Source organism: Dickeya chrysanthemi NCPPB 402, from assembly GCF_000406105.1.
Taxonomy (GTDB): Bacteria; Pseudomonadota; Gammaproteobacteria; order Enterobacterales; family Enterobacteriaceae; genus Dickeya; species Dickeya chrysanthemi.
The window spans coordinates 1,595,475-1,653,145 of record NZ_CM001974.1 but is presented as its reverse complement, the minus strand read 5'-3'; the positions used below and the strand labels follow the sequence as shown (position 1 = coordinate 1,653,145).

Genomic DNA, 57,671 nt, shown 5'->3' with positions numbered 1-57,671 from the left:
CAGTTGCGCCGCGATAACGGCGTCGCCCGGATCACGCCGCAGGCCGGTCAGGCCGCGCACCGCTTCCTGAAACAAGCCGCCCTGCGCCGAGGTGAATCGCACATGGCGATCATGCAGTTCGCCCTGCTGCGGCGCATCAAACGCCACCCCCAAACCTTTGATGAAGGTTTGCTGCGCATCGCCGTCGTAGATAATGGTGTGCAGCAAGCGCAGAGATGCCGAACCGGCATAAAAATAGAGCCGTACCACAAATGGCAGGCGCGTAATGCCATCCGACACGACATGGCGATGAGCGCCGCGCAGTGCGATGACCGCACGTTGCAGCCCGTTCTGCTCCAGCGTGACGTGCGTAGCCTGCCCCTGAAACCGCTCCACCGTCAGCGGCCCGTCCGCCTCTTCACCGGACTGAATCTGCAACACCAATCGACCGTTGCCGAGCGCCAGTCTGCCGTCCTGCCACAGTTCGCTGATCAACCGTTCGCCGTTTTTCGGCACCTGACAGCGCAATCGGCCGGTATCCACCACCCAGTGTTGCGCTGTTTCGGTGACGATGGCGCCGCCGGTTTCAGCAGCCGACGGCACCGGGCTCAGCGACAACCCATGACCGGGCGTGTGCTCAGCGCCAAGCGCATGAGCCGACCATTTCAGTGAACCATCCGGCCAGTAGGCCAGCGGCCAGCTCTGCAATGCGCGATCCGTCTGGCCGTCTTCGGCCAGCACGAATCCGCTGCCGGCAGGCACCCGCCCCGGCGGCCAGGGCACGCCCCAGGTCACGCCGCCGAAGCTGGCGGGCGCTTGCCGTTCAAGCCAGTTCAGCCGGACCGCCGGCGTAGTGTCGGCAACCGCACCGCCCCCCGGAGTACTCGCCAGCGCCCGGTTCCACAACGGCGCCGACAGCGCCAACAAGGCGCCGTCACGGATGAAGCGGCGGCGCGAGGTCTTATACAGTGGCATCGGCATCTCCTCAGAAGTCATAACCCAGTGTGATCCCCAGCGTGCGCGGTTCACCCAGTACGCCGTACGCCGACCCGTAATCGCCCGATTTAACGGTACGGTAGTAGGTCTTATCCAGCGCGTTGTTCAGCCATAAAGTAGCCCGCCAGGCGTGTCCGTCCTGTTTACCGCTCAAGCCAGTGGAAAGGTTGAGCACGCCGTAGGCCGGAATGCGGGTAAAGTCGGAATCGTCCACCGTGCCGTAGGCCCAACTGCGCCAGGACCAGCGCCCGGCCACAAACGCTTGCAGGTTATTGAAGGTTTGCCACTCATAGCGGATGCGGGCGTTGTAGGTCAGCTTCGGCGAACTGAACACCCGCTCGCCGCTCAGGTCACAGGAGGCGGGCGGGTTGGCCGCCAGCGTCACTTCCGGCGGGCATTTGGCGTTTTTGAAATCCAGATAACGGGCGTCCAGCAAGGTGCCGTTAACGCTCACCGTCAACCCCTCCACCGGGCGTAGCGCCAGTTGTGACTCCACACCGCGCGAGCGGAATTTTCCGGCGTTGACCAGATAGCTGCTCAGCGTTTCTTCGTCGTAGGCGGTAGTCTGGAAATCGCTGACTTCATTCCAGAACAATGCGGAGTTCCACTCCACCCGGCGTTGCAGCCAGTGGGTTTTCACCCCCAGTTCCGCGGCGCGGGTTTTTTCCGGTTTGATATACAGGCTATCGACGCCCGCCTGTTTCGCCGCCCCGGAGGAAATGTTGAGACCACCGGCTTTTTCACCGTAAGCCAACGTCAGGTATGGCGTCACATTCGGGGTGGCGTACCAGTTAAGGCTAACGGTAGCGGACGGCAGGTGATAACTCTGCGATAGATCGCCGGAGTTAAAATCGTTTTTGTTGATGCGGCGGAAGCTGCCGGTTTTCTTTTCGTAGGTTTCCCGCACACCGGTGGTCAGGTCGAAGCGGTCGCCCAAATGCCAGGTGCTGCGGGCGAAAGCCGAATACACCGAATCTTCCAGCGAGCCAAAGCGTTGTACGAATTTACCGGTGTTGCTGGTGTTGCCGTACCAGCGGGTGACACGCGCATTGTTGTAGTAATAGTCATGCCCGAAGGTATCCAGATTCTCGCCCCAATAATCCACCCCGAACGAATAATCCGCCAGACCGCCTTTGGGTGAATCGACCCAGAAGCGCTGCCCCCAGGTGCGGTCGCGGGCGTCCGCGCCGCTGTCCTGATACAGCGGAATGCTCAGGCCATCGGCAGTACCCGGCAGAAAACGGAAATAACGTAGCGATGACAGCGAATTCAGGGTATAGCCGTTGCGCAGCCGCCAGTTGGCTTCGACCGAGCCGCCGCCCTGCGCGACGCGGTTTTTGGTTTCGTCATCCAGCGCCACCTGACGGCCGTCCACCAGCCGCGCCCCAACCGCCGTCGCGCGGGTCCGGAACTGATCCACGCCGCCGACCGGGTGGCTCTCCACCAGCGACATCACCGGGTAGCTGGTGGCTTCGCTGTAATCGCCGATGATACGCAGGCTGAAGCCATCATCCGGCTGGTACAGCAACTGACCGCGTACGCCGTTGCTGTTGCTGCCGCCCAGTTGATGACCATTTTGTACGTTGTAGACGTAGCCGCCTTTTTCGGTATGCGACAGGTTGATGCGCCCGGCCCAGTTGTCACTGAGCGCACCGGATGCCATCAGTTTGGACTGAACGTAACCACGCTGGCCGAACGACTGTTCCAGCGACACTTCCGGCTTGAACGTCGGCCTGCGGCTACGGATATCCACCGCACCGCCGGTGGTGTTAAAGCCATACAGCGTGCCCTGCGGCCCTTTCAACACGCTAACCGCATCAATATCCAGCAGGTCGTTGGACAACATACCGGGGCGGGACAGGTACACCCCATCCAGAAACAGCCCGACGCTGCTTGGCATCCCGATGTTGATTTCGCTGCCGCCGCCGTCGCCGATGCCGCGAATAGTCACCCGGGTATCCAGCGCATCCGCCGCGGCGATATCCACCCCGGTCACCGCCTGCGACAGATCTTCAAAGCGGTAGAGCCGATCCTGCTCCAGCTCCTTGCCGTCCACCACCGACGCCAGGCTGGTTTGCTGCTGCGCCTGCCGGCGTTGCGCGTTCACCTGTACCCGTTTAAGACGTACCGCCTGCGCGGGCGCCGTCGCGGCTTCGGAATTCGTTGCAGCGTTCGGCGCCGTAACGGCGTTAGTCGGCGTCGCCGGCGTATCAGCCGCCTGCACCGGTCCTTGCATCGCCAGCACACCGCCAAGCACGACCGGGTATCGCCAGGAAATCGTTTTTTATTACCCATATCCACCCCAGTTTTAAAATACAGCTACCCTTGCCGCGCCAGCGCGACAATAAATAAAGCAGAGAAGAAAAATAATGAATGGAACGCCCATCAGCGCTGATGGTTTAAATATTTCCCATCAAACCACTCCTCTACTGAAAAAGATTTACGGATTAATTTCGCCTCATAAGCCAGCGCAACAGATTGCTTGAGAATAGCGATAAACGCGGGGTCCAGATCCGGTGATAATAATTGGGATAACGGCGGCATACCGTCCAAATCTTCGCGCAGCAATCTTTCCGGATAACCCGATTGCGTCGCTAGCAGTTGAATATAATTATCCCGATTAGCCGGCTGACTGGCCCATGCGGACGCCTCTTTTTGCACCTTGATAATACGCATCAGCACATCCGGATTCCGGCGAGCGAATTGACCATCGACCAGAATCAAGCCGGTCAGTTGCCCCGCGCCTTGCAAATCACGGGTGGATACCGCGATATCCGCCAGTCCTTTATCGCGCAACGCCAACGCGTTGCTGCCTCCCCAGGTGGCATCAATCTGACCGGCGGCCAGCGCGGCGCTGGCGGCGGCGAAATCCAGATTGATGATTTTCATGTCCGTCTCGCTCAACCCACGGGAATGCAGCGCAGTGACGAACGACAATTCCGCCGCAGTACCACGAAACAGCCCTACCCGCTTACCTTTCAGATCCTCCAGCCGGTGAATGGACGAACCTCGGGATACCGCCAGATAGTGATTGACCCCGCGCGCCGCCGCGCCAATCACCACCGAATCCAGCCCGCGTGAACGACCGATGATACTGGCCAGATCGCCCAGATACGCCATGTCTATCTGATGGTTGGCGAAACCTTCGTTAATCACCGGCCCGGCGCCTTTGATAAACAGCCAACGAACGCTAATGCCGTCGCGGGCGAACTCCCGCTCCAGCCGTTTCTGGCTGAAAATCAGATCCACCAATCCACCGCCGCTCGGTTGAGAACCGGCGCCGATATCCGACACCGCGATGCGGATCTCGGTGGCGCCCACCGCCTGCGCACTCATGTGCCAGAGTGTGGTTAAAGCCAGCAGGCCGGACAATAACCAGTACTTTCCTGTTTGCGTCATATTTCTCCCCGCGTAAAACATCATCTGTGCATCCTGTTGTTGTGTTTGCTGTTGTTGTGTTTGCTTCGGCAACATTTAAAGGGTGGAAAATAAACTGGCTAATATAAAAATGTCATTTGTATTTTTATGAATTAACTAAAACAGGAAACACCGGCGTTGCCCGTCTCATGCAGCCAACGCAAAAAAACTATGCTGATGATGCATTAGCCTTTTTTTCCCACCGGCGATTAGGGTAAATACCACCAGAGCGGGGAAATAAATAACGGCTGACGCCGCAGGAATTCCATCAGGCTCAACAGATAAAAGACGGCATATTGATATCGAGATATGGCATTTGACATCAAAAGCAAATGATTAAGAATCGACAACACCGTTATTTATATTTCCTGGTTAATCGTTATTTGTGGTCCGGTCTTTTCACCAACAACCGATCCAACAGGCGCGCAGCCATACAAATACTCACTGCGCCGGCCTTATCGAGGAGTAACGCCATTATGACTTATCCCCTGTACGCCGGGGCTGCCGGTGTCGACTGGCCGGACACATCGGACGGCAACACGCCCCTCCGACCGGCTACCGCCCGCGCAATTGCGCCGGCCTGGCCGGTCGCCTTATCCGGGCGACGGTCGGAAAGGTGGCTCACCCTGACGCTGGCGCTGGTACTGCACGCCGCGGTGCTGGTGCCGCTGGCGTTGCGACCGTCGGCGCCGACGCGGGTGCCGCCGCGCCCGCTGCCGGTCACCATCGAATTCGCCGCCGCGCCGGCTGAGGCTACGCCAGTTGAAGCTACGCCGTCCCAAACAATATTGTCCCAAACCATGCCGCCGGAACCGACGCCGGTGGCCGAGAGCACGCCGGACGAACCGCCACCCACCGTCGAACCGCTGGTGGATGAGCAGGCGCTAACGCCGCCGCCGGTTCCGCAACCCACGCGCGTTAATGAAACCACGGCGGTGAAGACGCCAAAACCGGTCAAACCGATAGCGAAAAAACCGGCGACGCCGCGCCAGCCGGCAGCGCCTGCGCCGCAGAGCGCGCCCGTCAATACCGCCGCGACCGCCCCCACTGCAACGCCGGCGGCGACTGCACCTGTAACGCCGCCTTCCGCCAACGCCGCTTATCTGCACAACCCGCCACCCGCTTACCCGGATGTGGCGATCAACCGCGGCTGGGAAGGCACGGTGTTGCTCAATGTCCAGGTGCGGCCGGACGGCAAGGTGCAAACCATTCGTCTGCAACGTTCCAGCGGATACCCGACGCTGGACGACGCCGCCCGCGAGGCGGTACTGCACTGGTCGTTCGTACCGGCCCGCCGGGGCGACCAGCCGGAAAGCGGCTGGGTCGTAGTTCCCGTCGATTTCACCCTTAACTCATAGAGGCATCCCTATTATGACGCTCGACCACATCACTCTGCTGTCCCCGGAAGGGGGCGTGATCCTGTTGCTACTGTTTTTCTCGCTCGTCACCTGGTCCATCGGGTTGCTCAAGCTGGTGCAGTACGCCCGCCAGCGGCGGCGTAATCAGCAGTTCCGCCAGTTGTTCTGGCAACAGGAGAACATCGACGCCGCGCTACGCGATGTCGCCCATCCCGGCGCACTGGCGAATCTGGCGCGCGCCACACAACTGACGCTGGAACGGGTGAAAGACCGCATCACACCGATTGCCCACCTGCAGGATCGGGTCGAACGCGCCTTGCAGCAGCAAATCCAGCGCGAGCGCCGCGCTCTGGAAACCGGCCTGGCGTTGCTGGCCAGCATCGGCACTACGTCGCCGTTCATCGGTTTGTTCGGTACGGTGTGGGGCATCATGGCGGCGCTGCAGACGATAGGCCAGTCGGGCTCCGCCGGTCTGGATACCGTTGCCGGTCCCATCGGCAATGCGCTGATCGCCACCGGCATCGGTATCGCGGTGGCCGTGCCTGCCGTGCTGATTTACAACTATTTTCTACGCCGGCTGAAGCTGGAAGTCGCCGATATGGACGACTTTGCCCATGACATTTACAGCGTGGCGCAAGCGCAGGAATTCCGTCTTGCCCCGGAGCAACCGACCGCGCCTTATGCGGTGCAAACGATCCGCGAGGTGGTGTAATCATGGCGTTTGCTTCCCGCGACAATGACGAGGTGATGAGTGAGATGAACATCACTCCGCTGGTGGACGTGATGCTGGTGCTGCTGGTGGTATTTATCGTCACCGCACCGATGCTGACCAACAGCATCCCGATTCGCCTGCCCAAAACGGCGGCGGTGGCGCCGGCCGACTCGCCGCGCCCGCTGGTGATAAGCCTGGATGCATCGCAGCAGTTGTTTATCGACAAGGAAGCCCTGCCCCGCACAGCGCTGACGGCGCGCCTGCAACAGGCCAAAGCCGCCAACCCGGATCTGGTGGTACAGGTACAGGCGGAAGACACCGCCAACTATGGCGCGGTGGCCGCGCTGCTGGCCGATCTGGAAAAAGCGGGCATCACCCGTTTGTCGTTGCTAACCCGCAAGTGAGCACCGCGCACCATGATAATGTCGACGATGCCCAAACTGACGCAGAACCTGCTGCGACCGTGGCCTTCCGCCCACCTGTCGGCGGTATGCAGCGCACTGCTGATGCCGCTGCTGCTGCTGTGCGTCTGGTGGCTCGCCAGCCACTACGATTGGATGTCGGAACAGATTCTGCCTTCCCCGGCGACGGTAGCGGACAGCGCCTACGACTTCATCCCGCAGGAATTAGCTCCCCAGTTGCAGGTTAGCCTTGTTCGGCTGGCAGTCGGACTGACGGGCGGCATCGCGCTGGGACTGACGCTCGGTGTGCTATTCGGCCTGAGCCACACGCTGGACCGCCTGTGTATGCCGTTATTCAACGTGCTGGCGCAAATCCCGACGCTGGCCTGGATCCCCCTGCTGATGCTGGCGCTGGGCATTGGCGAAGCGCTGAAGCTGGTGGTGCTGATCAAAGCGGTGACCGTGCCGGTCACGCTGTGCACCTGTGCCGGCATACGCCAGATGCCGCAGATACTCTACGAGATGGCGCGCACGCTACGCCTGCCCTGGCCGACCCGGCTGCGTCGGCTGGTGATCCCCGCGATGCTGCCGTATGTGATGACCGGCACCCGACTGGCGTTCTCACAAGGTTGGGTATCGCTGATCGCGGTGGAACTGCTGGCATCCAGCGAAGGGCTGGGTTATCTGATGGTGCAGAGCCGCCAGCTGTTTATGCTGGACCTGGTGTTGGTATGCATTCTGGCGATCGGCGCTTTCGGTCTGGCAGGCGAACAGATGCTGCAACGGTTGGAGCGGCGTTGGATTTTCTGGCCTGCGCCGGTGCCGAGTCACGATAACCCGATGCCGCACGCCGCCTGGCACGCGCTGGCGGGTTGGATTCTGCCTGTGCTGCTGTGCCTGTTCTGGCAGTTTGTCGCGCACCGGCACTGGGTGCATACCGCGTTTCTGCCGGCCCCCCATGAGGTGATGACCACCCTGCTGGCCGGGTTGAGCAACGGAGAACTGACCTCAGCACTCGGTGCCAGTCTGTCCCGTACGCTGGCAGGCTTCGCGCCAGGAGCAAGCCTGGGTTGCCTGCTAGGCTATCTGCTGGGCCGCTGTCGCCTTGCCGATCGTCTGTTAACGCCGCTACTGGCCGCGCTACGCAGCGTGGCGCTCTTTGCCTGGCTACCGCTACTCACCGCCTGGTTCGGGTTGGAGGAGAGTGTCAAGGTTGTCTTCATCGCACTGGCGGCGTTTTTCCCCACGCTGCTGGCAAGCTATCAGGGCGCTCGCCATCTGCCCCCGTCGCTGCTGGAAACCGCACGCGTATTGCGTCTCAACGCACGGCAGCGGTTTCGGCGGCTGACGTTGCCCGCGATGCTGCCGACGCTATTCTCCGGCATTCGGTTATCGCTGATGCACGCCTGGGTCGGCGCCATCGGTGCGGAATACTTCATCGCCACCGGCAGCGGTGTTGGCAGCATGATGATCCGCGCTCAGCAACTGTTTCAGTCGGAACGCGTAATCGCCGGCGTAGTACTGATAGCATTCATCAGCACGCTGTTTTATCGGCTTATCACGCTGGCAGAGCGTCGCCTGACCGCCTGGCGTTTCCACTGACACCCCACCGTCCGCGGCGACACAACCTGCCGGACAATGGACGGTGGGCACTTTATCGCCAAATTCCCGCCTTCTCTCCAGCGTTTTTATGCCTGTTTTTATCCTGTCGGCTTCTTGCCCGTAACGAATTGACAGAAATAGAATAAAAGAGAAACAGAGCTAAACAGACTTTTTTAATATCATTTATATCTATACCCTGAATCATTGGCGTAACGAGGCAACGGGCGAATCGGGTCAATGCCGCACCTGTCGGCGTTTGAGCAAAACACGTGTTGAATCGTGTTACTGCCGGCAGCCGTTGAAACAAGGGTCCACATTGGCGACCCCGTCGGCAAGACGAGGGATCGATAACTTGAAGTATGATGGGTATAACACGGTATTATACCGGCTCTGCGCGTAATCTGTGGCTGCCAGGCAGCCACAAAACCTACAACGACTAGCGCCAGGGGAAGGCTCTAAACCTAAAGTGGATTGACGGCATGCATTTGAACTTGGCGTTATTTAAAAATGGCAGCACCGGGCTGAACAGCGTGAATGTCTTCATGGTGACACTGGTAGGGTGCAATATTGGCGCGCATGCTCGCCTGTCCGAACTGGATCTGTCGGTATTCTGGCCGGTGAACATTATTGTCGCCGCCTTGTTTTACCGCTGCCGATACCTGAATACCCCCTGGTATTACCTTGTCGCCTACGCGGCCATGATCTTGCAGGACACGCTGTTCTACGGCTGGGGCACCAGCGCGCTGACCATCAACTCCGCCAACATCGCGTTTATCGTCGTCCTGACCCAGTTACTCAACTGGCCGGGTTTTCTGGCTCGCCGGGAAACGGATATGGTCAGTTCGTTGTATGTCTTCGCCGCCTGTATGATAGCGGCGCTGGCGTGCGGTTTCGTAGGCGCGCTGGCGCAACAACCCTGGCCGGCATTCCCCGCCGCGGTATTTCGCAGCAACTTCCTCAACTGGTTCAGCGATCAATTCTACACCGCCGTATTGTTCCTGCCGTTACTGCTCACCTTGCGCAGCCAGATACCGTTGCACCTGCCGATGCTGCGGCTGTCGGATGCTCTGCCATTATTATTGCTGCTGGTCTCTATCGTGGTGGCGCCGTTGCTCGGCCCGGTCGCCATTCTGGCGTTTCCGTTGCCCGCACTGACCTGGTGCGCAATTGTCTATCCGTTATGGCTGATTCGGCTGATTACCTTATGCGTCGGCGCCACGGAGCTGATCCTCACCGCCGAACACGTTTACGCGTTCTATAGCCCGCAAGACCCGTACTTCATGCACCAAATCATCATCGCCCGCATCGGTATCGCCGCCACGATCTTCAGCCCGTTGATGATGGCGACCAACGCCCGCACCATTCGCCAGTTGAATGCGCGTTTGTTGCAACAAGCCAGCCATGACTTTCTGACCAATACCTTATCGCGCTACGGGTTTACCGAAGCGCTGACCACGCACGGTCAAAGCGTTAAATCCCAGCACGATGCCGTCAATATCATGCTGATCGACATTGATCACTTCAAAAACATCAATGACAGCTTCGGGCACGACTGCGGCGATGAAATTCTGCGTCAGGTCGCCAAAGTGATACAGCAGGTGGTTTCTGCGCAGGGATTGGTCAGCCGTATCGGCGGAGAAGAGTTCGCCGTGGTGTGCTTTAACTACAATCCGTCGGCGTTTTACCGGCTGGCCGATAGCCTGCGTCAGACCATCCAGCAAACGATGTTTTTATTCAACCAACAGCCTGTCCCGGTGACGGTCAGCATCGGTATCGCTCATGCGCCCACATCGGGAAAATATCTGGTGGATACGGTGCATGAGCTATTTCCTCTCGCGGACAAAAACCTCTATACCGCCAAACGCGAAGGGCGTAACCGGACGATTCAGTAAGCCGGTCAGTAAACCCGCGATATCCTTATCCCCCGTTGCAACGGGGGGCTTCACCAACCTTGTTACGCCATCGCCTGCGTCATCAATGCCCAGGCACGCATGCCGCTCGTTTCAGACCGCCACGGCGCGCCGCGGATCATGGTCACCGGCGCATCCACCTGTTGCAGCCCGCAATCCGCCAGCCAACCGCCCAACCCAAGCGCGGCGTCGCTGTCGATGCGGACGAATTCGCCGCTGACCTCCGCCATCAAGGTCGCGATCAACAAACGGGCATTCTCCACACTGTCGGCAATCACCGGGCCAATGACGTAACCGCGGCCAAAACGGCGCAACGCGGCAAACCCGGTGGTGCGGCCGTGCTGTTCCAGCACCCGCACCGGCATCGACTGACGCAACAGCCAGGCAATCAGCGCTGGGCGCGCCAACCCATGCGCCTGTTGATCCAGCGCCGTAAGATAGGGTGCATCCGCCGGAATGGCGGCTCGCAACCGCCGCCCATCAGACAAGGCAGGTACGGCGAACGCCGGCAGTTGCGGGCACTGGTACTGATAGATCTCACCCACCGGCGCAAATCCCAGTTGAGCATACAGCCCCTGCCCGGCCGCCGTGGCGTGCAGCCGCACCTGATAGCCGTCAAGACCGGCCAGCAGCCCGTCCATCAATCGTCGACCGATACCGCGCCCCTGTTGCTGACCGTCCACCACCACCAGTCCGATGGTGGCCCAGCGCTCGCCCCAGCGCCAGCACAGCGCGGTACCCACCGGTTGCCCCTGCTCTTCCGCCACCAGACCTTCCCCCAGCAGCAAGGCCTCCTGCCAGTCTTCCAGCCGGTGCGGCCAGTGCATCTGCTGCGTCAGCGACCAGCCGAAATCAGCATCCGCCGCCGTCATAGCACGTAACGTTATCGTCATGTTCTGTCCTCACATCATGCCCGGCGCTTTCAGCCCGGAGCCGTCTACCAGGCGGGCATAGCGGAACGGCGTCGGGTCCACCACCGGGGTATCGCCGGTAACCAGATCCGCCGCCAGCCGCCCGGCACCCGGCCCGATGCCGAAACCGTGCGCACTGTACCCGGCAGACACTATCAGCCCCGGCAGGCTTGCTACCGGCGAAATCACCGGGATGGCGTCCGGCGTGCTGTCGATCATACCGCCCCACGCCTGCACCACGCGCAGGGCGGCCAAGGCCGGGTATTCACGCCGCATCGCCGCCAGCCCGTCGTTCACCACCGCCATGTCCGGCGCCGGGTCGAGAATACGGGTTTTCTCAAATGGCGACATACCGTCAAACGACCAGTTAGCCCGGGCTTCCGGTCCGCACAGGAACGGTTTGATACCCGGCCGGAACGACAGATTTTTGCGCCGGGCGCGCAAGGTGGGATAAAACTGACGGGCGTAACGCAGGCTCTGGAATCCCGGCTCCAGACGACCGCGACCGGATACCGACACCGTATAGCTGCCGTCCAGTTGCGGGCGGCAGGCAAACGCCGCGGTGTAAAACGGCAGGCTGATCGCCTGTTCGATCGGCGCGGTACGAAACGCGGTGCCGATGACATTGCCCAGCGGCAGTTCGATGCCGTGGCGACGGCAAAACAGCGAACTCCAGACGCCGCCGGCGCAAATCACCGTTGATGTTTTCACCCGCCCGCGCTCGGTCCACACCCCGCTGACCCGACCGCCGCTGATGTCCAGCCCGCGCACCGCGCATTGCTGGATCACGCTGGCGCCAAGGCGTTGAGCGGCAATAGCCAGCCCGGCACAGGCCAGCGCCGGTTCGGCATGGCCGTCGGTCGGCGACGATACCCCGCCCAGCCACGCGGTGGTGCTGCCCGGCGTCATCGCTTTAGCCTGTTCGGCATTGAGGATGTCGCTGCGCACACCGTAGGCTTTCGCCATCTTGCCCCAATGGTCCCAGGCATCGATTTCCACCTGGTCCAGGGTAGTGTACAGCAAGCCGCTGCGGCGAAATCCCAGTTCTTCACCGGTTTCCAGTTGCAGTTCTTCCCAACGACGCAGCGCGTAGATAATCAGCGGCAACTCGCGCTCATCGCGGTTTTGCTGTCGGCACCAGCCCCAGTTGCGGCTGGATTGCTCGCCGCCGACCAGCCCCTTTTCCAACAGCAACACGCTGACGCCTTTTTTCGCCAGCTCATAGGCTGCCGCCACACCGGCAATCCCGGCGCCAATCACCACCACGTCCGCCTGATCCGGCAACGGGCTGCTATCCTGAACATATCTGATGGGTGCAGGCATGTCGTTCCTTTATATCCCTTAAATAATAAAAAAATGCTTATTCCGAGAAATTCGCAAGAGCCACATAAAACGTAGAATATGATGCAGGACCGTAGATTAGCCTTGTTTCGTATCACCTCATAGTTCTGCGACAGTCTGGGCTAAGAGCCACCTAAACGCTTCTGTGAGGGAACTTGCGAAACTAGTTTATTTACGTCACCGTTATTCGGTGTCCCCCCTACTCGTCATACCGTTAGTTACACAATAAAAAAACCGCCCGCAGGCGGTTGACTCTCGAAAGTTTTCTTAACGATGAATGACAAACAGAGCCTTACAGCGTGGGCAAATAAGTGTCATTTCACGCTTGACCTTAGTCTTTACCTGCCGTGATTTATGTCCGCAAATTGGACAACTGACAGTAACACAGTTTGCGTTACTGATGCGTCTCATTGCGTGATAGAGGGGGGATGGCATGGTTTTTTACTCTTTCGGAGAATGTGCTTTAATTTACCATAATATTGGTCAAAAAAAGACCGAAAGAAGGTATGCATAACGACACAGTGGTACGATACCCTTCCCAGAGAATTTTCATCATGAAATCTGAAGACACACTTGACTGGTATCCGGCGCAGCTTCCACCTGTAAAAATCATCCTGGGTAACGCGGTGCTTGAGATCGGAAAACTTGGGCGTCCAATTAACACCCGGACATTGCTTGAGTATTTGCAAGTCATGCAGCGAAGTCAGAAGCGGCGCGACGATAAAATTGCAATGCAAACAGCAATTGATGTGCTTCGGGATAATCAGCGCATCAACGGAAGAATTTAAATTCCACCTCTTCCATAATAAAAAGCCTGGCGTCATGCTGAGGCTTTTGATGTTTTGAGTAAATATCAACCAGCGAGAGAGATCCATGAAAAACCAGCACGAAATCATCGGCGCCGCCGTCGAGCGGGTCATCAACAGTCGTGGCATCGTTAACCAGGATACGATTGCTCAGGAAATCATGCGGGATTTTATTCGCATTTCAAGGGCAAACGCATCTGTCGATGAACGAAAATCATACGAAAAGGCAATGATGTTTGTCTCACCAGGTCGGCTTGAATAGAAAAAATCGGCTTTACGTCAGGAAAAATAGGAACTGACCTTAAGCCCCCCGGTTTACCCCATCTCACCGGTTTAATGATGCCGATGCATTCCTCGGGCGATGCCCCGTTCAATCACATCCCAAGCATTGTTGTATATTTTTTAATCTATCAGTGGTAGGGTGAGTCTCATTCATTGAAAGGTTAATCACCATGTCCCTCTTCGATTATGCAATGAAACGCATCGGTAGCTTAACGCACGCCACCATCACCTGCCCGATATGCGGGCATCACGCTCCCCAGCTAACGACCAAAATCCACCGTAAACAGACAATGCTTTGCCCGGAATGTAAATCGCTGTTTGTCTGCGATACAGCGAAATAGATCAGAAATTACTCTTGCAGCTGTTAAATCCCTGATGCCTTTGCACACCATCCGGAGAGAACGTTTCTGACTCGATTAAACAACTGCTCCTGCGCGTTCACTACGCCTGATGAGCATCTTCATGAAAATAAATATCAAACAGTGGCTTACTGTAAATAAGCCAAGAAAATCCCAGCCGGAAAAACCAGCGTGGGCAGACAATGCGTCCGCCAATGACCTTGCTATCAAGGCAGAATTATTTTCAACCGCGCAAATGGAGCGTTACGGCCAGAAACTGGCGCATTCGCACAAACTATCGCCCGCAAAGCAACCCTACTATTTATTGCGCCGTCTGGAAGATAACGAAGCGGTGATTACCCGTAACTGCTACCTGCTGAGTGCCGCAGACCAGGCCAGCATTACGCCTGAGGGAGGGTGGCTGCTGGATAATTATTATCTTATCGAAGAGCAGATCCGCATGGTCCGCCACCATCTGCCGAAGAATTTCGGCAAAGGTCTGCCGGTACTGGCCCCACCGCAGGATTGCCCGCGAATTTATGATATCGCTTCCGAAGCCATTGCCCATGGTGACGGGCGCTGGGACGTCACCAGCCTCACCGGCTATATCGCTGCCTATCAGCGGGTGATTCCGCTGAGCCTGGGCGAGCTTTGGGCGTTGCCAGGGATGTTGCGCCTGGCCATCGTCGAGAATTTGCGGCGCGTCAGCATTGAAGTCGCCAACGCGCAGCAAGAGCGCAATCTGGCCAATAGCTGGGTGACGCGCATCCTGGAGTGCGCGGAAAACACGCCGGTGGATTTGATTATGGTGATTGCCGACATGGCCCGCTCCCGCCCGCCGTTAAGCAGCGCGTTTGTGGCGGAGATGGTGCGGCGGCTGCAAGGACGCGGCAACATGCTGGCCTTGCCCCTCACCTGGATGGAACAGCGTCTGGCCGAAAACGGCATCACCACCGACGTTCTGATTCACCGCTTCAATCAGCAGCTTGCCGCCAGCCAGCTTTCCGTCAGCAACAGCATCGCGGGCCTGCGGCTACTGGGCGAAACCAACTGGACCGACTTTGCCGAAGCGGTGAGCCTGGTCGAACAGACACTGCGCCAGGATCCCGCCGGGGTGTATCCCAATATGCACTTCGATACGCGGGACAGCTACCGGCATAACATTGAAGTGCTGGCTCGACACAGCCGCCACAGTGAACTCGAGGTCGCCCGCCATATTTTGACGCTGGCGCAGGCGACGAGCGCGGCCACGCCTGGACGTCACGTCGGCTATTACCTGATTGGCGAAGGCAGACCTGAACTTGAACGACAGTTGGCAGTGAACACCTCGTGGATCGTTCAACTGCGGCAAAGGTTCAATCAGGTTCCCCTGCTGTCATGGCTGGGTAGTCTGAGCCTGCTAACCCTCGCGTTAACCACAGACATTATGCTGGAAACCCATGATCAAGGAATGCACTGGCCGCTGTGGTTACTGGCGTTGCCGCTGGCGGCGGTCATCAGCCAATTAGCCAGTCATCTGCTGGGCGAGGCAGTCACCCGCTGGCGTACCCCACAGCCGCTGCCGCGCATGAATTTCTCCGCCGGCATTCCCCCGGAATTCAGTACGATGGTCGTCATCCCCTGCCTGCTGACCCGCCGCGAAAGCATAGACCGGTTGATCAACAGTCTGGAGGTCTGCCATCTCGGCAATAACAGTGCAAACCTCTACTTCGCACTACTGACGGATTTCACCGATTCACCGACGGAAAGCACGCCGGAAAACCGCGCGTTGCTGGACTGGGCCGGGTCACAAATACAAAACCTGAATCATCGCTACGCGAAGGGTTCCCATCCCTTGTTGTTCTACCTGTTGCACCGTTCGCCCCGGTGGAACCCGCAGCAAGGCGTATGGATGGGATATGAGCGCAAACGTGGCAAGCTGTCGATGCTGAACAGTTGGTTGCGTCAACCAGGCGCCCAGTTTTCCACCGTGATGGGTGATGAGCAGGGCCTGCCTGAGCGGGTGAAATACGTCATCACGCTGGACAGCGATACGGTGTTGCCCCGCGACACGGCGCATAAACTGGTCGCCACGCTGGCCCACCCATTGAATCATCCGGTCTATGACCCGGCCAAACGACGGGTGGTGAAAGGGTACGGCATTTTGCAGCCGGGGCTGGCGGAAGAGATCCCGCGCAACGGTCAGGGGCGCTACGCCGCGATATGCAGCAACGTGGCGGGCAATAACCCCTACTCGATGATGTCATCCGATGTCTATCAGGATCTGTTTGGCGAAGGGTCGTTTGTCGGTAAAGGCATTTACGACGTCGATACCTTCGTCGCGGCCACGCACAATACCTGCCCTGAAAATCTGGTGCTGAGCCACGATCTGCTCGAAGGATGTTATGCCCGTTCAGGCCTGCTGAGCGAGGTTCTGCTTTACGAACAATACCCGAATAATTACCTGACCGACGTCGCCCGGCATACCCGCTGGATCCGCGGAGACTGGCAATTGCTCAACTGGCTCAAACCGCGTGTCAGAACCGCAGAGGGTTCTTTCGCTAAAAACCCGTTAAGCGCACTCTCCCGCTGGAAGCTGCTGGATAACCTGCGCCGTAGTCTGGTGGCCCCGTCGCTGTGGGGGCTGCTGTTCTGCGCCCTGCTGCTGGTTCCCAACCCGTTTTACTGGCTGGGAATTCTCGCCATGACGCTGCTGCTCCCCACGCTGCTGGCCGTAACGCTGGATCTGGTCAATAAACCCGCGCGGCGGCGGTCCTGGCGGCACCTCATTCTGGCCGCCTCCGGTGCCGTCAAACGCCTGATGCGCATCGGGCTGGACTTCGCCGCCCTACCGCATAAAACCGGTTATTCTCTGTTCGCCATCCTGACGACGCTCTGGCGGTTGTGCGCCAGCCATCGCAACCTCCATCAGTGGGCCAGCATCGATCCGGATGCCGGCGGCGGGGAGACATCGCCGCTGCGCTTTTACCAGGCGATGTGGCTCAACGTGGTTTCCGGTCTGGCGCTGATCGCGCTGACGGCGCAACTCGCGCCGATGCGACTGTTTTTCGCTTTACCCATCGGCGCGCTGTGGTGCCTGGCACCGCTGCTGTTAAGCTGGCTGAGCCGCCCGCCCCCACGCCGCTCGCCCACGATCAGCATCGGGCAAACCCATTTCCTGCGGCAAACCAGCCGCGAGATCTGGGCGTTTTTTGACACCTTCGCTACAGCGAAAGAGAACTGGCTGCCGCCGGATAACTATCAGGAAACACCGCGCCCGACGCTCGCCCATCGCACGTCGCCGACCAATATCGGCCTCGCGCTGATGGCCAACCTGACGGCATGGGACTTCGGCTACATCCCGCTCGGCGACGTGCTGCGGCGCGTCACGCATACGCTGGACACGCTGGATAAAATGGCGCATTACCGCGGCCATTTGTACAACTGGTACGATACACGCACGCTGGCGCCGCTCAATCCGCGCTACATATCCAGCGTGGACAGCGGCAACATGGCCGCTCATCTCCTCACGCTCAGCGCAGGATTAACGCTTTCACGCCACCAGCCTATCCTGAACAGCGCACAGATGCTGGACGGCCTGGAAGATACCCTGCGCCTGCTGGAAACCGCCTGGGGCCGGAACGCGCCCACCTCGCTGCGCCAGTTGCATAAACACTGCGCCGCCGCCGCCGCGCTTCCCCCGGCATTGTTGTACGCCGAACTCGACAACATGCGCGCCCAGTGCCACCGTCTGCACGCGCTATGTAGCCCGGAAGACAGCCGCACCCGCCGCTGGGTCGACCATCTCAGGCATCAACTGGCGCTATTCTGCCAGGAGTGGTCGTCACTTCTGGGCTGGATCACGCCGGACTGGCAGGCAGCCGCGCTGCCGTCGCTGACCTGGCTGGCGCAGGCAAAACCGAACGCCGAAGGCGCGCCTTCGGCGGCGGCGATCAGGCTGGCCCGCCGTCGATTAAATATCATCACCGAGCTGGAGCTACGCCTGAACGCCCACGCGCACATGGATTTCACCTTCCTCTATAACCCGGTCACCAGCCTGCTCAGCGTCGGCTATCACAGCGACAACCATAAGCTGGATAGCAGCCATTACGATTTGCTGCCTTCGGAAATCCGCCTGACCAGTTTCCTGGCGATCGCCACCAACCAGTTGCCGCTCAAAAGCTGGTTTGCGCTCGGCCGCCTGTTCACCACCATCGATAACGAAACGGTGCTGATGTCCTGGAGCGGCTCGATGTTCGAGTACCTGATGCCCAATCTGGTGATGCCCACCTATCCGGGGAGCCTGCTGGCGGCGATGAACCACTCGGCGGTCAACCGCCAGATCGACTGGGGCAAAGCGCGCGGCGTGCCGTGGGGGATTTCGGAATCGGGTTATTACGCCTTCGACGCACGACAAAACTATCAATACCGCGCTTTCGGCGTGCCGGGACTCGGCCTGCGGCGCGGTCTGGCGGACGACATGGTGATCGCGCCTTACGCCACGCTGATGGCGCTGATGGTGACGCCGCAAAAGGCCTGCGAAAACCTCGTCAGTCTGGAAAAAATCGGTGCCCGCGGCGAGTATGGCTTCTACGAAGCGCTGGACTACACGCCGTCCCGTCTGGCCAGCGGCCAGCGATACGCCGTGGTTCGCTCGTGGATGGCGCATCATCAGGGCATGGCCTTTCAGGCGCTGTCCCACATCCTGCTTGATGCCCCGATGGTAGACAGATTTATGTCCTGTGCCGCCTTCCAGTCGGCGCGCCTGCTGCTACAGGAACGCACGCCGGACGCCATTGAGCTTTACAGCCCGCGCCGCCACTTTGAATCGCACGAAGGGGCGTTGCCGTCTGCCCGCTATGAACCGCGTGAATTCACTGGCGTCGGCCATCTGCCGCCCGAGGTTCAGCTCCTGTCCAACACTCGTTACCACGTGATGGTAACCCAGGCCGGCGGCAGCTACAGCCTCTGGAACGATCTGGCGCTGACCCGCTGGCGCAGCGATGCCACTTGCGATGACCGGGGGGCGTTCTGCTATATCAGCGACCCGAAAACCGGCGATGTCTGGAGCAACACCTGGCAGCCAATCGGCGCGCCAGTCGACCAGTATCACGTGATATTCACCGACGCCGGTGCGGAATTCAGGCGCACGGAAGGCACACTCAGCATCAAGACGCAAATCGTGGTCTCGCCGGAAGACGATATCGAACTGCGCCGCGTAACTCTGCTGCACCGCGGCCGCCAGCCGAGAACGCTTGAACTGACGACCTACGCCGAAGTCGTTCTGGCTCCCGCCGCCAGCGATCTGGCGCACCCGGCATTTAGCAACCTGTTCGTGCAAACCGAACTGATACCCGATCAGGACGCGATTCTATGCCACCGCCGCCCCCGTTCGCCCGATGACCCCTGCGCGTGGCTGTTTCACATGATGGTCGTGCGCGGACAGACTCCAGAGCAAAAAACGTCGTTCGAAACCGACCGTGCGAAGTTCCTCGGCCGCGGGCGAACCGCCGCCAACGCTCTGGCGCCGCGGCAAAGCGGCCCGCTCAGCAATACCGCCGGGCCGGTGCTGGACCCCATCTTCGCTATCCGTCAGTCGATCGTATTGCAGCCGGGCCTGCCGGTGACCGTCGATATAGTGTATGGCGTCGCGGACAGCCGCCAGCACAGTCAGGTGCTGCGGGAAAAATATCGCGACCACCCGATCGCCGACCGCGTATTTGAACTCGCGTGGTCGCACAGCCAGGTCGTGCTACGGCAAATCAACGCCAACGAAGACGATGCCACGCTGTTTAACCGTCTCGCCAGCGCGGTGCTGTTCCCCGGCCCGGAGCTGCGTGCCGAAGCGTCCATCATCAGCCGCAACCGCCGCGGGCAGCCCGGCCTGTGGGGGTGGGCGATTTCCGGCGATCTGCCCATCGTCATCCTCAACGTCACCCGCGACGACAGCCTTGCGGAGATCGCCACGCTGATCCAGGCGCACCACTACTGGCGTCTGAAGGGGCTACCGGTTGATCTGGTGATCCTCAATGACAGCCTGGGCGGCTACCAGCAGGAGCTGCACAACCGGATTATGGATCTGATCGGCGCCGTCTCCGCAACCAGCCAGACCGACAAACCCGGCGGTATTTTCGTGCGCAATGGCGAACTGCTGTCGGCGGAAGATCGGCTGCTGCTGCTGAGCGTTGCGCACATTCTGCTTGATGACCGGGCCGGCGGTCTAAAAGAGCAGCTCAATCAGCGCATTCAGGCCTCGGTCGCCACGCAGCCGACGTTGATCCCGCACGCCGGGCTACCGGTGAATCAGCATGAACCCTGGCAGCCGGACACCCGCGCGCTGCTGTTTTTCAACGGTTACGGCGGATTCTCTGCGAACGGGCGCGAATACCAGATTACGCTGGCGGACAACGCCCCAACCCCGGCGCCGTGGTCGAACGTGCTGGCCAACGCCCAGTTCGGCACCGTCATTTCCGAAGCGGGGCAGGCCTATACCTGGTATGAAAACGCACACGAATACCGGCTGACGCCCTGGGAAAACGACCCCGTCAGCGACAGTGCCGGGGAGGCGTTCTATCTGCGCGACGAAGAGAGCGGCGCGGTCTGGTCGCCGGCCCCGCTGCCGGTACGCGGCAGCGGGCACTACCTGACCCGCCACGGCTTTGGCTACAGCGTCTTCGCTCACCGCGAAACCGGCATCGACAGCGAGCTGACCGTGCTGGTGGCGGAGCACGCCCCGGTCAAGTTCGCGATCCTCACGCTCAGCAACAACTCGGGGCGTACACGCAGGATTTCCGCCACCGGCTATGTGGAATGGACGCTGGGCGAATCCCGCGCCCACTCCGCCATGCACGTGGTAACCCACGCCGCTACCGTCACGAATGGCTGCGGCGTACTGGCTCATAACTTTTACCGCAGCAATGGCTCGGAAAGAACCGCGTTCTTCGCCGTCACCGGCGTTCACTGCTCAGTGACCGGCGACCGTCGGGAATTTCTCGGCCGCAACGGCTCCCGACGCGAGCCAGCGGCGATGACGCATCGCACCCTGTCGGATAAAACCGGCGCGGGGTTGGACCCCTGCGCCGCCGTGCAGTCGACCACCAAGCTCATCGACGGCGATCAGCGCACATTCGTCTTCGTGCTGGGCGTCGGGCAACATCACCAGCACGCGGAGTCGATGATCGCGCAGTACCTCAGCGAAGACGCCGCCCGCGCCGAACTGGCCAGCGTGCATCGCTATTGGCACCGTCTGCTCGATAACATCGTGGTCGACACCCCTGACCCGGCCGTCAACCTGTTGGCCAACGGCTGGCTGCTCTATCAGACCCTCGCCAGTCGAATCATGGCGCGCAGCGGCTATTATCAGTCCGGCGGTGCATTCGGGTTCCGCGACCAGCTACAGGACACGCTGGCGCTGAGCCATGCCGCGCCCGAGCGGCTGCGCGAACAGATCCTGCTCTGCGCGTCACGCCAGTTTATCGAGGGGGATGTCCAGCATTGGTGGCATCCGCCGCTGGGCAACGGCGTGCGAACCCGCTGCTCGGACGATTATCTCTGGCTGCCGTTCGCCCTGTGCCATTACGTGGAAACCACCGGCGACACCGCCATTCTCGAACAGCGGTTGCCGTACCTCGAAGGCCGACCACTCCAGCCGGGTGAAGAGTCGGTCTACGAGCAGCCCACCGTCAGCGCCGTTGAGGAAACGCTATGGCAACATGGCGTAAAGGCGATCCGATACGGTTTGCGTTTCGGGCGGCACGACCTGCCGCTGATGGGAACTGGCGACTGGAACGACGGTATGAACCGGGTCGGGCTGGCGGGGTTGGGTGAAAGCGTCTGGCTCGGCTTTTTCCTCTACGACGTGTTACAGCGCTTTGCGCGGTTGGCTGAACAGAAACAGGAGCACGACATCGTCACGCTGTGCCGTACGCAAGCCGCCCGTTTGCAAACCAGCCTCGAAACCGCGGGCTGGGATGGCAACTGGTACCGCCGGGGCTACTTTGACCATGGGGAACCGCTGGGTTCGCAAACCTCGCAGGAGTGCCAGATCGACGCCATCGCCCAAAGCTGGGCGGTGTTGTCCGGCGCAGGCAGCCCGGAGCGCTGCGAGCAGGCCATGCAGGCGCTGGATCAGCGGCTGGTGGATGATGACGCGGGGCTGATAAAACTGCTAACGCCGCCGTTTGACGGCCACGGCCCCAGTCCGGGCTATATCCAGGGCTACCAGCCCGGCGTGCGGGAAAACGGCGGGCAATATACCCACGGCGCCCTCTGGGCGGTGATGGCGTTTGCACACCGGGGCGATACGGCACGCGCATGGCAACTCTGGTCGCTGATCAACCCCATCAACCATGCCCTGAACGCCGGCGCGGTCGAGCGCTATAAAGTGGAGCCCTACGTCATGGCGGCGGACGTCTACAGCGTCGAACCCCACACCGGACGCGGCGGCTGGAGCTGGTACACCGGCTCGGCAGGCTGGGCATATCGGCTGATCGTCGAGGCGCTGCTGGGCGTCAAACGGCACGGCACGGCGATTTCCGTGCATCCCTTGCTCCCCGACGACTGGCCATCGGTCAGCCTGTGCTATCAGCACGGCAACAGCCATTATCAGATAACGGTAACGCGCAGTGACGGTGACTATCGCGTCACGCTGGACGGCGACACGCTACCGGATGACAAGATCCCGCTGATCGATGACGGCCAACAACATAAGGTGGACATCGTACAGCGCTGAGGGATGGGATACACGGCCGGTGCCTGTTCAACAAAATGTAACGAAACAAGCCTCGGTGTTACCGGTGTAAACCGCCTTTTATGTCGGCGGCGGCAGGCTGGCGTCGACGGCCGGGGTTTCCCGCTTCATATCCTGCAACAGATGATCATCGGCCGTTCATCATCTCTCAACCCATTCCGATGGCTGAATAATCCACATCGCCAACAATAGGCGGGAACCCTACCATCATGAGGCTAATCGTTATGCTGACGAAAAGACGTAAATCCCGCCTGGGCTATATTCCTGATACCCCGGATATCCGCGATCATCACTACACGCCAGACCCAAGCGTACTGAAAGTGTTGCCGGCCAAAGTCGACCTGACTCCAACCTTTGAAGTCTACGACCAAGGTCCTATCGGTTCCTGTACCGCTAACGCGCTGGCGGGTGCGGTACAGTTTGATCGTCTTAAAGTCGGCGAACGACCGAATTTCATCCCGTCAAGGCTATTTATCTACTACAACGAGCGCACCATTGAAGGCGATGTTAAATACGACGCCGGTGCCATGCTGCGCGACGGCATCAAGGCTTTGCACAAACTCGGCGTCTGCCCGGAAGATGAATGGCCCTACGTCGCGACGCCGCCTAAGCAAGAAGGCGGCGAATTTCCCCCCGACGCGCCGGCGGCCACCAAACCACCGGAGCGGTGCTATCAGGATGCGGTGAAATACACCATCACCAACTACCAGCGGTTACATCAGGACCTGGCGCATCTGCAAGGCTGCCTGGCCTGCGGTTTTCCGTTTGTGTTCGGTTTTACGGTCTATTCCAGTTGGATTGACCTGCAAAACCTGCCGGTGGTGGTGCCGTTGCCCAGCGGCAAAGATAAGCCGGAAGGCGGCCATGCGGTGCTGTGCGTGGGATATGACAACGCCACCCAGTTGTTTAAATTCCGCAATTCATGGGGGAAAGCGGTGGGTGAAAACGGCTATTTCTATCTGCCGTACGCCTATCTGCTCGATCGCCGGCTGGCGCAGGATATCTGGGCTATTAATACCGTTAAAAACTAGTCGTTCTGCTTGTACGACATCGCCACATGCGGTTATGGCGGTGCGTGCAAGGTCGGCCGGCGTTAAACGCGGCCGACCCGCTCACTGGCCAGAACAACCGATCTTCAGAATAACCGCCTTCAGGATAACGTAGTACGATACGCCGGTTGCGTTGTGGTGCGAGAACCAGACAAGGTAAACGCGGAGATCAACGTCACCGTCAGGGCAATAGCGCCGAGAATCAGATAAGTGTGCTGAAAACCGATGCGGTCATACAGATTGCCCGCCATTGCCGACAGAAAGATCGCCGCCAACTGTTTGGCAAACTGAAAACCAATCAGATAAATAGTGGCGGATAGCCGGGTGTCGAAAGTGGTGGTGATGTACTTGAACGCACCGACCAGCAGGAACGGCACTTCCAGCGCGTGCAGCATTTTCAGCGCCACCACTTCCACCGCCGTAGTGGCGAACGCCGACCCGACAATCCGCACCGTCATGATCATTCCCGCTACCAGCAGCGTGTTTTTGGCACCGACGCGATTGATGATCCACGGTGAGCAGAACATGATGACCGCATTCGCCAGTTCACCCAGCGTGGTGGCAAAACCAAACACCTGGTTGCCCTGTTGCGGCGTGGCGAAAAACGATTTGAAGAAGTTGGCGAACTGCTGGTCGAACACGTCGTACACGCAGGCTACACCGACCACGTACAACACAAACATCCACAGTTTGCGATCGCCAAACACGCCGGTCGCCATTTTCAGCGTCACCTGCGGCTGATTGGCGCCCAGCGCGTCCATCACCTGCGCCGTCGGGTGCGATTCCGGGCGGGCTATCAGCAGCAACACCAACAGCATCACCGCCGCGCCGGACCCCATCCAGAACACCAATTCCGGGTTAACGTTAAACAGCATCCCCGCCGTTGACGCACACAACCCCCACCCCAGGCACCCGAACATCCGCGCCTTGCCATACTCAAAACCGCTCTGGCGGCTGACGCGCTCGATATACGCTTCCACCGCACCGGCACCGGCGGAAAACACCAGCCCGATGTAAACGCCGCCCACCACCGCCCCCAGTAAACTATTCACCTTCAGCAGCGGTGCAAACACATACAGAAAGAACGGCGCGAACAAAAACAGCAGAATGGCAATCACCCACAGCAGGTGTTTTTTCAATCCCAGCCGGTCCGACAATACGCCCATCAACGGCTGAAACAGAATGGCGAACAGCGAAATGGCGGAAAACACCACGCCGGTCTGGGTTTTATTCAGGCCAATCACCTCCGCCAGCCACACCGGCAGAAACGGAAAGCAGGTCGCCATGATGAAGAAGTACAGAAAAAAGAACAGGCCGAAAATCCAGAAATTATGGTTATGTTTATGTGTCGTCGCGTGTAGGGTCGGTTGGCTGATGTCCATATAAGTATCCTTAAACAGGCCGGTCGGGGGAGAGGTTGCCCTCTCCCGCTGCATTACAGACGTTCCAGTTCCAGCAACAGCGCCGTTTCCGGGTTGAGAATAGGCAGACGCAGCCCGGCTTTCATCAACCATTCGCCGTTATATTCAGCCGGTGCCGCCATCCATGTCGGCAACTGCCGCATGGTGCTGCCGCCCTCGATGACCGGTTTCAGGTCAGGGTGATCCACCACGGTCAGTCGGTAACGGGCTTGCGCGTCCAGACCGGGGAAACGCAGCACCCCGGCCAGCGCGTAATCCGGCATCGCCAGTTGCGTGACCAGAAACAGCGCCTGACGCCTATCCTCGCTGACCACCCCCTGCACCTGCGTAGAGGCATCGGCCATATCAACGCGCCACAGGCAGCCGGTGTGCAACAGCGTGCGATACTGGCGGTGCAGCGCCACATAATGGCGAAAACCGGCCTGTTCCTGCGCATCGGCACGTACCGGGTCCAGCTCGATCCCCATATGGCCGAACAGCGCCGTCAGGCCGCGAAAAGCAATGCCGTGCTGACGTCCGGTGGCGTGACAGCGGTGGTGACCGATGTGCGCGCCCATCACTTCGGGGGGGAAGAAGTAACTCATGCCGCGCTGAATCGTCTGCCGTTCCAGTGCGTCGTTGTTGTCGGACGCCCAGAAACGGTGGCAACGCCGCAACACCTCATAATCGATGCGCCCACCGCCCGACGCGCAAGACTCAAATTCCACCTGCGGGAAGCGCTCGCCCAACACATCGAGCAAACGATAAAACGCCCTGGTCTGGCGGTCAGCCGCCGCCCGCCCCTGATGAGCCGGTTGCACCAACTCGCGGTTCATGTCCCATTTCACGTAGTCGATCGGGTGTTCGCCCAGCAGCCAGCTCAGGCGCGCCAGCAGGTAATCGAACGCCTCGGGGTTAGACAGGTCGAGCACATACTGATAGCGGCCGGTCGGCTGATCGTAACCGGGCAGCGCCAACAGCCAATCCGGGTGCGCACGATAGAGATCGGAATCCGGGTTGATCATTTCCGGTTCGACCCAGATGCCGAACTCCATGCCCAGCTCCCGCACATGGTTTATCACCGGCATCAGCCCTTGCGGGTATTTATCCAAGTCCACGTACCAGTCGCCGAGCGCGGCACGGTCATGGTCGCGCCCACGAAACCAGCCATCGTCGATGATAAAACGCTCGACGCCCAGCGCCGCGGCCTGCGTCGCCATCTGCATGATGTAGGCCGGATCATGCTTAAAGTAGATGCCTTCCCAGGTGTTAAGGTGGACCGGGCGCGCTTTGGCGTGCGGAAAACGAATAATCTCCTGACGCAAAAAGCGGTGAAACTGCTGGCTCATGCCATTCAGCCCCATCTCGGAACAGGCGGCGTACAGCCACGGCGTAGTCAGCGACTCTCCCTGCGCCAGCGCGATTTCACCGGGCAGGTAGAGTGCCTCCGCCTGCACCAGCCGTCGGCCATCGGTTTTCACTTCCGTACGCAACCGATGGTTGCCGCTCCAGCCGAGATGTGCCCCCCATACCCGGCCATGCTGCTCGGCGAATCCCGGCTCGCCGCTCACCATCGCCGGAAAATATTCATGCGAAGTGCGTCCGCGACGGTTTTCCTGCACCAGACTGCCGTGCGCTAACAGCGTGCGGTGCGGCTGAAATTCCCGCACCCAGCGGCCGTGAAACGCCATAATCTCTGCCGCCGATTCCGGCAACGGTAACGTGACCGCCAGCCGCTGTACCTGCCAGTCGCCCGGATGCAGGTTAGTCAGGCAGTGGCGTAGTTGCAGTACCCCGCTGTCGGCGTGCAGCCGCAATTCGCTGGTCAGGCGCAGGCCGGCCTGACGGTCTTCCGCTTCAATGACCAGTTGCTGCGGGTCCGGCTGACGCACCGCGACGGTGGTTAGCACCGCAAAGGCATCGAGACCGTTGCGATGCCCTTCAATGCCCGGCGAGCCGAACAGCCCGCGTCCGGTTTCCGCCGCCAGTGTTACCGGCACATCCACATCCAGCCGGCCGTTCGCCACCGGCCGCGACAGACTTTCCGCATCCTGCGGCGAAAACGTCGCCAGATGCGGTCCCCAATACAGTATTTCCGCCGCCGGCCGGCAGCGCACAATCACGTCGGTCACCGGGCTGGTGAGCCGAATCAGTGTCGTTTCCATCCTCATCCTCCTGAATGGTTGATGAGGTTAGTTGTATTCCGAAACGTTTCGGATAAAAACCGAAACGTTTCGGTTTTGTGATCGGGTTAAAAAACGAACATTGAAAACGCTGACATGAGACGGGTTATTCTGCTTGCGGCGGCGGGTTATCGGTCTGTCCGGCGCGTAGTTGCGGTTGCCACAGCACCTGCAACGACGACGGCGCATCGCCTGCCAGCAGACGAAACATCATATCGGCAATCTGCTGCCCCACTTCTAAGCGTGTAGCCTGTGTAATGGCGGTGACCGGTATCTCCAGTAGCGAGTCGGCAGGCAGGCCGTCATAGACGATCAGCGATACCGCACGTTCACCGTGCAGGCGGCCACTGTCGCGCAGCGCCAGCGCCGCTCCTTCTCCCTGCGTGCTGCCGTCGATGACGATGGCGGTAGGCGGCTGCGGCAAAGCCAGCCATTGCCGGGTAGCCAGATACCCCTCCCGACGTGATGGCGCCACCTGACGCAACAGCTCGTCGCGCCGGGCAATGCCGCCAGCCGCCAACGCCGCCAGATAACCGGCACGGCGCTGGGCGATAAACGATTGCGGATGATGCTCGCCCAGAAAAGCGATATGGCGGTGCCCGAGGGCGATCAAATGGCGGGTGGCAAGCGCAGCGCCGGCCTGATTGTCGAAATCGAACCAGGCATAGGGCATCGGCAAATCGCTGCGCCCCAGCGCCAAAAACGGAAAGCCGATCGATTGCAGATATTGCAGGCGGGGGTCCTGTTGCAGGGTATGCGCGACGATTAACGCATCCACCCGGCGGCTTTCAATCATGCGCAAAAACGCGTGGTGATCGGCCAGCCCTTCGTCGGCGATCAACAGTAGGTCGATCTCCTGCTTCGCCAGCTCGTGACTGATTTCCGCCACCATGTCCATAAAGGTGGTATTGCTGAGTGGTGCGGGCTGCAACGGGAACACCAAGCCCACCGCATCAATGCGACCCATTTTCAGACGACGAGCAAAGGTATTGGGGCGATAGCCGAGGCGTCGCGCCTCGTCTTCTACCCGCTGGCGCGTCTCGGCGGCTACGTCATCGTAGCCGTTCAGCGCCCGGCTGACGGTAGTGACCGACAACCCCAGCGTTTTTGCAATCTGTTTCAGTGACATGCGCACCATTCACCCTGAACTCTGTTACGGGCCAGACTACCACAAATCGCGGTAAGGGGGGGATGACGGCGGGAATCGAAAGGCTGTTGATAAATAGCTGGATGTTTTGCGAACAGCCTGGCGATTCCCGCTCCGAACAGGAACCGCCAGCAGGGAAAGGTTATTTCTTGTCTTTATTGGCTTTGCTGATCACATCGCGCGCCCAGCGCGGGTGGTGTTTCAACGCCCATTTTTCAGACACCTTGCCTTCGATCATGCCTTTGATGGAGCCGCGGACCCAGAACGCCATGTACAGATGGATCAGAATCGCGTGGATCAGCACGATGGCCGCCGTGGCGTGCAACAGAATGGCGTAACGCACCAGGTCTATCGGGAACAGGTGCGCGAAGTACGGCCGCCACATGATGACGCCGGTAATCAGCAACACCAGCGTTAATCCCATGATGCTCCAGAACATCAGTTTCTGACCGGGGTTGTATTTACCCACATCGGCGACTTCATGCTCGTTGCCCTTCAGTACCTCGATGATATTGAGGAACCACGGCAGATCGCGGCGTTTGGGGATGTTATGACCGACAAAGCGGATAAACATCGGCACCAGACACACCACAATCAAAATACCGAAGAACGGGTGCATGATGCGCCCCATCTGCGGCGTACCGAAGGTTTGCGTCAGCCATTGCAGCGTCGGGAAAAACAGCGCGATACCAGACAGCGCCACCAGAAAGAAGCTGATCACCACAATCCAGTGGCAAACACGGTCGGCGAATTTGGTGCGCACAATCATTTTTGGGTTACTCATGCTTATCGTCTCCTTCGTGCGGCTGCCCTTCATGCGGATGCGCCGTCTCTTCGGTGTTCGGCCCAATGCCGATATAGTGGAACATCAGCCCGGCGAAGGTAGCGACGAAGCCCAATGTCGAAAGCGGCTTGAGAATGCCTTTCCACAGATTAACCGGCGTCGAAATTTTCGGGTTATCCGGCAGGTTGTGGTACAGCGACGGTTTATCCGCATGATGCAACACATACATTACGTGGGTGCCGCCGACGCCTTCGGGGTCATACAGACCGGCGTTGGCGTAGCCGCGTTTTTGCAGATGCGCGATACGCTCGGCCGCCACGTTCTTCATTTCTTCCTTGGTGCCGAAATGAATGGCGCCGGTCGGGCAAGTCTTCACGCAGGCCGGCTCCTGACCGGTGCTGACGCGATCGACGCACAGCGTACATTTGTAGACGCGGTTATCCTGCGGGTTTAAGCGCGGAATATTGAACGGACACCCGGCGATGCAGTAGCCACAGCCGATGCAGTGCTCAGACTGAAAATCGACGATGCCGTTGGCGTACTGAATAATCGCCCCGGCCGACGGGCAGGCTTTCAGGCAGCCCGGCTCGGCGCAGTGCATACAGCCGTCCTTACGAATCAACCACTCCAGACGGTCTGCGCTCTCCACCTCGGAGAAACGCATCACCGTCCAGGATTTCGCGCTCAGATCGGTAGGGTTGTCGTACACCCCCACGTTGTGGCCGACTTCATCGCGGATGTCGTTCCACTCGGAACAGGCCGCCTGGCAGGCTTTACAGCCGATGCAGGTGGTGACGTCGATCAGTTTGGCGACTTCGCTTTTATCATCCCGAACCTGTGGCGGCGGCGTCAGGCTACTGGTGGCCGAACGCTGGATAATATCCTGAGATTGCATTGACATAACGTTTTACCCTTTACACCTTTTCCACATTGACCAGGAACGCCTTGTATTCCGGCGTTTGCGAGTTGGCATCGCCGACGCTGGGCGTCAGGGTATTCGCCAGGAATCCCTTGCGCGTCGTGCCCTCAAATCCCCAGTGACAGGGAATACCGACGGTCTCAATCGCTTTTCCGGCCACGGTCAGCGTTCTGATACGCTTGGTCACCACCGCTTTCGCTTTGATGTAACCGCGCTGACAGGACACTTTCACCATATCGCCGGCCTTGATGCCTTTGCTCTTCGCCAGGTTTTCGCCGATTTCGACAAACTGCTCCGGCTGAACAATCGCGTTCATGCGCGCATGTTTGGTCCAGTGGCGGAACAGCTCGGTAATGGAATAGGTGGTGGCGACGTACGGGAAATCGCTCGCCTTGCCCATGGTTTTGGCATCACGCGCAAACAGACGCGCCGCCGGGTTAGACACCACCGCCGGGTGCAGCGGGTTGGTGCCGATCGGGCTTTCTATCGGTTCGTAGTGTTCCGGGAACGGGCCATCCGCCAGTTTGTCCAGCGAGAACAGGCGCGCCACCCCTTCCGGCAGCATGATGAACGGCATGGTGTCTTTGCCCGGCGGCACCGTGGCGGCGAAATCCGGTACGTCGATGCCCTTCCATTTCTGGCCGGTCCATTCCAGCAGTTTGCGTTTGCTGTCCCAGGGTTTGCCTTGCAAGTCCGCCGAGGCGCGGTTGTACAGGATGCGGCGGTTCTGCGGCCAGCACCAGGCCCAACCCGGCGTGGCACCAAGGCCGACGTCGGTATTGTCGCGGTTCGCCATCTGGTTGCCGGCTTCGGTCCAGCTACCGGCGTAAATCCAGCAGAAGCTGGCGGTAGTGCCGTCGTCGCGCAGTTGCGAGAAGTCCGCCAGTTGCTGGCCTTTTTTCAGCACCAGATTACCTTTGTCGTCGAACACGTCCGCCAGCGCCATACCGTTGGCTTCGCGGGCGATCTCTTCCGGCGTCGGGTCTTCCGGGTCCTGATAGTTCCAGTTGATGTTCATCACCGGTTCCGGGCAGACGCCGCCCTCTTCGCGGTACAGTTCACGCAGACGCATCATCAGGCGGCCGAGGATCTTACCGTCGTGCAGCGCTTCAGCCGGTGGCTCGGCCGCCGCCCAGTGCCATTGCAACCAGCGGCCGGAGTTGGCAATCGAGCCGTTTTCTTCGGCAAAGCAACTGGACGGCAGACGGAACACCTCAGTCTGAATCTCGGCCGGGTTCACGTCATTAAACTCGCCGTGGTTCTGCCAAAACGTAGACGTTTCGGTCGCCAGCGGGTCGATCACCACCATGTATTTCAGTTTCGACAGGGCGGCAGTGGCCTTGTTCTTGTTGGAGAACGCCGCCAGCGGGTTGAACCCCTGAACGATGTAGCCGTTCATTTTGCCGTCCAGCATCAGTTCGGTCTGGGCCATCACGTCATAGCTGCGGTCCCATTTCGGCAGCCAGTCATAGCCCCAGTTGTTGGCGGCTTGTGCGTTATCGCCCCAGAAGCTCTTCATCATGCTGATAAAAAACTTCGGCGTATTCTTCCAGTAGTTGACCTGATCCGGCAGCAACGCATCCGGCGTGATCTGGCTGAGGTAGGTTTTCAGGTCGCCCTGTTTTTCGGACGGCAACGGCATATAGCCCGGCAGGTTGAGGCTCAGCAGCCCCAGATCGGTATAACCCTGAATGTTGGAGTGACCGCGCAGCGCATTGATGCCGCCGCCCGCCATGCCGATGTTGCCGAGTAACAACTGGATCATCGCCGCCGCGCGGATAATCTGCGCGCCGTTGGTGTGGTGAGTCCAGCCCAGTGCGTACATGAAGGTGGCGGTTCTGTTGGGCACGCAGGTGCTGGCCAGCGACTGGCAAATCTCTTCATAGTCTTTCGCCGGCGTGCCGCACAGCGAGGTCACCATTTCCGGCGTATAGCGGGAAACGTGTTTTTTCAGCAGGTTCCATACGCAGCGCGGATGGGTCAGCGTCATGTCTCGTTTGGCGAAACCGTCTGACCCCAGCTCGTACTGCCAACTGCTCTTGTCATACTGGTGAGTCTGGCTGTTATAACCGCTGAACAGCCCTTCGTCGAAGCGGAAATCCTCACGCACGATCAGGCTGGCGCTGGTGTAGGACTTCACATACTCGTGGTGAATCTTGTCGTTATTAATCAGGTAGTTGACGATACCCAGTAGGAAAGCGGCGTCAGAGCCGGCGCGGATCGGCGCGTACAAATCGGCGACGGCGGCGGAACGGTTAAAGCGCGGATCGACCACAATCAGTTTGGCGTCGTTGTGGGTTTTGGCTTCCACCGCCCATTTGAAACCGACCGGGTGCGCTTCCGCCGCGTTACCGCCCATCACGATAATCACGTTGGCGTTTTTGATATCCACCCAGTTGTTGGTCATCGCCCCACGGCCGAAGGTCGGCGCCAGCGCAGCTACCGTCGGGCCGTGACACAAACGCGCCTGACAATCGATGGCGACCATGCCCAGCGAGCGGGCGAATTTCTGGTCGAGAATGCCGGTTTCATTACTGGCGGCGGAAGAGCACAGCATCCCGGTAGTCAGCCAGCGGTTAACCAGCGAGCCTTTAGCGTTGACGCGCTCGAAATTGGCGTCACGGTCTTTTTTCATCAGGCGAGCGATACGCTCAATGGCGTCGTCCCAACTGATGCGCTGCCATTTGTCCGAACCCGGTGCGCGGTACTCCGGATATTTCAGGCGGCCTTCACTGTGGATGTAGTCCACCAGACCGGCGCCCTTCGGGCACAACGAGCCGCGGCTGACCGGATGATCCGGGTCCCCTTCGATATGAAAGATGGCGGGTTTGGCGTTTTTCGCCCCGTCGCCCAGGCTGTACATCAGCAGCCCGCAACCGACTGAGCAGTAAGTGCAGTTATTACGTGTTTCTTTTGCCCGCAGCAGCTTGTACTGACGGACCGAGGCCATCGCCTCTGTGGGTGTAAATCCTAAAACAGCGAGTGTGGTCCCTGCCATTCCCCCGGCGCAGACTTTAAAAAAGCCCCTTCGATTAACTTGCATGTTTTTCCCTATAAATTTTATGTGTCTTTTTTGTTGCAGGAAATCTAACAACACGCCGCGAGGAGATTTTGAGCAAAATCAAAAATTACGGTTTTAATAGTACATTCACCCTCTTTATGGGTATCGGCAGATGGATTTTCGTTATGTAATTAATTGTACAACGAAAAATGTGGTTATTTAGTCGACATTATGGCGTTGCGCCCCCTGCTTGCTTCGGCAATCCATTCCTCTTCACCCTCAACGTCTCATCGGCATTTAGCCATATCGGTAACCTATCGCCACAAATGCGTAACAATTCACCTATTCGGAAAGAAAGTACTGACGTGATAGGGCAACATACCGTCAACAGGGCTGCGTCACAGATAACCCACTGATCTATCGCGTAGCGGCCGGGGCAAACACCGCTCACGGCAGGTGAATGATCTTTAGGTGAAAATAGCGCCTGCCTTGAATCCTGTCGTTTTTGGCACCATATCAATACACATACGCTGATATAACCTGTAGTCACCATTCTGTGACGCCGATCCGGAGACCCTATGGCAGACCCGCACGCGAAACATTACTCCCCCGAAACCGGGCGTTTTTTCAACCTGCGCCCGTCGACAGCCCCGCGGATGAGCCTGTGGCAAAGCCTGTCGTTGATCTGGCGGCTCGGTTTTCAACGCAAAGGACGCGTACCGGACCAACGGCTACCGACGCAATCCCCTGACCTTCAGGCGTTCCTCGCGGCCGGCGAACGCCTCAAATTTATCTGGTTCGGACACTCGACCCTGCTGCTCAATCTGGATGACACCCGCATCCTGATAGACCCGGTGTTTTCCGCCAGCGTGTCGCCATTCAGCTTTATGTTTCGCCGTTTTCAGCCGCCGGTGCTGGCGCGCGAAGCGCTGCCGGACATCGACATCATTCTGTTGTCGCACGACCACTACGACCATCTCGACGAGCAGACCATTCGCGCCTTTCGCAACAGCGCGACCCGCTTTATCGCCCCGCTGAAAGTGGGCGAGCATCTGAAAAAGTGGGGGATTGAAGCGGAACGGATTCAGGAGTTGGACTGGTATCAAGCGCATACGTTTAACGGCATCACGTTCACCGCCACGCCGTCGCACCACTTTTCCGGGCGCAGCCTGTCCGGCCGCAACACCACGCTGTGGGCCTCCTGGGTGATTCAGGGGCAACAGGAGCGACTTTTTTTCAGCGGCGACTCCGGCTATGGCGAGCACTTCCGCGATATCGGCGAACGCTTTGGCCCGTTTGATTTGGCGTTTATGGAAAACGGCCAGTACAACCAACGCTGGCCGGACTCGCACATGCACCCGGAACAGACCGTGCAGGCGGTGCAGGACGTGCGCGCTCGCCTGTTTATGCCGATCCACTGGGGAATGTTCGCGCTGGCGTTTCACGACTGGGCCGACCCGGTACGCCACAGCAGCCAGTTAGCGCAAGCGCGACAGCTACCGATGCTGACACCGATGCTGGGTGAAGTGGTCACGCTGGGGACATCCACAACCACACCGATGTGGTGGGAGAAAGACGTTGATGCGCTACCGTCACGACCTATCGCCAGAAACGCGGTACAGGATGCGGAATAGCTGATAGTGGGGATGAAAACCATATACCCAGAGAATAAATTAAGGACTAAATAGCCTCCGCATTGATGCTCCGATTATCATTGCGAGGCTCTAAATCTGGCGGGATGTTATTTCTCACAAGTACAACGTCATGATGAGAAACTATTTAGTAAAGACCGGCCAAGCTACTTTATTTTTCACTAATCTAGACAACAGATGATATATTCTTAATATAATGAGATGCATTCATTGACAATGATTAGTCCTTTTCTCCAATAAACCAAGAACCCATATAAATATATAATTTCAACATATATAATTATCGAGGTAATTATGGCATTTGTAAGCGACCTGAAACTTGAAGATAATTCAACTGCAGCCTCCGCAACTGCACAAGTTACAGCCACCCGACTTGGACATGCATTAAGAGAAAGATATCAGGATTTTATCCATAAACGTGAATGCTCTGTTGCTCAACCAGACTATAATATAAAGATGGCCAGTAGAGCCTTGGCTGCTTTTACTATGTTTCAATTAGGTGGAGTTGATGATCGGGAAGCAGGCGAAAGTGTTTGTGATAGCAGCCGTGATGGCGGCATTGATGGTGTATGTATTAACCACAACGAAAAAATTGTAGTTATCGTTCAATCTAAATTTAATCAATCAGGTAGTGGAACATGGATCAAAGATGATTTTTTATCTTTTAAAGATGCATGCGAAAAACTCCAAAGCGAACAATATAATTTATTTGACGAGATACTACAAAACAAGCAGACAGATATCAGCATTGCACTTAGTTCTTTAGACTATAAATTCATCTTTGCAATGACTCATACAGGTAAAAGAGGCGCTGCAGAGCAAATTTTGGATGACATGAAATCATGGCAAGTGGATTTGAATGAAGCAGCGTTAATGACAGAAAACACTCCAAATGAAGAGTTAGCCTTTCAAGTTCATCTTATCTCTGCCGAAGACATTCTTCAATGGTTACAGGCCGGCTCCAGGAATAGCATTGATTTGAAAGATGTTGAAATAGAACGATATGGTTTTATCGACAATCCACATAAAGCTTATTATGGTTTAATTAGTGGAGATCAGATTGCAGACTGGTGGAAATCTCACGGACAAAGATTATTCACGAAAAATATTAGAAATTTGCTAGGAAAAACAGATGTCAATGAAGAAATTAAAAAAACAGCATTAACAAAGCCAGATATGTTCTGGTTCTATAATAATGGCATAACTTTATTAGTTAATGAAATAGAGCCTCATAGAAGGAATGCAGCATTAGGTTCAGAAAGAGGCGTTTTTAATTTTACAGATGTAAGTGTCATTAATGGAGCACAGACAGTAAGCAGCATTGGATCATTGATCGATTCCGCAGGAGAAAACCTTTCAAAAATAAAAATTTCCGCAAGATTTATAAAAGTAAATGATGACAAAGGTGATACCATCGCCAATAGCATCACCAGAGCTAACAACCTCCAGAATAGAGTTCTCGGACGAGATTTTGCATCTCAGCAGCCAGAGCAACACAGGTTAGCAAAGGAATTAATTCTTGAAGGATACCAGTACCAATTATTAAGAACAGATGAAGACTCATTTCAAAAAAACGCCAAAACAATAGATCTTGATGAAGCTCTAAATGCTTTAGCTTGCTTAACCAAAAACAATACAATTGTTGCGACATTAAAGTTATATAGAGGCCGATTTTTTGACAACTTCGATGGTAGCTTATACAAAACGGTATTTAACCCACAAGTACCCGGAATTAGATTAATAAATGCTGTTATTCACCTTAGAGTCATTGATGACCTAATTGGAAAGGAACTAACCACCATTGACAAACTTTCAAATAGCAGAAGACATTTGATTGTCACTCACGCAAATAGATACTTTGCCTCAGTATTATTAAATTCAGTTCAAAACCTCAAGTCATCAACAGACCATATCACTCCAGATATAAATGATTTAGGAACAAAGTTAATTAATTTGATCGATAGTACCGAGGAGTATATGAGTAGCAAGTATGCAAATGCATATCCAGCAAGATTCTTTGCAAACGCCAATAAAATTGATGAGCTTTATAAAAACATTTAAAATAAATTTATACTGTATTAAGTTTACGCGCCAATTTTGGCGCGTTCTTTAAACCATCACAAAAACTGGAGTTCCCGCATACAAGTACGTAAGCCCCCTCCACACACGAAAAATTAAACAACAATTCAAATATTCTGCATCTGATTATTATAACCCCCCAATAACTCCATAAGATTGATTTTCAGGGTTATCGGGGTTATGATTGGCTGATAGCCGGGATACGAGGTTTAAGGATGGACAGCAGGACGTTAATGGCAGAAATCAAGGCCGATGGATGGGAATTGGTAAGGATTAACGGCAGCCATCACCACTTCATCCACCCAGCTAAACCGGGGTTAGTGACCATCCCGCATCCTAAGAAGGATTTACCGATAGGCACGGTAAAAAGCATCAGGAAACAAGCGGGAATATGATCCCTGCTTACTCGAAGAGGCTGAATTATGTTTTATCCAATTGCAATTGAAGCAGGCGACGATACTCATGCATACGGCGTGACAGTGCCAGATCTGCCGGGCTGTTTCTCCGCAGGTGATACACTTGATGAGGCCATCGCCAACGCTAAAGACGCGATCACTGGTCACATTGAGCTGCTGATCGAAATGGGCCAGGATATTCCTGCTGTTTCATCCGTCGGCACGTTGGCGAAATCACCGGAGTACATCGGTTACACCTGGGCCGTTGTTGATATCGATGTCACCCGGCTGATGGGGGGTGTGGAAAAAATTAACGTCACGCTGCCTAAATCACTGATTGACCGTATCGATCGTTGTGTAGCAAGTAACCCGGAATTTAAAAGCCGCTCGGGGTTCCTTGCCCAGGCAGCATTAGAGCGAATTTCATCTCTTCGCTAACTTTTATTCTGAAACCTGCTTCGGCAGGTTTCTTGTTTACATCGATATCAGAAAGCCCCCGGTAATTTTTGCCGCAACACCTCCCGTCGTTCCGCGTCCGCGAGTTCTTTGTGTTGCGCCACCGCCAGCCAGTCGCGGGCGGCTGAGGGACTCAAGATAAACACCCCGTCGTCGTCACCCATCGCCACATCGCCGGGGTGCACCGCCACGCCGGCGACTGTTACCGGCACGTTGACCGCGCCTGCGGTTCCCAGCGTGCGGGTGGTAATGGCGCTGATGCCTTTGCAGAACACCGGCAACCCCAATTGGCGCAGCGCGCGCGAATCCGTCACCGCCCCTGCTATCACCACCCCCGCCAGCCCTTTCACACACGCCGCCAGCGCACGCAGCTCGCCCCAGCAGGCGCGATCTTCCTCCTCCGACGCATCGACCACCAACACATCGCCCGATTGACTCAGCAACAGCGCCTCACGCAGTACACCGCCGTCCGGCGGGCACAGCTTAACCGTCACGACGTTGCCGACCATCTGCACATCCGGCAACAGCGGCCGGATGCCGTGCAAATAGCCGCTTTCCGTCAAATGTCCCAACGTGGAGGTACTGATTTGACGATAGGCAGTCAGTCGTTCATCACTGATCGGCGGTACGCGGGGATTAATGTGATAGCTCATGCGGTTTCCTGATAGCGGTTGTCATCTGCCTGGCCCGAGTCAGCCGCACTCTCCTGCGGTTTCTCACGCCCGAACGGAATACACAATGGCGTGTGGAAAAACGGGTCGGGGATGATGCGGCAGTCCAGATTGAACACCGTTTTCACCAGCGCTTCGTCCAGAATCCCGGCCGGTGTGCCCTGCGCGAAAGCGGTGCGGTTATGCACCGCCACCATATGGTCGGCGTAACGGCAGGCCAGATTGAGGTCGTGCAACACCATAATGATGGTTTTGCCATGCTGACGATTGAGATCACGCAGTAAATCCAGCACCTCGATCTGGTGCGCCAGATCGAGGAAGGTGGTGGGTTCATCCAGCAACACCACCTCGGTATCCTGCGCTAGCGTCATCGCTATCCACACCCGCTGGCGCTGACCGCCGGATAACGCATCCACCGGTCGCTCCGCCAGCATGTCGGTGCCGGTCTGGCGCAGAGCCTGATTCACCATCGCCTCGTCTTCCTGCGACCACTGCTGTAGCCAGTTCTGGTAAGGGTAACGCCCCAGGCTAACCAACTGCTTCACGGTAATGCCTTCCGGCGCGTCCGGCATCTGCGGCAAAATCGCCAGTGCACGCGCCACCTCGGCGGTGGACTTGCGGTGGATGTCCTCACCATTGAGGATGACCGTGCCGCTCAGCGGCTTGAGCAAGCGGGCGAAAGACTTGAGCAAGGTGCTTTTGCCGCAGCCGTTGCTGCCGATCAGTACCGATACCTTGCCCTTCGGCAGTTGGATATCCAGATTGTCGATAATGGTCTGATGGGCATAGCCAAGGGTCAGTTCCCGGCTGGTAATCGCGGTCATTATCCGTTTCCTTAATGACGTTGTTTGATCAATAAATACAGAAAGAACGGCGCGCCCAGCGCCGAAACGAAAATCCCGGCGGGCAGATCCAGCGGCAAAAAAAGCGTTCGCCCGCACAGATCCGCCACCATCACCAGCCCGGCGCCGCAGAGAAACGCCATCGCCGCCTGCCCGGCAAAAGCCGGTGCGACCAGCCGTTTGGCGATGTGCGGCGCGATTAGCCCGACGAACGCCATCGCACCGCCCCAGGCAATCGCCGCGCCCGCCAGCGCCACACTGAGCAGCAGCAGCGCCAGACGCAACCATTGCACCCGCACGCCAATGCCCTGCGCCAGCCCATCGTCCAGTTGTTGTACCCGTACCTGACGCGCCAGCAGCACCAGCCACGGCGCAATCAGCAACAGCCAGCCGCCCAGCTCGCGGGTTTCGCGCCAACTGGCGCCGTAGACGCTACCGGTCAGCCAGACATAAGCCGACAACGTGGTGGTCAGTGGGCTAAACACCAGCATGAACGTGGTAGCCGCAGTCAACAGCGCCGATACACCGACGCCGGTCAGCACCAGCCGTTGCGGCGAGACGCCCGACTGCCACGCCAGCCAGTACACCGCCAGCACCGCCACCGCCGCACCCACCATCGCCGCCAGCGGCAGATAGTGAGCCCCCAGCGTAGTGGCGAGAAACGACAGGTAAAACACCGCCGCCGCGCTGGCACCGCTGGTAATGCCCAGAATATCCGGCGAGGCCAACGGATTGCGGATCATCGCCTGCAGAATCAGCCCGGATACCGCCAGCGCGCCCCCGACCAAAACGGCCAGCAGCACCCGCGGCAACCGTAACTGCTGGACGATTAACGTCGCCCCTTCTGACTGCGACGATCCTAGCGCCTGCAACACCTCCCACGGCGACAGCATCAGTTTGCCGACGCCAAGCGACGCCACCATCACCGCCAGCACCAGCAGCAGCGCCAGCCATACCCGGCCAACGGTGGTCAGGTTGATCTGGCGGGAAAAACGCCCTTGCCGCCACACCAGCACAGGATCCATTCTTTCGCGCTTATCCATGACGGCCTCCGCGACGCAGCAGGAACAGGAAGAACGGCGCGCCGAACAGCGCGGTCATCACGCCGACCGGCACTTCCTGCGGCACAATCACTACCCGCGCCAGAATATCCGCCAACAGCAGCAGACACGCCCCCAGCAGTGCGCAACCGGGCAGCAACCAGCGGTGGTCGGCGGGCAACAGTTTTCGGGCCATGTGCGGCACAATCAGCCCGACAAAACCAATGCTGCCCGCCATCGCCACCGCACCACCGGCCAGCGCGACGACAAGCAGGCTCATCAACAACCGGATGCGCCCGGTACGCTGCCCCAGCCCGCGGGCAATGGCCTCACCGGCATTCAGCACGTTGACCTGCCCCGACAGCAGCAAGGCACCGACCAGCGCCGCCAGACAGTACCCCATCAACGGTAGCACCGTCGCCAGTTCACGGTCGGCCACCGATCCCGCCAGCCAGAACAGCACCGTATCCAACCCTTCCTGATTCACCACCAGCATCGCCTGACTAAAAGCCGCGAACATAGCGGTGATGGCCGCCCCCGCCAGCACCATACGCAACGGATTAAGGCTGCCCTTGCCCATGGTGCCGATCAGCCACACCAGACACCCGGCCACCGCCGCACCGGCAAATGCCGACCACAACCACACCGACATCGCCACGTTGGGAAACAGCGACACACAGACAATCAAAAAAACATCGCGCCGGCGTTGATGCCGAACAGCCCCGGCGACGCCAGCGGGTTACGGGTCAGCACCTGCATCAACGCACCCGCCACCGCCAGACTCCCACCCACCACGACGGCTATCAACGTGCGCGACAGGCGGGTCGAGGTGACCAGAATATGGCTGACGTTAAGCGGGTCCGGGTGCCATAGCGCGCCCAGCACCTGCGACGGCGCAATCCCTATCGGCCCGACCATCAGGCTAAGGAAAGCCAGCGCCAGCAGACAGACGCCGCCGCCCGCCAGCACCTGGCCGGGCGCTATCCGCTTCCCAACCGGTATCACGGCATGACTCATGACGCGCCTCCGGCGATGCCGGTGACCTGGGCGATATCGTCCAGCATCATGTTGGCGCCCAGAATACCGCCGGACAGACTCCAGGTGACGCCATTGACCACCCAGACCTGATTGCGCTGCGGGGCGCGGAGTTGCTGCCACAGCGGGTGACGAATCAGGGATTCATAGTTGCGTTGCACAGACGGGCTCTCGGATCGCAGAAAAATGAAAAAGATGTCGGCATCCACCACCGGGATGCTCTCTTTGTTGGTCAGTTTGAGAGAAACGCCCGGCTGCGCGCGGCTGGCGTCGCTCCAGCCAAACCCCAGCTCGCTCAGCACCGAGCCGGGAAAGCTGCCGGGCAAATAGCTACGGATATGATCTTCGCGGATATCCAGTATTGATACGGTGGGCGGCCAGCCGCTGCCAAATCGGCGTTGCAGCTGCTCACGCAGCCCACCCACTCGTTGCTGCCAGTGTTGCAGCAACGTGTCGGCCACGGCCTGACGCCCAAGCGCCTGCCCCATCACCTGCACCGTTTTTTTGAACTGGTAGATTTCATCCAGCATCACCACCGGCGCAATCTGCGACAGCAGTGGCTCCAGCCGCTGGTGACGAAAACGCGAAGCGACGATGGTATCGGGCTTTAACTGCACGATGTCTTCCAGACTGGGTTGGGTTTCCAGCCCCACATGCGGCACGCCGGCCAGCGCCGGACGCAGGTAGCGGTACATGGGTTTCTCGCTCCACGAATCCACCACACCGGCAGGTGTCACCCCCAGCGCCACGGCGGTATCCGTCGCGCCCTGAAACAAGGTGATAACCCGTTGCGGCACTAACAACGACTGGGCCAGTGCAGGCCGGGAAAGCCCCAGTGGCAACAGGCTTAACGACCACCGCAGCAATCGGCGGCGCGAAAGTAAATACTCATTCACGATTTGATGTGATCTGCCTTTTCCATAGTGATGACCAACCCATTACGTTCAGAAGAGAGATCTCTGGCGTCCAAAACTGTGCTGAGGTGTTCGTCTTCGCCGGGTGAGCCGCATGGACGCGGCGAAAGCCCGTGCCGCGCCGGGAGCGCGTCACGGGCGGCCCGACCAGCGAAGGCGAACGCCGAAGGCACCGCGCAGCGGCACAGTTTAGCCACCAGCCAGTGGTCAAGGAGAGGTGGCGTGTGAACCTCTCCTTGTCGTGCGTGCGGTAACGTCGCAAAAGTGAGCCGTAGCTTATCCCGCACGAAATATCTCTCTGTCTTTACATGAACCCGATAACGACGCTCTATTGTTCGTTAACAATCTATTTACCAATAATGGCCTGAAACGGGTTAATCACTTCCCCCTTGCCGAACGGCATACTCCCCGGTCCGCCGGCGCGGGCGATCATCGGGGTGATCAGCAGTTTCTGCGGCCAGTTCGGCACGTCGAACAAGCGGGTTTTCAGCATCGCTTGCGTGTCGGCGGCGAAACCGGCGCGGTCAATCGCGTCGTTGATTTCACGGCGCATCACGCCCCATAGCGTCGCGGCTTCCACCTCATAGGTCAACGACAGCGTTTCGATAATCGCCCGCATGTTGACTTGAATCCCCAACGTTTGCAGCCAGAACAGCAGATCGTCCAGACGCTCGTGGTAAAGCGTGTTGGCATGGCCCTGCTTGATGCGGTACACCGGGTCCTGCATACCGTTCTGTTCCAGCGTCGGCACATGGATGCGCAGCGAATCGTGATCACGCAGCAACAAGCCGTGAGCCTGACCGGCTTTCCACACCAGCACCGCATTTTGTCCGTGGATCTCGCCCAGCATCCCTAAGCGGAACATACGGAAATTAATGTCGAAGAAACAATGACAAAGCTCAGCGAACAATGTCAAGACCGAATCGGTGTTCGTCGGCAAGCCGCGATATGCCAGCCAGTCGTCAAAGAAGTGACGACGGCTGCCCGGCAGCGGCGTGCCCAGCGCGGCCATCGGCAGCAGGCGGTAGTCCGGATCGTCGAACAGCTCGCCCGGATAGCGGCGTACCATCGCCGACAGGTGGCGTGGTGCTTCGTCAAACAAGGTGGCCTGCGGCGGCATAAACGCCCACCATTTGCCTTCATCGCACAGATACAACCGTTGCTGTAATACCGCGTCTTTGTCGCGCGCCTGGCGCAACAGCGTTTCGCTCAGCCCGCCGTTGATCATTTTCACCGCCGGCAAATAGCGTGACGCGCCCAGCGAATACACCGCCATCGGCAGCTTGAGGTAATCGGCGCTGGCGAAACACGGCGTCATCGAGCGCAGTGACGAGGTCGGCAGATAACGGGCGGCGCTGAAATCCAACCGATGACAGTCGCCGTTAGCAAAAGCATCGCCCAGTTGGCTTGCCAGAATATGGTCGAACTGCCACGGATGTACCGGCAACGCGATATGGGTGTCGGCGATCCCTCGCGCGGCCAATTCTTGTTGCAATGCATCCTGTTCGGCCTGCGGCAGCAGATAGTGCGCCGGGTACTGAACAGTGGTATCGCTGATACCGTCGCCGCATTGCAGGCGGTTTTTCGCCACCGCGACCCAGTTCAGCGCCACCGGCTCGGCAAACTCGGCCACGTAACGGCGGTATTCTTCGGCATTCAGCCCCTGTTTGGCTTTCGCCGTCGGATGATACGGACGGTCGCGCAACGATGCCCACTGTTCCATCACATGGAAGAAATCGGCGTTGCCGCGCCCGAGCAGGTTATCGGTATCGATACGGTGTTCACGCGACAGCGCGGTCTGCTCGACGCTGGTGTTTAGCACATCCAGAAACAGCGCCTGCCCTTTAGTATTATTTTCCCCGGCATCGTCTTCTTCACTGTGCTGACCGGCGAACACCAGGTTCATGAAGCTTTCCGGCTCCAGTACCTGCCAGTCATTGCCGCCGCCCTGCTGCCAGGCGTATACCACCGTGCCCGGCACTTTTTCCCAGCGTTGGGTAATACCGGGGACGCAACGCCGCCACCAGATGACGCTGTTCGCGTTCATCGCTGCACCAGCACCACAGGCGAGCCGCGCTCTCCAGCGCACCGAACGGTGACGGCTGGCCGTACTGCCGGTGCCACTCATCAGTGGTATACAACGCCAGCGGCTGAGCGCCAAAAAACGCCTCGGCCAACAGGCAATCCACCAGATCCTGCATCACGCTGTGGCTGGCATCCTTGTAGTGAGACGTGGTCTTCATCGCATGACTTTCCATTTGATCATGATTTTCCATTTGATCATTGCCCTTCTGCTGAAATCGTTGCGGCCAGTCTGGCCTGTAAAGCACGAAACGCGATGCCGCGCTCGTCGCCCAATACAAATGCGCGCACGCCCTGCTCACGCCAGCGTGCATGATCATCGTGCTGGCGGGGGATGGCGCAATAGGTCACGCCATGTGCCTCGGCGGCCCGCCGCACCCCGGCCAGCGCCGCCTGCACCGGTGCCGCGGCAGTCTGCCAGGGCATACCCAGCGACTGAGAGAGATCGGCTGCGCCCTCCAGTATCATGTCCAACCCCGGTACGGTGGCGATCGCGTCGGCCTGACGTACGCCCTCGGCGCTTTCGATCATCGCCACCAGCAGGATTTCCCGGTTCGCCAGCGCGACGTACTCCGCCAGACTGTGCTTGCCGAAGGCGCCGGGGCGACCGCTATTGAGGCTGCGCTCGCCCTGCGGGTGGTAATGGCAGGCGCGCACCGCCGCACGCACCTGCTCAGCCTGCTCCACCATCGGCAACACAATGCCTTGCGCGCCGCCGTCCAGCAGGCGCAACAGGGTTTTGGGGTTGCCATCCGCCACCCGCACCAGCGGCGTCAGCGCATAGCTTTCCGCCACCCGGATCATGTTCTCCACCGTTTCCGGGTTTATCAGCACATGTTCGGTGTCGATAATCACGAAATCGAACCCGGCCTCGGCAATCAACTCCACCGATACCGGCGAGGGAATCGAGGCAATCAACCCGTAGACCGGCGCGCCTGCCGCCAGCTTGCGCTTGAGTTGGTTGGTTCTTAGCATGACGACGGCCTGAACGGATGCAGCGGGTTCGGCACCGATTTAAAACGGCGCTCGCCGTCGCCCAGCAACCGGCGTTTGGTCAGTTCCTCCACTTCATAAGTCGGTGCAAACACATCAAACAGCGCATAGCGCGAGCGGTGTTGCGGGTGCCCGGCCTGATAACGCAGCACCACCTCCGCCGTCATTTCCCAGAAGCGTGCTTCCGGCAGGTGGTACTGCTGGCGCAGGAAGACCGCCATTTCCGCCAGACAGATGAAGAAGAACGAGTCGCAGGTAAAATCGCGCACCGCGTCGACGTCATCGGTGAGGATGAACGAATTGCGGTTGATTTTGGCGTGGCTGGCGGGCAGCGGCACCAGATCCGGGCGCATGGCGGGGCGCGCCAGATGGTCCGGCGAATAGCGCACGCCGTCATGAAAATCTTTGAGCGCAATGCGCTGCGGCCAGCCGTCACGCACCATCAGCACGATATTCTGGCCGTGCGATTCCATGCCGATGCCTTCGGCGTACAGCATGTGGATGATGGGTGAAACCGTGACCTCTAGCAGTTGACGGGTCCAGGCTTCCAGCCCGTACTGGTGAATCCAGGCATCGATAAACGGCGCCTGCTCGCCGCCGTCGTAACGGTGCTCGACATGGCTTAAGCCGTTGAACGGCACCGCCTGCTCGTCCGGTTGCAGGTACTGATGGATGCTTTCGCGCCAGATAGCCCCCATCACGCCGTAAGCCTGCGCCATACGGGTAGTGGGCAACGGTTGGGTGTCGAAACTCACCCCGGCGATTTCGCCGAGAATCACGAATTTCAGGTTGCGGGCGGTCTGATCGGTGTCGATCAATTGTTGCAGCCAGTCGGTAATAATCGGTCCGTTCATTACCGTGTGCCGCGCCAGAATGCGGGTGCTGGAGGTGTTGGTCATGCTCATCGCCAGCTTGACGTAAGGGCGCGTTTTCTCCGTTACGTTCGCCAGGGTGCGAATCGACTGCTGCGCCTGCCAGCGGTCGTCGGAATCCCCGAGGTAAATCAGCTCGCCGCTGGCCAGTTCCGGATAAAACACCGGCGCAATCACGTTTTTCCACTGCCACGGGTGCACCGGTATCAGTTGATAGTCTTGCGCTTTGCGCCCCTGACGCGCCAGTTGTTCGCTAAACGCCTGCCAGCGCGCCGCGCCGAATTCGGTTTGCAGGAAGTCATCCAGATCCAGTTTGGTCGAATGGTTGGCCGACGCCAAAGGCTTCGCCAGCGCCAGCCAGACGATGGCGAAAGGTTGGCCGAACTCCGGCCCCCACTGGGCGTTATCCTGCAGACTGAAACCAATGCGCGACTTGTAACACGGGTGGTAGCTGTGCGCATCCATAAAGTGGCGCTCCAGCTCGTCGAAACCAAGTTGATGCGTCGGCTTGCCGGGTTGGTAATCCTGCGCCCGCGACTGCAAGTCTTTCAGTTGCGTCTGCTCCAGTTCCTGCACAAACCGCGTCAGGAACGGATTGTTCTCCTGCTCGCCCAGCAGTTCCTCCAGCATCTGGTGCAGATTGGGCGACTGCGCGTCTCCATCCGGACCGATGCGCTGCACGCTGGCGTAATCAAGACGGATAAGACTGAAGCTGTCGCTAAACAGCCCGCTGCACCGGTACTCCACCGGTAATTGCTGTGCATCGCGGCCGGTTATCACAAACTGGCTGTTGCCGTCGCCGACTGGCAGGCGACGATAAGGCAGCACCTCCTCATACAGTAGCGTTTGCAACAGTTGCCCGACTACGCGCTGTTCCACCAGTTGATAACGCCGGGCATCCATGCGTAGCAACCAGTCGCAGGCGCTGTCCTGAGGTACGACGGGGGATAATGTTTCCATACGATCTCTTAACCTTGTCAGTAAAAATAACCTTGTGGGTAATCAACTCCGCGTCAACGCGGTTCCCGCGCACCAGCCTGCGACGCCGACGCGCCGGCCAACAGGGCGTTCGCCGCGGTGTCATCACTCTGCGTGGGAAAACGCAGGGCGCATGGCAGCGCCAGCATGATCAACACACCGGTGGCGATAAAGGTTTCGCTGATGGCGGCGGCACGCACGGCTTCATGCGCCAGCCCGCTGCCCGCCAACCGGAATTCGAGGTATAACGACGCCAGCACAATCGCCAGCGACGACACCAGCCGGCGTGAAATGTTGTTCATGGCGGCGCCCTGTGTAACCAGCGTTTCCGGCAGCACATTCAGCCCGGCGGTGGTGACCGGCATGTAGGACAAACCCAGCCCGATGCCGCGCAGTATCATCCAGCCGAACACGGCGCCAATCGACGTCTGTGCGCCCGTCATACCTAATCCGATGGTCGCCAGCGCGGTCAGCAGCACCCCGACGCCCACCACCCGCGCCGCGCCGTGCCGGTCAAGCAGGCTGCCGCCTACCTTGCCGAACAGGCTGGCGAACAGTGCGGTACACAACAGCGCCAGCCCGGTCCAAATCGCGCTGTAGCCCATCACCATCTGCACCAGCATCGGTAATAACACCAGACATTCGAACATCCCGACCGATTGCACCACCGCGATCACCACGCTCAGGCGATAGCCGTGCAGTTGGAAAACTCGCAGATTGAGCAGCGGTTCGCGCTTACGCAGTTCGACGCGGACAAACGCGGCCAGGCACACCGCGGCGGCCAGCAGCATCAGCAAATTGAACGGGTTTGCCAGCGCGGCGGCATGATGTAATCGCCCGGCGCCGACCATCAGCAACCCGATACCGGCGGACACCAGCAGATAGCCGGTCATATCGAACGGTTTACGCTCACCCGGCACGGTTTTCGGCAACACCACCAGCCCCATCAACAGCGCCAGCGCGCCGATGGGAATGTTCATGGCGAACAACGCCCGCCAACTGAACCACTCTAGCAGCAACCCGCCGCACAACGGGCCCAGCGCCGGAGCCAGCATCACGATGGCGCCCCAGATACCGGTAATGCCGCCCCGTTCCTGCCTGGGGTACACTGAGAAAATCAGCGTCAGCGACAGCGGGATCATCAACCCGCTGGCGATGCCCTGCACCGTGCGGGCGGCGATCACCAGCGAGATGGAATCCGCCAGCATCCCCAGCAGCGAACCGGTGATAAACAGCGCCACACCCAGCAGGTAAAGCGGTTTGTTACCCAGCCGATGCCCGAGATAACCGGTCAACGGCATGGTCATGCCCATGCTGACCATGAACGCCGCCACGATCCAGGTCGCCAGCAGCGGCCCGATGTGAAACACCTCGATAAATGCGGGCAGTGCCGGATTGAGCGAACTGTTATTCAGGCTGACGGTGGTCGTACCGAGCAATACATTGACCACCACCAACCAGCGTGGAACAGAACTAGTCGACACGGCACACCGCTCCGGTTACGTCCACGTTCGTGCCGTTATCGGTGATAACGCCCCCGTCATCCGTGAGAAAATACTGCTCAGGGCGAGGATGACACAGGAAATCGGCATGAGAAATGTTGTAGCCATAAGCGCCCGCCAGCGGTAACACCAGCAGATCGCCGATATTGACGTCGGTCAGGCGCTGGTCGCGGCTAAGCACGTCTTTCGGCGTGCACAGCTGGCCGACTACCGTCCAGTCACGTGTTTCGCCAGCCGACGGCGTCGACGTCAGCGGCAGGTGAATCACCGGATGGTCATGCCCTTGCGCCACCGGCAGGCGGAACTGATGGGTACCGCCGCGGCAGACCAGAAAATGCTTACCGTGGCTGCGTTTTTTATCCAGCACCTCGATGGCGTAATACCCACAGTAAGCGCTGATGAAACGCCCCGGCTCAAAGCGAACAATCGGCACATCCGGCTGTTGCGCCAGCCGCACACGCAGGTAGTCACACAGTGCCGGCCAGTCGAAACGCTCGGGCGTCAGATACGGCACGCCGATGCCGCCGCCCACATTGAGGTGGGTGATAGGCTGCGGCTGCGCGGACAGCGCTTTCCATTGCGGCCAGCGCGTCAGGTACAAATCCAGCAGTTGTTGATGGCGCTCCACCACCATCTGGTGCGACATGGCATGTACGTGAAACCCTTTCAGTTGCAGATGACTGGCGTTATCCACGTCGCGCACCGCGTCCGGCAGGTCGGCTTCATCCATGCCGAACGGCGTCGGCGTGCCGGCCATCGCCAGTTTGCTGGTCAGCGACGACGCCAGTTCCGGGTTGATGCGGATGAACACCGGCTGGACCACGCCATGCTGCTTCGCCCGCTGTTGCAGGCGGGCGATTTCATGGCGGCTCTCCACATGAATCGCTTCTACGCCTTGCTCCAGCGCCAGATCAAAGTCCGAGTCCAGTTTGCCGGGCCCGGAGAACACAAACGGTTTCCGTGTCGCGCAACCGGCCACGCGGGCGATTTCGCCGCCTGACGAGATCTCAAACCCATGCACCAGCGGCGCGATCGCGTCCAGAATCGGTTTTTCACTGTTGGCTTTGATGGCGTAATAGAGTTCAACGCCCGGCGGCAGCGCCGCCATCACCTCGCCGACATGCCGGCGCAGCGCGGTCAGGTCGTAGACAAACGCCGCCAGCGGATCGACATACTGCTGTTGCAGGTGAACAATGACGTCATGAACGGACTGGGGCAGCGAATTAGCCATGCTGCACCTCGCTGTGCCGTAGTTCGACACGCTGAGTCTCGCCGTGCGCGATTCCGTTGCCGTGCGCTATCCCGCTGCCGTGCTGCGCCTGCGCGGCGTGGCTCCAGGGCGACGGCAGTTGGACATAGCTGGCCTGACGATCAGCCTCGGCCGCCAGTCGTACCTTGAGGTTGGTTTTACACGCCACCGGCTGGCCGGCGATCAACGCGTCCAGCTCTGGTGCCGGTTGGCCCAGTTCCGCCCGAATAGCGCACAGTTGCTGGTGCACCCGCTGCCACATCAACGGCGCCAGGTGCGCCCGCCCGTGAGTCAGCGCCAGAATAGCTTCAGACAGGTGATTGATAAACAGGCAATACATGATGCGATTCCAGCCCTGCTCGCGCGAGTACAGCAATGACTGGCGCACACGCGGATGGATATCATCGGGAATAGCATGGATGCCGAGATCGTCGGTCAGTTTCACCCCTTCGAAATCGCGCAGCAGCACCTGCTGCGGCCGCCCCTGTTGATGTACCAACACGCTGTTTTGCAGATGCGGCTCCATCACCACACCGTGGTTGAAGAACAGCGACAACACCGGGCGCAGCAACTGCGTTTGGTAGTCGTCAAACCAGTACAGCAGCGCGTTGTCATCCAGCGCCTCGCCATACTGCGTGCGCAGGAAGGTTTGAATCATCGGCTGTAAATCCACGCCGCGGGCAAACAACGTACCGGCCATAATGCTGCGATCCGCACCGGTGCGGCGGCAGAAATTCTCACGCAGAATGCCGCCGGTTTGTTCGCGGAACCAGTGTTGGTCCGCCTCGCCGGCGGTAACCGGGCTCCAGCTCACCACGCCGGGTTCAGCGGCCGCCGCCAACCCGCCCAACGTGTCGGCGTGGTGCGCCAGCAACCGGCGGAACAGCCGGTCGATCAGCACCGTGCTTTCCAGCTCATACCAGGCGTTTTTGCGCACACAGTTAGTAATGCGAACGTTGAGCGAACCTTTGATGAAGTAATCGTGATCGTCGATAAACCAGGTGCGGATAGACGCGGTCGGGCTGGCGACGCGTCCGCTTTGGCCCAGATCGCGGATGACGTTGTCACGCAGTAATTGCTGCACGCGCGCATCCTGCATAAACAGTTGCGCCTGCACCGGATGCATACAGATGATGGCGTGCCCCGGCGACGCGGGTTGCTGGTCGGCGAAGCCTTGCAGCACTTGCTGCGGCGTCAGGCCGTTGGCACCGATGTGCAACCCGTCGACCGGCACTTCGAACTGGTACAACGCCGCACGGGCCTGAAACTCAGGCGCCCACTGCTCCTGGCCGAGATGAGCCGGCCACAGGCGCGCTTTGGGCGCAGGATGGCTGGGGTGACCGAACCACAATCCCTGCTCACTCTGCAAGTAATGTTGCAACGGCGCGTCCGCGCGCTGGCGGCTATTGTGATTGACGATGGCACTGACCAGCCGCTGGCTCTGGAGAATCTGTTCGTACAGCTCCGGGTTTTTTCTCCCGGCGATATGCTCGCACGCCGCCAGCAGGCACGCGACCAGACGTTCGAAGCCGGGGCAATGCCAGTCGCTCTGCGCCTGACGCAAATAGACATCGGACAGGTAATGCTGGCTGCCGAAGGTGTCGCGGCGGTCCACCATAACAAACAGTTGCAGTGAATCGGGCAAACCGATCATCATCGGTATGCCCTTCCAGTCTGCACCATCAAAATAGGCCCCCGGCGGGATCCCGTTCATTTCGTCTGGCCAGTCATATCGCACATACCCTTCCGGTATCGCGAACTCTTTGATAAGACAATTCAGTAACCCATGCAGGGCGGCTTTTTCGCTTATCATGGTGGACAAAACATCATGATTTCGGTTGTTCATCTCTACTCCATAAGAATAACAATCGGCCGGCGGTTTATTTCGTGGCGAAGGTTAACTATCCTAATTAAATAACTGAACGCAGCCCCGCCCTGCGGCGGGACTATTATCAAAAGTCAACGCTATAACCTAACGTCACGGTTCTTCCTCGACCGGAAAAATAACGCAGGGAGTTCACAATCGCGCTTTGCGAATAATATGTGATGTACTCCTTGTCAAATAGGTTAGAAACCGCCAGATTAATTTTACCTTTCGGTAATTTATAACCGACAGCGGCATCCATCAGCAGATAGCCATCAAAGTCCTGCTGGCGGTTATCCATAATTCTGTCGAAGGCGTAATTAGCCTGAATAAATGAAGACCACTGCGGCGTCCAATTCGCAGACCAACTGGCGGTCAGGCGATCCGGTGGAATATTCAAACCATCCAGCTTGCCATCGAGACTGCCGTTGCCATCGCTGTCGTACCATCCCTGAATATGGGAATAACCAAATTTCAGGCGGTGATCGTCATTTACCTTGTACCCCAGCGAGGTTTCGATACCGTCGATACGGGTTTTCTGACGTTCGCTCTGGAAGGTGCCGTTCACATCCACCACGCGCTCGCCCAGCTTGGAGGTCGAGCGGTAATAACTCAGTTCAAACTCCACCGGGTCTTTCTGGATACGGAAGCCGGTTTCAACGTTATCCGTCACAATCGGTTCCAACGGCAGCATACTGACCGACTGGCCGGCGGTTCTAATGCCGCGCAGCGTACGGCCCACGTCCGGGATACCGAAACCCTGCGAGTAGTTGGCAAACAGGCTCAGCGGTTGATAAGGCGTAGTCCACACCGCGCCAACGTTGTACAGCGTCTTGTTGAAACTCAGACGGCCGCCCTGCACATCTACGCTGTTATTGGGTGCACGCGCGGTGCTGGCTGCCACCGAACGGAAGCTGTCGATATCCAGACGTGCGTACTCATAGCGCACCCCGGTGGTGATTTTCAGCGAATCTATCGGCTGAATATCAAACTGCATGAACGGCGACAGATCGGTGTACTCCATCTGCGGTGCGTACAGGCGTTTGGTCAGCCAGAAATCCTGCTTGCCGGTATCGAACAGGGTATCGAAACCTACAGTCGCCTTCAGGTAATCGTCCCAGATATCGTCTTTGGTTAACGCCACCTTGCTACCGTAGCGGCGAGAGGTCACCCGTGACTGGTCATATAACCGGTTGAGCGGCGCGATACTGACATCCTGGAAAGAAGCCGAGTTATCCGCACCGAACAATGACTCGTAGTTCTGGTAATACACCAGCGAGTTCAGCTTCATGCCCGCCAGATTGTAGTTATCGTAGGTGGCGCTGGTGGTCCAGACCGTGTTCATCGGCGCATCGCCGACCGGGCGCCCGGAGACTGAGGTCGTCGCAATACCGTTATTACGATCGCCGGTGACGCCCAGATAGTTCATTTTGCCCTTGATCTGATAACGGTTAAGGCTGAACTGTATCCGCTGGTCGTTATCCAGCCAGTAACCGACTTTCGCCATCACATCGTAGGCGCGGGAATCCATCAGGTCGCCCTGGGTGTTATCAACCCCGATGGGGCGATCTTTCCCGTCCAGGAACAGGCCCTGATCTTCATAACTGACTGAAAACAGGTAATCCAGATACTCTTCTCGGCCACTGACCCCGTAGGTGGTTTTGTAGCTCATGGAGTCCGAGCTGACTTTGGTCGGCGAGGTGGTTTCCACGCTAAAATGCTGGTTGAACGAGCCCGGTTCCGGTCGGCGGGTAATGATATTGATGACCCCGCCGGTCGCGCCGATACCGTTGCTGGCGCTGGCACCGTGGATCACTTCAATGCGTTCCACCATCGCGAAATCGATGGTATGCATTTCGCGCCCGGTGGGGCGCAACGGGTTAGACTGCGGAATACCATCCACCAGAATCAACGGGGCTCGGCCACGAAAGGTTTCACCGCTGCCGCTCATTTTCTGACGGCTCGGCGCCATTGACGGCAATAAGTTACTTAATATCTGGGAAGAGTCGCTGGTAATTTGGCGCTGTTGTTCGATCTGCTCTTTAGTAATAATCGTCACAACCTGGGGTGAATCTTTTTTCTCGGTATCCGTTCGGGATGCCGTCACCACCATTTCATTGTCATTCTTGTTTGTGCTATCTGCTGCGTTAGCCTGTGCAAATAAAAATAATGGCGTCAACGCATATAATGCCCGAACCTTCATTCCTGCAACCTCATTATTATTTTCCCAGTAAATAAATGCCGATGTTTCCACCAGCACCTTGTGTTAATTGTGTTAATCGTTTTCTCAGCCTGCGCTGCACCGGAAATAACGCCGACAGTTTTTATAATTATTATTTCGCTATCAGCATCACGGTGGGCGATATATCGCCTGATTACTGATGACGGATTTGCGCCACCGCTTCAATCAACGCCCGCTCGAATCGCGCCACGACACTGCGGCATTGATCTTCGGTAATAATCAGCGGCGGCAGCAGCCTGACCACGTTGCCTTGTCGGCCGCCGCGCTCCAGCAACAGCCCCTGACGGAAACAGTGCTGTTGGATTGCCGCCGCCAGCTCGGCATCCAGCGGGTAGCCACCGCCGGCTTGTGCAGGTTGACGCTCATCAACGATTTCGATGCCCAGCATCAGGCCGCGGCCGCGTACCTGACCCAGGCAGGGGAAGCGCGTCTGCATCCGGGTAAATTGTTGCTTCAGCCACTCGCCGCGGGCGCTAGCCTGCGCCGCCAGCTTGTCGCGCAGTAAGATATCGATGGTGGTTTTCCCGGTCGCCATCGCCATCTGGTTGCCGCGGAACGTGCCGGTGTGAGTGCCCGGTTTCCAGACATCGAATTCACGGCGAATACCCAGCACCGCCATCGGCAACCCACCGCCCACCGCTTTCGACATCACGATGATGTCCGGCTCGATACCGGCATGTTCGAAGGCAAACATGCTGCCGGTACGGGCAAATCCGGCCTGCACTTCATCCACAATCAACAGAATACCGTGACGACGCGTCACCTCGCGCAGCGTTCGCAGCCAACTGACCGGCGCCGGGTTGACGCCGCCCTCGCCCTGTACCGCTTCGACAATCACCGCGGCCGGCAGCGACATACCGCGCTCGACGTCTTCGATAAATGCGGTGAAATAGCGGCTGAGCGCCTCTACGCCGGCGTCGCCGCCAATCCCCAGCGGGCAGCGGTATTCATGGGGATAAGGCAGAAATTGCACGCCGGGCATCAGATTCTGCACCGCGTCTTTGGGGCCGACATTGCCGGTCACGGCCAGTGCGCCGTGCGTCATGCCGTGGTAACCGCCGGAGAAGCTGATGATGCCGCCGCGGCCGGTATAGGTTTTCGCCAGTTTCAGCGCCGCTTCCACCGCATCCGCCCCCGACGGGCCGCAGAATTGCAGGCAGTACTGGTTTTCACCACCGGGGAGCTGCGCCAGCAGCGTTTCACAGAAGGCGTCTTTTAACGGCGTGGTGAGATCCAGCGTATGCATCGGCAACCCAGATGCCAGAAACGCCTGAATAGCGGCGACGATGTCAGGATGGTTATGCCCCAGCGCCAGCGTACCTGCCCCGGCCAGGCAGTCCAGATATTGATTACCATCCACATCCGTTACCCATACGCCTTGCGCTTGCTGGATGACCAGCGGCAGTTTGCGCGGATAACTGCGAACATTGGACTCAAACCATCCCTGTCGCTCCAGATAATCTGCATTGGTTCGACCCTGCACACTCTCTGTCACCGCCAACTGTGTCTCTGACATCGTCCTCACTCCCTGTGATATTGATAATAACAACAATTATCATTAACAATAATGACACTCAAGTGTTATTTAACTGACGATTTTAATAACCAAATCCTTACAAATACTGACGCTATATTCACTAAACGCATACAGGATGGGCACTTACCCCTCTTTTCCTGCCCGGTTTTCACGCCCGAATCACCAGAGAGTCAAAATGTTACTTTGAGACATTGATCACATTTTAACACTCACCCATTTTCCGGTACTGCCCCACCAACACATGGGGCGATGAACATCACCCATAGAGCGCCAAAATAGCGATATTAACGACACGATGTCCCTGCCGGTTTGCATTAAATTAATCGGGTATTTTCAGACATAAAAAATACGCTAATCGATATTATTTCAAAGCAAATAGTTTAATATAAATACTTTTAAAACAATGCGTTAAATATTGATTACTTCCCTTATGATGGCAGTTAAATAATGACGCTCTCTATTTAAGAGGCCGATATGGCAGAAAGACTTTCGTTTATTGCACATGTCAGAAGAAATAATGATGGCGACTGGAGTGCCCCCCATTATCTTGATGCACATTTGCGGGATGTTGCGGAATTGGCCGCCGCCATTGCGCCTGCCGCATTATCGGACTGGGCAACGCTTGCCGGGCGTTGGCACGATCTGGGTAAATACCGCCCGCCTTTTCAGGACTATTTGCGTAAGGCTTCAGGTTATGACGCCGAAAACGCCCATATTGAACACGCGCCCGGACGTGTCAGCCACTCGATTGCGGGTGCCCGTTATGCCATTACCGCGCTGGGTCATGGCGTGGGACATATTCTGGCTTACACGATTAGCGGCCATCACGCCGGTTTGCCTAATGGCAGAGGCGATGCCGGTTCTTTATATCATCGCTTAATCGACGGTGACGAAGAGTACCAGCAGGCACGCGAACAGGCTATTCCAGCAGATATTTTGCAGACGATACCGGTCAGCCTTCCGCCCCTCTCGAAAGAAAATATCGCGCTGTGGCTACGTATGCTGTTCTCTTGTTTGGTGGATGCGGATTTTCTCGATACCGAGCGTTATATGTCGCCTGAAAACGCCCGGTTACGAGAAAAAAACGCATCACTGACGCTGGCATCGCTACAACCGCGTTATCAACGCTATATGCACTCCCTGACCAACCGCGACCCTCATTCACCGCTGCATTCGCTGCGCCAGTCCATCCTTGACGAAACCCGGCAGGCAGCGGCGCTTGCGCCCGGCTTGTTTAGCCTGACGGTGCCGACCGGCGGCGGTAAAACGCTGGCAAGCCTCGGCTTTGCGCTCGACCACGCCCTGCGTCACGGCAAAAAACGCATTATTTACGCTATTCCCTACACCAGCATTATCGAGCAAAACGCCGCCGTGTTCCGTCAGGCGCTTGGGGAAGAGGCGGTTATTGAGCACCACTGTAATCTTGATAACAGTGATGATGCCCGCGCCCGGCTGGCATGTGAAAACTGGGATGCGCCTGTCATCGTCACCACCAATGTGCAGTTGTTCGAATCGCTCCATGCCGCACGGCCAGGCCGTTGTCGAAAACTGCACAACCTCGCTGACAGCGTCATCATTTTGGATGAGGCGCAACAGTTGCCGCGCGACTTTCACGCCCCAATTACACAGGTCATGCAGCAACTCACCGAACTGTTTGGTGTGAGTTGGCTGCTCTGCACCGCCACACAACCGGTGCTTGAGGCCCAGCGCAACCCGTTCGGGCAATTACTGATGCCGGGGTTGACGCAAGTCCGTGAAATCATCGCCCGGCCGTCGCAACTTGCCGATGTGCTGCGTCGGGTTGAGGTGCGCTTTGCACTGACACCCTGCGACTGGCGAACATTAGCCGCCGATCTTGCCGCACAACCCTGTGTGCTGTGTATCGTCAACACCCGTGGCGATGCGCGCACGCTGTATCAACGACTGGCCGATGACCCGGACGTCTTGCATCTCTCTGCGCAAATGTGTGCGGAACATCGCAGCCAGGTGATTACACAGATAAAA

40 protein-coding genes and 1 pseudogene (1 of these 41 only partly in view) are annotated in these 57,671 nt (G+C 58.3%); 15 read left to right on the top strand and 26 right to left on the bottom strand.

Features of this window, described 5'->3' with window-relative positions:
- The 3 genes from DCH402_RS07440 to DCH402_RS07430 all read right to left on the bottom strand — a co-directional run.
- Nucleotides 1-954, bottom strand: the beginning of a protein-coding gene (locus DCH402_RS07440) for an exo-rhamnogalacturonan lyase family protein (RefSeq protein ID WP_040000541.1). 1,824 nt of this gene lie to the left of the window's left edge; only the first 954 of its 2,778 coding nucleotides appear in the window; the start codon lies at nt 952-954; the stop codon falls past the left edge of the window.
- 10 nt (nt 955-964) lie between these two features.
- Complete coding sequence (locus tag DCH402_RS07435) at nt 965-3,211, bottom strand: TonB-dependent receptor (protein ID WP_233276330.1); 2,247 nt, start codon at nt 3,209-3,211, stop codon at nt 965-967.
- A 149-nt stretch (nt 3,212-3,360) separates the two neighbouring features.
- Nucleotides 3,361-4,374: an ABC transporter substrate-binding protein gene (locus tag DCH402_RS07430; RefSeq protein WP_040003478.1), complete on the bottom strand. Its 1,014-nt coding sequence runs from the start codon at nt 4,372-4,374 to the stop codon at nt 3,361-3,363.
- 494 nt (nt 4,375-4,868) lie between these two features.
- Here DCH402_RS07430 and DCH402_RS07425 point away from each other — a divergent pair, with 494 nt between their 5' ends.
- From DCH402_RS07425 to DCH402_RS07405, 5 genes are all read left to right on the top strand, one after another.
- Nucleotides 4,869-5,750 carry an energy transducer TonB gene (locus DCH402_RS07425; RefSeq protein WP_040000540.1) on the top strand — a complete coding sequence of 294 codons (882 nt, stop codon included), beginning with the start codon at nt 4,869-4,871 and terminating at the stop codon, nt 5,748-5,750.
- A gap of 13 nt (nt 5,751-5,763) precedes the next feature.
- The gene (locus tag DCH402_RS07420; RefSeq protein WP_040000539.1) at nt 5,764-6,462 is read left to right on the top strand and encodes a MotA/TolQ/ExbB proton channel family protein; all 699 of its coding nucleotides are present in this window, start codon (nt 5,764-5,766) and stop codon (nt 6,460-6,462) included.
- A gap of 2 nt (nt 6,463-6,464) precedes the next feature.
- Nucleotides 6,465-6,866, top strand: coding sequence for an ExbD/TolR family protein (locus DCH402_RS07415; RefSeq protein WP_040000538.1), 402 nt, complete (start codon nt 6,465-6,467; stop codon nt 6,864-6,866).
- Between the two features lie 12 nt (nt 6,867-6,878).
- Nucleotides 6,879-8,465 (top strand): ABC transporter permease, encoded by a 1,587-nt coding sequence (locus tag DCH402_RS07410; protein WP_050583275.1) that lies wholly within the window; start codon nt 6,879-6,881, stop codon nt 8,463-8,465.
- Nucleotides 8,466-8,944: 479 nt separating this feature from the next.
- Nucleotides 8,945-10,357, top strand: coding sequence for a GGDEF domain-containing protein (locus DCH402_RS07405; RefSeq protein ID WP_040000537.1), 1,413 nt, complete (start codon nt 8,945-8,947; stop codon nt 10,355-10,357).
- A gap of 62 nt (nt 10,358-10,419) precedes the next feature.
- On the opposite strand, the gene DCH402_RS07400 is transcribed toward DCH402_RS07405, so the two are convergent.
- The 3 genes from DCH402_RS07400 to DCH402_RS23365 form a co-directional block, all read right to left on the bottom strand.
- A complete protein-coding gene (locus DCH402_RS07400; RefSeq protein ID WP_040000536.1) occupies nt 10,420-11,268 on the bottom strand; it encodes a GNAT family N-acetyltransferase in 849 nt (282 codons plus the stop codon).
- A 9-nt stretch (nt 11,269-11,277) separates the two neighbouring features.
- The gene (locus DCH402_RS07395) at nt 11,278-12,609 is read right to left on the bottom strand and encodes an NAD(P)/FAD-dependent oxidoreductase (protein ID WP_040000535.1); all 1,332 of its coding nucleotides are present in this window, start codon (nt 12,607-12,609) and stop codon (nt 11,278-11,280) included.
- A gap of 285 nt (nt 12,610-12,894) precedes the next feature.
- On the bottom strand, nt 12,895-13,038 hold the full coding sequence (locus DCH402_RS23365) for a YnfU family zinc-binding protein (protein ID WP_221853774.1): 144 nt from the start codon (nt 13,036-13,038) through the stop codon (nt 12,895-12,897).
- Between the two features lie 143 nt (nt 13,039-13,181).
- On the opposite strand from DCH402_RS23365, the gene DCH402_RS07390 reads away from it, so the two are divergent.
- From DCH402_RS07390 to DCH402_RS07375, 5 genes are all read left to right on the top strand, one after another.
- The gene (locus DCH402_RS07390) at nt 13,182-13,415 is read left to right on the top strand and encodes a hypothetical protein (protein ID WP_040003474.1); all 234 of its coding nucleotides are present in this window, start codon (nt 13,182-13,184) and stop codon (nt 13,413-13,415) included.
- An 85-nt stretch (nt 13,416-13,500) separates the two neighbouring features.
- Nucleotides 13,501-13,695, top strand: coding sequence for a hypothetical protein (locus tag DCH402_RS07385; RefSeq protein WP_040000534.1), 195 nt, complete (start codon nt 13,501-13,503; stop codon nt 13,693-13,695).
- A gap of 190 nt (nt 13,696-13,885) precedes the next feature.
- The gene (locus tag DCH402_RS23010; RefSeq protein ID WP_221853770.1) at nt 13,886-14,056 is read left to right on the top strand and encodes a YnfU family zinc-binding protein; all 171 of its coding nucleotides are present in this window, start codon (nt 13,886-13,888) and stop codon (nt 14,054-14,056) included.
- Nucleotides 14,057-14,177: 121 nt separating this feature from the next.
- Entirely contained in the window at nt 14,178-22,763 is an 8,586-nt protein-coding gene (locus tag DCH402_RS07380) for a GH36-type glycosyl hydrolase domain-containing protein (RefSeq protein ID WP_040000533.1), read from the top strand.
- Between the two features lie 242 nt (nt 22,764-23,005).
- On the top strand, nt 23,006-23,812 hold the full coding sequence (locus tag DCH402_RS07375) for a C1 family peptidase (protein WP_040000531.1): 807 nt from the start codon (nt 23,006-23,008) through the stop codon (nt 23,810-23,812).
- A gap of 119 nt (nt 23,813-23,931) precedes the next feature.
- On the opposite strand, the gene DCH402_RS07370 is transcribed toward DCH402_RS07375, so the two are convergent.
- From DCH402_RS07370 to fdnG, 6 genes are all read right to left on the bottom strand, one after another.
- Nucleotides 23,932-25,212, bottom strand: a complete 1,281-nt coding sequence (locus tag DCH402_RS07370) for an MFS transporter (RefSeq protein WP_040000530.1) — start codon at nt 25,210-25,212, stop codon at nt 23,932-23,934.
- 53 nt (nt 25,213-25,265) lie between these two features.
- Nucleotides 25,266-27,395 (bottom strand): alpha-galactosidase, encoded by a 2,130-nt coding sequence (locus DCH402_RS07365; RefSeq protein WP_040000528.1) that lies wholly within the window; start codon nt 27,393-27,395, stop codon nt 25,266-25,268.
- Between the two features lie 124 nt (nt 27,396-27,519).
- Nucleotides 27,520-28,542: a LacI family DNA-binding transcriptional regulator gene (locus DCH402_RS07360; RefSeq protein ID WP_040003472.1), complete on the bottom strand. Its 1,023-nt coding sequence runs from the start codon at nt 28,540-28,542 to the stop codon at nt 27,520-27,522.
- A 160-nt stretch (nt 28,543-28,702) separates the two neighbouring features.
- Nucleotides 28,703-29,344 (bottom strand): formate dehydrogenase-N subunit gamma, encoded by a 642-nt coding sequence (fdnI, locus tag DCH402_RS07355; protein ID WP_040000527.1) that lies wholly within the window; start codon nt 29,342-29,344, stop codon nt 28,703-28,705.
- Nucleotides 29,337-30,245, bottom strand: a complete 909-nt coding sequence (gene fdxH / locus DCH402_RS07350; protein ID WP_040000526.1) for a formate dehydrogenase subunit beta — start codon at nt 30,243-30,245, stop codon at nt 29,337-29,339. The genes fdnI and fdxH overlap by 8 nt, the downstream gene beginning before the upstream one ends.
- A gap of 13 nt (nt 30,246-30,258) precedes the next feature.
- Nucleotides 30,259-33,306, bottom strand: a complete 3,048-nt coding sequence (fdnG, locus tag DCH402_RS07345) for a formate dehydrogenase-N subunit alpha (protein WP_071604679.1) — start codon at nt 33,304-33,306, stop codon at nt 30,259-30,261.
- A 536-nt stretch (nt 33,307-33,842) separates the two neighbouring features.
- Between fdnG and DCH402_RS07340 the strand changes: the two genes are divergently transcribed.
- From DCH402_RS07340 to DCH402_RS07325, 4 genes are all read left to right on the top strand, one after another.
- Nucleotides 33,843-34,898, top strand: a complete 1,056-nt coding sequence (locus tag DCH402_RS07340) for an MBL fold metallo-hydrolase (protein WP_040000525.1) — start codon at nt 33,843-33,845, stop codon at nt 34,896-34,898.
- A 312-nt stretch (nt 34,899-35,210) separates the two neighbouring features.
- Nucleotides 35,211-36,977 carry an AIPR family protein gene (locus DCH402_RS07335; RefSeq protein WP_040000524.1) on the top strand — a complete coding sequence of 589 codons (1,767 nt, stop codon included), beginning with the start codon at nt 35,211-35,213 and terminating at the stop codon, nt 36,975-36,977.
- A gap of 233 nt (nt 36,978-37,210) precedes the next feature.
- Nucleotides 37,211-37,390 (top strand): type II toxin-antitoxin system HicA family toxin, encoded by a 180-nt coding sequence (locus DCH402_RS07330; protein ID WP_023639454.1) that lies wholly within the window; start codon nt 37,211-37,213, stop codon nt 37,388-37,390.
- Between the two features lie 27 nt (nt 37,391-37,417).
- Complete coding sequence (locus tag DCH402_RS07325; RefSeq protein ID WP_040000523.1) at nt 37,418-37,828, top strand: type II toxin-antitoxin system HicB family antitoxin; 411 nt, start codon at nt 37,418-37,420, stop codon at nt 37,826-37,828.
- 47 nt (nt 37,829-37,875) lie between these two features.
- On the opposite strand, the gene DCH402_RS07320 is transcribed toward DCH402_RS07325, so the two are convergent.
- From DCH402_RS07320 to DCH402_RS07260, 14 genes and pseudogenes are all read right to left on the bottom strand, one after another.
- Nucleotides 37,876-38,499, bottom strand: a complete 624-nt coding sequence (locus tag DCH402_RS07320) for an RraA family protein (RefSeq protein WP_040000522.1) — start codon at nt 38,497-38,499, stop codon at nt 37,876-37,878.
- A complete protein-coding gene (locus DCH402_RS07315; RefSeq protein WP_040000521.1) occupies nt 38,496-39,341 on the bottom strand; it encodes an ABC transporter ATP-binding protein in 846 nt (281 codons plus the stop codon). Before DCH402_RS07315 ends, DCH402_RS07320 begins: the two co-directional genes overlap by 4 nt.
- A gap of 11 nt (nt 39,342-39,352) precedes the next feature.
- Entirely contained in the window at nt 39,353-40,402 is a 1,050-nt protein-coding gene (locus tag DCH402_RS07310) for a FecCD family ABC transporter permease (protein ID WP_050583274.1), read from the bottom strand.
- Nucleotides 40,395-41,416, bottom strand: a pseudogene (locus DCH402_RS07305) (FecCD family ABC transporter permease). Before DCH402_RS07305 ends, DCH402_RS07310 begins: the two are co-directional and overlap by 8 nt.
- A complete protein-coding gene (locus tag DCH402_RS07300; RefSeq protein WP_040000520.1) occupies nt 41,413-42,330 on the bottom strand; it encodes an ABC transporter substrate-binding protein in 918 nt (305 codons plus the stop codon). The pseudogene DCH402_RS07305 and the gene DCH402_RS07300 overlap by 4 nt, the downstream one beginning before the upstream one ends.
- A 364-nt stretch (nt 42,331-42,694) precedes the next feature.
- Complete coding sequence (locus DCH402_RS07295; protein ID WP_233276328.1) at nt 42,695-44,395, bottom strand: IucA/IucC family protein; 1,701 nt, start codon at nt 44,393-44,395, stop codon at nt 42,695-42,697.
- Nucleotides 44,283-44,591, bottom strand: coding sequence for a hypothetical protein (locus tag DCH402_RS23005; protein WP_233276327.1), 309 nt, complete (start codon nt 44,589-44,591; stop codon nt 44,283-44,285). The genes DCH402_RS07295 and DCH402_RS23005 overlap by 113 nt, the downstream gene beginning before the upstream one ends.
- Nucleotides 44,592-44,628: 37 nt before the next feature.
- On the bottom strand, nt 44,629-45,405 hold the full coding sequence (locus DCH402_RS07290; protein ID WP_040000519.1) for an HpcH/HpaI aldolase family protein: 777 nt from the start codon (nt 45,403-45,405) through the stop codon (nt 44,629-44,631).
- Nucleotides 45,399-47,255, bottom strand: coding sequence for an IucA/IucC family protein (locus DCH402_RS07285; RefSeq protein WP_040000518.1), 1,857 nt, complete (start codon nt 47,253-47,255; stop codon nt 45,399-45,401). Before DCH402_RS07285 ends, DCH402_RS07290 begins: the two co-directional genes overlap by 7 nt.
- Nucleotides 47,256-47,308: 53 nt before the next feature.
- Nucleotides 47,309-48,757 (bottom strand): DHA2 family efflux MFS transporter permease subunit, encoded by a 1,449-nt coding sequence (locus DCH402_RS07280; protein WP_040000517.1) that lies wholly within the window; start codon nt 48,755-48,757, stop codon nt 47,309-47,311.
- Nucleotides 48,747-50,006, bottom strand: a complete 1,260-nt coding sequence (locus tag DCH402_RS07275) for a type III PLP-dependent enzyme (protein WP_040000516.1) — start codon at nt 50,004-50,006, stop codon at nt 48,747-48,749. Before DCH402_RS07275 ends, DCH402_RS07280 begins: the two co-directional genes overlap by 11 nt.
- Complete coding sequence (locus DCH402_RS07270) at nt 49,999-51,870, bottom strand: IucA/IucC family protein (RefSeq protein ID WP_040000515.1); 1,872 nt, start codon at nt 51,868-51,870, stop codon at nt 49,999-50,001. The genes DCH402_RS07275 and DCH402_RS07270 overlap by 8 nt, the downstream gene beginning before the upstream one ends.
- A 106-nt stretch (nt 51,871-51,976) precedes the next feature.
- The gene (locus DCH402_RS07265; protein ID WP_040003466.1) at nt 51,977-54,091 is read right to left on the bottom strand and encodes a TonB-dependent receptor; all 2,115 of its coding nucleotides are present in this window, start codon (nt 54,089-54,091) and stop codon (nt 51,977-51,979) included.
- A gap of 172 nt (nt 54,092-54,263) precedes the next feature.
- Nucleotides 54,264-55,646, bottom strand: a complete 1,383-nt coding sequence (locus DCH402_RS07260; RefSeq protein ID WP_040000514.1) for a diaminobutyrate--2-oxoglutarate transaminase — start codon at nt 55,644-55,646, stop codon at nt 54,264-54,266.
- A 495-nt stretch (nt 55,647-56,141) separates the two neighbouring features.
- Here DCH402_RS07260 and DCH402_RS07255 point away from each other — a divergent pair.
- Nucleotides 56,142-57,671 (top strand): CRISPR-associated endonuclease Cas3'' (locus tag DCH402_RS07255; RefSeq protein ID WP_040000513.1); only part of this gene is annotated, 1,530 nt, incomplete at its 3' end.

Bases quoted from the DNA above. Each gene is read 5' to 3' on its own strand.
- DCH402_RS07435 (WP_233276330.1), bottom strand. From the start codon at position 3,211: ATGCAAGGACCGGTGCAGGCGGCTGATACGCCGGCGACGCCGACTAAC.
- DCH402_RS07430 (WP_040003478.1), bottom strand. From the start codon at position 4,374: ATGACGCAAACAGGAAAGTACTGGTTATTGTCCGGCCTGCTGGCTTTA.
- DCH402_RS07425 (WP_040000540.1), top strand. From the start codon at position 4,869: ATGACTTATCCCCTGTACGCCGGGGCTGCCGGTGTCGACTGGCCGGAC.
- DCH402_RS07420 (WP_040000539.1), top strand. From the start codon at position 5,764: ATGACGCTCGACCACATCACTCTGCTGTCCCCGGAAGGGGGCGTGATC.
- DCH402_RS07415 (WP_040000538.1), top strand. From the start codon at position 6,465: ATGGCGTTTGCTTCCCGCGACAATGACGAGGTGATGAGTGAGATGAAC.
- DCH402_RS07410 (WP_050583275.1), top strand. From the start codon at position 6,879: ATGATAATGTCGACGATGCCCAAACTGACGCAGAACCTGCTGCGACCG.
- DCH402_RS07405 (WP_040000537.1), top strand. From the start codon at position 8,945: ATGCATTTGAACTTGGCGTTATTTAAAAATGGCAGCACCGGGCTGAAC.
- DCH402_RS07400 (WP_040000536.1), bottom strand. From the start codon at position 11,268: ATGACGATAACGTTACGTGCTATGACGGCGGCGGATGCTGATTTCGGC.
- DCH402_RS07395 (WP_040000535.1), bottom strand. From the start codon at position 12,609: ATGCCTGCACCCATCAGATATGTTCAGGATAGCAGCCCGTTGCCGGAT.
- DCH402_RS23365 (WP_221853774.1), bottom strand. From the start codon at position 13,038: ATGAGACGCATCAGTAACGCAAACTGTGTTACTGTCAGTTGTCCAATT.
- DCH402_RS07390 (WP_040003474.1), top strand. From the start codon at position 13,182: ATGAAATCTGAAGACACACTTGACTGGTATCCGGCGCAGCTTCCACCT.
- DCH402_RS07385 (WP_040000534.1), top strand. From the start codon at position 13,501: ATGAAAAACCAGCACGAAATCATCGGCGCCGCCGTCGAGCGGGTCATC.
- DCH402_RS23010 (WP_221853770.1), top strand. From the start codon at position 13,886: ATGTCCCTCTTCGATTATGCAATGAAACGCATCGGTAGCTTAACGCAC.
- DCH402_RS07380 (WP_040000533.1), top strand. From the start codon at position 14,178: ATGAAAATAAATATCAAACAGTGGCTTACTGTAAATAAGCCAAGAAAA.
- DCH402_RS07375 (WP_040000531.1), top strand. From the start codon at position 23,006: ATGCTGACGAAAAGACGTAAATCCCGCCTGGGCTATATTCCTGATACC.
- DCH402_RS07370 (WP_040000530.1), bottom strand. From the start codon at position 25,212: ATGGACATCAGCCAACCGACCCTACACGCGACGACACATAAACATAAC.
- DCH402_RS07365 (WP_040000528.1), bottom strand. From the start codon at position 27,395: ATGGAAACGACACTGATTCGGCTCACCAGCCCGGTGACCGACGTGATT.
- DCH402_RS07360 (WP_040003472.1), bottom strand. From the start codon at position 28,542: ATGTCACTGAAACAGATTGCAAAAACGCTGGGGTTGTCGGTCACTACC.
- fdnI (WP_040000527.1), bottom strand. From the start codon at position 29,344: ATGAGTAACCCAAAAATGATTGTGCGCACCAAATTCGCCGACCGTGTT.
- fdxH (WP_040000526.1), bottom strand. From the start codon at position 30,245: ATGTCAATGCAATCTCAGGATATTATCCAGCGTTCGGCCACCAGTAGC.
- fdnG (WP_071604679.1), bottom strand. From the start codon at position 33,306: ATGCAAGTTAATCGAAGGGGCTTTTTTAAAGTCTGCGCCGGGGGAATG.
- DCH402_RS07340 (WP_040000525.1), top strand. From the start codon at position 33,843: ATGGCAGACCCGCACGCGAAACATTACTCCCCCGAAACCGGGCGTTTT.
- DCH402_RS07335 (WP_040000524.1), top strand. From the start codon at position 35,211: ATGGCATTTGTAAGCGACCTGAAACTTGAAGATAATTCAACTGCAGCC.
- DCH402_RS07330 (WP_023639454.1), top strand. From the start codon at position 37,211: ATGGACAGCAGGACGTTAATGGCAGAAATCAAGGCCGATGGATGGGAA.
- DCH402_RS07325 (WP_040000523.1), top strand. From the start codon at position 37,418: ATGTTTTATCCAATTGCAATTGAAGCAGGCGACGATACTCATGCATAC.
- DCH402_RS07320 (WP_040000522.1), bottom strand. From the start codon at position 38,499: ATGAGCTATCACATTAATCCCCGCGTACCGCCGATCAGTGATGAACGA.
- DCH402_RS07315 (WP_040000521.1), bottom strand. From the start codon at position 39,341: ATGACCGCGATTACCAGCCGGGAACTGACCCTTGGCTATGCCCATCAG.
- DCH402_RS07310 (WP_050583274.1), bottom strand. From the start codon at position 40,402: ATGGATAAGCGCGAAAGAATGGATCCTGTGCTGGTGTGGCGGCAAGGG.
- DCH402_RS07295 (WP_233276328.1), bottom strand. From the start codon at position 44,395: ATGAACGCGAACAGCGTCATCTGGTGGCGGCGTTGCGTCCCCGGTATT.
- DCH402_RS23005 (WP_233276327.1), bottom strand. From the start codon at position 44,591: ATGAAGACCACGTCTCACTACAAGGATGCCAGCCACAGCGTGATGCAG.
- DCH402_RS07290 (WP_040000519.1), bottom strand. From the start codon at position 45,405: ATGCTAAGAACCAACCAACTCAAGCGCAAGCTGGCGGCAGGCGCGCCG.
- DCH402_RS07285 (WP_040000518.1), bottom strand. From the start codon at position 47,255: ATGGAAACATTATCCCCCGTCGTACCTCAGGACAGCGCCTGCGACTGG.
- DCH402_RS07275 (WP_040000516.1), bottom strand. From the start codon at position 50,006: ATGGCTAATTCGCTGCCCCAGTCCGTTCATGACGTCATTGTTCACCTG.
- DCH402_RS07270 (WP_040000515.1), bottom strand. From the start codon at position 51,870: ATGAACAACCGAAATCATGATGTTTTGTCCACCATGATAAGCGAAAAA.
- DCH402_RS07265 (WP_040003466.1), bottom strand. From the start codon at position 54,091: ATGAAGGTTCGGGCATTATATGCGTTGACGCCATTATTTTTATTTGCA.
- DCH402_RS07260 (WP_040000514.1), bottom strand. From the start codon at position 55,646: ATGTCAGAGACACAGTTGGCGGTGACAGAGAGTGTGCAGGGTCGAACC.